We start from the raw sequence: 57,671 nt of genomic DNA, 5'->3' as shown, positions 1-57,671 counted from the left end.
TGCAATTTTTTCTTGTCGGTGTCCCCCTTGTTCCGTCAAGAGATGAATAACCATTTTTTTGCCGAATGATTCAATATATAATATATCTTGCAATCGGTATTCGAAAATAAACCCTTTTTGTTCAATCCTGACTGTTTGTTCATCTGTTTTTGCTTGGTGCAAGTATTCGAGTACCTCTGCAACAATATTCTGCACTTCCTCTTTTGTGTATGGTTTCATTAGGTAGTGATAACATTTTAATTCTCGATACGCCCGTAGTTCTTCTGTCACAACAGCTGTTTCAAAAATGATTGGCGTATATTTATATGTTTGTATAGAGCGTAGCTGTTTAACCAAATCTGTACCTTTATAATCGACTAATTGAATATCGACGATAAATACATCATACCGTTGCCTTTGTACCATAACTAAGGCATCTGCAGCACTGACTGAAAAAGAAAGGTGTAAATCTGCATCTAATTCAAATAATGCACGCTTCAAAAACTGTTGAATGTTTTCATCATCTTCTACTATTAAAATATGCGTCATTTTAAAAAGCTCCTTATTTCTATCAATCTCTTGTTAACCACACCTTTATTATAAGCACAACTCGTTTAAACGTATTGCAATCAATCGATTAGTTGACAGCTAATTGAAGTTTACTGCCTCTTTAATTAAATAACTTAGAGTTTAGAATCACTTTCTAATCATTCCTTTTCTTCAACAATCTGGCCCAATTGTTGAAGAAAGATCAAACAGCGACTCTTCAACTATCCTGCCCCGTTAGTGCCTTAAGAAAAGGAGCTGCCAAAGCAACTCCCTTTTCGAAGTAAAGCACCCTTAAGTCTTTAGTCTATAAGACTTTTTGTAGAGTACGGAAACTGTGCAATAGCAGGAGAAAGCCTCTGGCGGGATTCGGTAAGCATAGGCTAGAGGAGAACACGCTTCCCTACGGATATTCACCGGCAGGATTTACACCTACCTCAGATTATTTGCTTTTCGAAGTCGAAGCTTCTGAAACCCTTACCTTGTGACCCGGTGGCTTCAATATTCTCCTGTGCCCTTCCCTTCTAGAGCTACAGGTGAGTTTTAATTTCACTTAATCACTGCCTTAATTTATTTTAAATTCTATGTATATAACTCTTAACAATATCAAAACCTATGACTAGCAACACATTACATTCATAGGAGCTGACAACATGGCTAGAAATAACAACAGTAATCAATTAGTAGTTAATGGTGCAGAGCAAGCTCTAGAACAAATGAAATACGAAATCGCTAGTGAATTCGGTGTTACACTTGGGGCTGATACAACATCCCGTGCAAACGGATCTGTTGGTGGAGAAATTACAAAACGTTTAGTGCAAATGGCTGAACAACAATTAGGCGGAAGAACTCGGTAATCGAAATCATATGTAATGTTAGGGATAGTGATTGGACTATCCCTACTTATAATTTTACAAATTTCAAAAAAAGAAACAGAAACATCAGTAGCTGTTATTTTGCTATGTCACAGCGCGACTAAACCCAGAGACTTGTATTACACATATCCATAAAGTCACATTGTGAAAGCAAACGTCAATCACTGTGCGAGTACACTACGTTTCTAAACCTGCGAAAGGAAAATTTTTCTCTGATTTGAATGTATGATAATGGGAAAGAATTATACGTTTAAAAGGGCGCCAATGGCGACCTTCTTATGGCACTAATGCTCCTGATAGTTCTATAAGTTTTTAATGATATTTTCAATTTGGGTATGAACCTTATTATTACATACTCCCCCGTGGTAGCAAATTACAGATTCAATATCGTACCTTAAAAATTTATCTAAAGAAGAAATCGCAGTGTCCATATCGAGTGTTGTTTGCTCAACGGGTCCTCTTAGATTCCCATCTATACAAATCATTGCATCAGCAGCAACAAGAACTCTACTTTTTTTCAAATAAAGGCTAATATGTCCAGGGGTATGTCCAGGAGTAAATAGAACTTTTATCCCTCCGAAATAGGGGAGTTCTTGACCGTCCGATAAAGTAGTATCAATTTTAGCTTTAGGAGGATTTTTACAAAGCTCAAGCATTATTCTTGATTGGTCCTCCGGAAGAGAGTCTAAAATCTTAGCCATACTTTTAGGGTTCGTTTTAATAAGGGAAATTTCCCCTTCTATGTATGGCTTATCAAGTTCATGAGCGAATATTTCAATACTTCCTTTAGTTTCCTTTATGATTTCTGGCACACTTCCAATATGGTCAATATCTTGATGTGTTAATATAACTGCTTTTAATTTATCTAATGATAAACCTATTCTGTCCATTGCTGAGATTATTTGCTCATATTGTCCTGGCATTCCTGTATCTATCAAAAAGCTTCATTATCATCCCAGAGAAGCGTCGGGTGTATGACTGCTTTCCCTCCAAACGCTTCAGCTTCTAACTCAAGCATTTCAACTCCATTAGCTATTCTCATTAAGTTCCCCTCCAAAATTATTGATTAATTGCATATTTAAATAACTGTTTAGTTTAATTTACCAATTAATCAAAGAGGTTTCAATAACAAATATTTAATCGTAACATATAAAATATTTTCTGTCAATGTTTTTTTATTTCTTGCACTATGGAAATATCCTGCCCCGATAGTTTATTAAGAACAAAATAAAAAGGACCCTTGGTCCCTTAAAAATACTTTCTATACAAGTCTCTCCGCATTGCACCACTTAGATATGCATAAATTTTTGTGGTTTCACTTTTTTCATGACCCATTAAATTTTGAATCACTTCTAAAGGCGCTCCATTATTCAATAAATTTGTGGCGTAACTATGTCTAAGCTGGTGGGGATGAATGCTCTTTTTAATGTCCGTTCTTTTTGCTACCAGTTTTATAATGTTTCTCGCTTGAGATATACTCATTCGATGGGGTGCACGTGTTGTCACAAATAGTGCTTCCTCATGATCATTTCGCTCATTTAAATATCGCTTCAACCATATTTCACAACGAGTATTGAAATATACTTCTCGTTCTTTATGTCCTTTACCTAGTACGATTGCTGATTGATTAGAGAAATTGATTGAGGCCCTATCTAGAGTTATTGCTTCACCAATTCTGCATCCTGTTGAATACATAAACTCAAATAAAGCATTCTCGAATGTTGTATGACAAGCTTCCCGCAAGTGTTCAATTTCCTCTTCAGACAAGTATTTTGGAACCCTTAATTCTAATTTTGGTTCCTTGATTTTGGAAGCAGGATTTCCATTAATTAAATTTTCATCCTGAGCCCATCTAAATAAAGATTTAATAAATCGAATTCTGTGACCCAGACTGGATGGTTTAAGCTTTTCAGCTGCTTTTCCCAGATAAACTTTAAGAGAATTAGTTGAAAGTTCTTGAATGGATATATTTCCAAAACTATTCACCAACAAGTTAAATTGGACGTAATAGGCCTTTAATGTTTGTGGAGAATAACCTTGGATTTGCTTATCTGCCTTATATAAACCCCATACATCAGTTAAGATCATACCTGTTTCTCTCCAATCTATACCATATTAATAGATAGTATAGACAAAAGAGGAACTATTATACTAGATTAGTAGATTTTCCATTAAACAATAACACCTGTTCGTTAAAGAAGAAAAAGCTGCCTTAAGAAAGCTCCAATCTTCAGCTAGTCGAGTAGAAGGGAACCTCTCTACCTTACGGTAGATTGTGTTCCTGCCCCCCTCACAGAACCGTGCTTGCGCTATTCACGCACACGGCTCCTCCTAGTTACCATTCACAAAATGTAGCTAATCTCTCAGATTCAGATTTTGCTAATTCTGCTATCCTTAGTAGTTTTGTTTCCATTTATCCCTACCTCTGAGTGTAGTAAATGTTTCCCTAGTAAGGGCGATAACTGGTAGCTAGCCTTTCCTCCATCGGCATTACCCAACTTCATTGGTACTACGCTGCTATCCGACTCCCTACACAGCATTTGGTTTCCTTGCTTTTTATCGCTTGTACACCATACTCTTCTAATAAGAAAAGACCGATAGGGTCTCCCGAGTTGCCGTATCATATCGATGTGTAACGTGCCAAGGTCTCTGACTCCAGAGAGGTTTTATCCATCTTGCCCTTAACAAAGGATAAAATGTAGCTTTCTGCTGTGCGTAAAGCATCAGCCCTCTCGATTTACTAACATTATGGAGCTCAATCCCTTCAACCATTTGGCTTTCGGCCCGCCACCTAACTGTCTACGCTTAAAGACTAAAGTTACCTTTAGCCCTCCAAGACTCGCTACGAGCGAATCGCTAGTTCTTACTCGACAGGAATCCCACCCGCTATATGATACGACCTAGGCTCGGCCGCACACGCACCTTTTAGCAGCATAAAGGAATTTAACAACACCATTGAAATGTTCCTAGCCGAACATAAGAAGGATTTTACCTAAGGGGATTTAGTCGCGTTCAAACGCCTGGTCAGGTTCTCCCCAAAATATGTTGGTGTGGCCAACGCAAAGATCGGAATTCTAGTAAAAGCCATCAATAAAAATTGATAACACCGATTTCTTCCATTAAAAATTAAGAGAAACGTTTTTCTGTAGCCAAAAGGTGGCATTCACCATCTAGAGAGATCATCACCTTAAAGCCGCCTAGTCTTTTTAATCTGTCCTTTACACGGCCTACACTTTATAAGAGAAAGGCTTTTTTATTATTCAGTAGTAGAAATCCTCCTTGCTATTTGGAACTTTATAATGAAGACTCAGTAGCTTTACCAAGGATTAGGAATACTTCCCGATATATAAGAAGTTTTCCTCTTTTATAAATTTTCAAAAGTATTTTCTATGGCTAATTTCAATTCTTCTTTTCCTTCTCCTATATAACGTTTGGTCATGTTCAAATCTTTATGCCCCATTAATTTTGAAACGGTTTGAAGGTCTATCCCCTTATCGATTAATTTTTGGCAAAACGTATTCCGTAGCTTATGGGGAGTCGCATTATATTTAGTCAGCATATATTGCACGGACCTTGGCGTGATGCGCTGATTCACACTGGATATGAAGATGGCTTCCGTTTCCATATTTAAAAATTCCTTGTATGCCTTGATCTTTTCACTAGCAGTCATGGAGAGTGGAATCTTCCTGTCTATATCACCTTTTGAATCCCGGATGAGGATATATTGCCTTTCTCCCTCTTTTTGAATGTCGCTATGGTTCAAATCACAAAGTTCGGACACCCGGATACCCGTATGAATCATTGTGTAGACAATAGCAATATTCCTGAAATGCCCAGAAGCATCGATTTCTTTTAGGAGAGCAGCTTGCTCAAACATGTTCAGAGCTTTTGGCGGATCTTCTTTCTTTTCCTTTGCTTTACGATCGATGTTGAGGACGATCTCGGGTTTATCAAGGAACCTGGAAAACATGGTAATGGCTGAATAATGTTTTTCAATCGTTCCTCCACTCTTGTTTGACTGTTCCATATAGTCTAAATAGGTTTGCACGTGGGATTTTTCAATCTCTTCCGCTTCTTCTTTAAACCATTGAAGAAACTGGGAGATGACTCCAACATAGGTTTTAATCGTACCAACGGATTTATTTTGACCCATTAACCATTCGGCAAAAGAATGAAGAATTTGTTTATTGTCCAGGTTTTCTTCTTTACTGGTCATCGAGAAGCCCCCTACCAAAATCATGCTACTAATAAGCCTATCCAATACACGAATGGTGGAATTTATACAAAAAAACCTTAGGAGAATCCTAAGGTTTAGAATGCGTAGATAGGATTTGAACCTGTGTATACGGGTTTATGAATCCTAATTGATGTGATAAAAATTGCTTGGCGGCGTCCTACTCTCACAGGGGGAAACCCCCAACTACCATCGGCGCTGAAGAGCTTAACTGCCGTGTTCGGAATGGGAACGGGTGTGACCTCTTCGCTATCGCCACCAAACATAAAAGGAACGTTGTTCCTTCAAAACTAGATAATAAGAAGGTATTTCATTTTTTAAAAGCGTTGGTTAAGTCCTCGATCTATTAGTATCAGTCAGCTCCACATGTCGCCACGCTTCCACCTCTGACCTATCAACCTGATCATCTTTCAGGGATCTTACTAGCTTGCGCCATGGGAAATCTCATCTTGAGGGGGGCTTCATGCTTAGATGCTTTCAGCACTTATCCCGTCCGCACGTAGCTACCCAGCTATGCCTTTGGCAAGACAACTGGTACACCAGCGGTGCGTCCATCCCGGTCCTCTCGTACTAAGGACAGCTCCTCTCAAATTTCCTGCGCCCGCGACGGATAGGGACCGAACTGTCTCACGACGTTCTGAACCCAGCTCGCGTACCGCTTTAATGGGCGAACAGCCCAACCCTTGGGACCGACTACAGCCCCAGGATGCGATGAGCCGACATCGAGGTGCCAAACCTCCCCGTCGATGTGGACTCTTGGGGGAGATAAGCCTGTTATCCCCGGGGTAGCTTTTATCCGTTGAGCGATGGCCCTTCCATGCGGAACCACCGGATCACTAAGCCCGACTTTCGTCCCTGCTCGACTTGTAGGTCTCGCAGTCAAGCTCCCTTGTGCCTTTACACTCTACGAATGATTTCCAACCATTCTGAGGGAACCTTTGGGCGCCTCCGTTACTCTTTAGGAGGCGACCGCCCCAGTCAAACTGCCCACCTGACACTGTCTCCCACCCCGATAAGGGGCGCGGGTTAGAATTTCAATACAGCCAGGGTAGTATCCCACCAACGCCTCCACCGAAGCTAGCGCTCCGGCTTCTCAGGCTCCTACCTATCCTGTACAAGCTGTACCAAAATTCAATATCAGGCTGCAGTAAAGCTCCACGGGGTCTTTCCGTCCTGTCGCGGGTAACCTGCATCTTCACAGGTACTATAATTTCACCGAGTCTCTCGTTGAGACAGTGCCCAGATCGTTACACCTTTCGTGCGGGTCGGAACTTACCCGACAAGGAATTTCGCTACCTTAGGACCGTTATAGTTACGGCCGCCGTTTACTGGGGCTTCGGTTCAAAGCTTCGCTTGCGCTAACCTCTCCCCTTAACCTTCCAGCACCGGGCAGGTGTCAGCCCCTATACTTCGCCTTGCGGCTTCGCAGAGACCTGTGTTTTTGCTAAACAGTCGCCTGGGCCTATTCACTGCGGCTTTTCCGGGCTATTCACCCTAAAAAGCACCCCTTCTCCCGAAGTTACGGGGTCATTTTGCCGAGTTCCTTAACGAGAGTTCTCTCGCACACCTTAGGATTCTCTCCTCGCCTACCTGTGTCGGTTTGCGGTACGGGCACCTTACATCTCACTAGAGGCTTTTCTTGGCAGCGTGGAATCAGGAACTTCGGTACTATATTTCCCTCGCCATCACAGCTCCGCCTTAATGGAAACGGGATTTGCCTCGTTTCCGGCCTAACTGCTTGGACGCGCATATCCAACAGCGCGCTTACCCTATCCTTCTGCGTCCCCCCATCGTTCAAACGATGTATAGGTGGTACAGGAATATCAACCTGTTGTCCATCGCCTACGCCTTTCGGCCTCGGCTTAGGTCCCGACTAACCCTGAGCGGACGAGCCTTCCTCAGGAAACCTTAGGCATTCGGTGGAAGGGATTCTCACCCTTCTTTCGCTACTCATACCGGCATTCTCACTTCTAAGCGCTCCACCAGTCCTTCCGGTCTGACTTCAACGCCCTTAGAACGCTCTCCTACCATCGACACCAAAATGGTGTCAATCCACAGCTTCGGTGATACGTTTAGCCCCGGTACATTTTCGGCGCGGAGTCACTCGACCAGTGAGCTATTACGCACTCTTTAAATGGTGGCTGCTTCTGAGCCAACATCCTGGTTGTCTAAGCAACTCCACATCCTTTTCCACTTAACGTATACTTTGGGACCTTAGCTGGTGGTCTGGGCTGTTTCCCTTTCGACTACGGATCTTATCACTCGCAGTCTGACTCCCAAGAATAAGTATTTGGCATTCGGAGTTTGACTGAATTCGGTAACCCGTTGGGGGCCCCTAGTCCAATCAGTGCTCTACCTCCAATACTCTCATCTTGAGGCTAGCCCTAAAGCTATTTCGGAGAGAACCAGCTATCTCCAGGTTCGATTGGAATTTCTCCGCTACCCACACCTCATCCCCGCACTTTTCAACGTGCGTGGGTTCGGGCCTCCATTCAGTGTTACCTGAACTTCACCCTGGACATGGGTAGATCACCTGGTTTCGGGTCTACGACCTCATACTCATTCGCCCTATTCAGACTCGCTTTCGCTGCGGCTCCGTCTTATCAACTTAACCTCGCATGAAATCGTAACTCGCCGGTTCATTCTACAAAAGGCACGCCATTACCCATTAACGGGCTTTGACTACTTGTAGGCACACGGTTTCAGGATCTATTTCACTCCCCTTCCGGGGTGCTTTTCACCTTTCCCTCACGGTACTGGTTCACTATCGGTCACTAGGGAGTATTTAGCCTTGGGAGATGGTCCTCCCTGCTTCCGACGGGATTTCTCGTGTCCCGCCGTACTCAGGATCCACTCAGGAGGGAACGAAGTTTCAACTACAGGGTTTTTACCTTCTTTGACGGACCTTTCCAGATCGCTTCATTTACCCCGTTCCTTTGTAACTCCATGTTGAGTGTCCTACAACCCCAAGAGGCAAGCCTCTTGGTTTGGGCTAATTCCGTTTCGCTCGCCGCTACTCAGGAAATCGCATTTGCTTTCTCTTCCTCCGGGTACTTAGATGTTTCAGTTCCCCGGGTCTGCCTTCAGTACCCTATGTATTCAGGTAAAGATACTGTTCCATTACGAACAGTGGGTTTCCCCATTCGGAAATCTCCGGATCAAAGCTTACTTACAGCTCCCCGAAGCATATCGGTGTTAGTCCCGTCCTTCATCGGCTCCTAGTGCCAAGGCATCCACCGTGCGCCCTTTCTAACTTAACCGTTAAAAAAGATCTTACTGATGCTTTGAAAAAAATTAATTGCCTTCTATCTATTATCTAGTTTTCAAGGAACAAAGTAGAAAGAATCCATCACATCGTGATGTTTATCTATCGTATCTGAATGAATTACTCATTCAAAACTGAACAAAACAAAAGCGCTCTCGTAATTATCCTTAGAAAGGAGGTGATCCAGCCGCACCTTCCGATACGGCTACCTTGTTACGACTTCACCCCAATCATCTGTCCCACCTTAGGCGGCTGGCTCCATAAAGGTTACCTCACCGACTTCGGGTGTTACAAACTCTCGTGGTGTGACGGGCGGTGTGTACAAGGCCCGGGAACGTATTCACCGCGGCATGCTGATCCGCGATTACTAGCGATTCCGGCTTCATGTAGGCGAGTTGCAGCCTACAATCCGAACTGAGAATGGCTTTATGGGATTCGCTTACCTTCGCAGGTTTGCAGCCCTTTGTACCATCCATTGTAGCACGTGTGTAGCCCAGGTCATAAGGGGCATGATGATTTGACGTCATCCCCACCTTCCTCCGGTTTGTCACCGGCAGTCACCTTAGAGTGCCCAACTGAATGCTGGCAACTAAGATCAAGGGTTGCGCTCGTTGCGGGACTTAACCCAACATCTCACGACACGAGCTGACGACAACCATGCACCACCTGTCACTCTGTCCCCCGAAGGGGAAAGCCCTATCTCTAGGGTTGTCAGAGGATGTCAAGACCTGGTAAGGTTCTTCGCGTTGCTTCGAATTAAACCACATGCTCCACCGCTTGTGCGGGCCCCCGTCAATTCCTTTGAGTTTCAGCCTTGCGGCCGTACTCCCCAGGCGGAGTGCTTAATGCGTTAGCTGCAGCACTAAAGGGCGGAAACCCTCTAACACTTAGCACTCATCGTTTACGGCGTGGACTACCAGGGTATCTAATCCTGTTTGCTCCCCACGCTTTCGCGCCTCAGTGTCAGTTACAGACCAGAAAGTCGCCTTCGCCACTGGTGTTCCTCCAAATCTCTACGCATTTCACCGCTACACTTGGAATTCCACTTTCCTCTTCTGCACTCAAGTTCCCCAGTTTCCAATGACCCTCCACGGTTGAGCCGTGGGCTTTCACATCAGACTTAAGGAACCACCTGCGCGCGCTTTACGCCCAATAATTCCGGACAACGCTTGCCACCTACGTATTACCGCGGCTGCTGGCACGTAGTTAGCCGTGGCTTTCTGGTTAGGTACCGTCAAGGTACCAGCAGTTACTCTGGTACTTGTTCTTCCCTAACAACAGAACTTTACGACCCGAAGGCCTTCTTCGTTCACGCGGCGTTGCTCCGTCAGACTTTCGTCCATTGCGGAAGATTCCCTACTGCTGCCTCCCGTAGGAGTCTGGGCCGTGTCTCAGTCCCAGTGTGGCCGATCACCCTCTCAGGTCGGCTACGCATCGTCGCCTTGGTGAGCCATTACCTCACCAACTAGCTAATGCGCCGCGGGCCCATCTATAAGTGACAGCGTAAACCGTCTTTCCATCTTCTCTCATGCGAGAAAAGAACGTATCCGGTATTAGCTCCGGTTTCCCGAAGTTATCCCAGTCTTATAGGCAGGTTGCCCACGTGTTACTCACCCGTCCGCCGCTAATCTCAGGGAGCAAGCTCCCGTCAATTCGCTCGACTTGCATGTATTAGGCACGCCGCCAGCGTTCGTCCTGAGCCAGGATCAAACTCTCCGAAGAAATGTTTGACTTGCTCATTTGCTTTTTTGATAGTGTTTGCTCACTTTAAATTTAACGTTGGCGCTTTGTTTTGTTCAGTTTTCAAAGAGCAATAGTTGTTGGTTTGTTTCAACTCATTCACCTTAACATAACATTGAATAGTTGTCAACTTCTGCGAAGAATTTCTTTTGTTAAAATCGCTCGTTAATTAGGCGACTTCATTATCATACTTCTATTTTTCTTTAGTGTCAACATTTAATTTGTAAAATAAGAATCTCTAATAACACTTTCCTCTTGAAACCATATTGTTAATGAATATAAAAAAACACCGTACGTGTTTGTCTATAATTAATCAACTGGGATGCACTGCGGCTGCTTTGTTCACACCAGGTATACCATCCAATAATTCTACTTCCTTATGATATGGGGACAGGAGTTGATCAATTTGTGTCCTTAAATATAAAGGTGGAAAAAAGACTCTCGGTGGAATGCGACAGCTGCAGGATTAAAAAGCGCTGATTGAGTCCCTCTTGGCTCATTAGTACACCCGTCGAAGCCTCTAATCGACTACAAATGCGTAAGTGATGTAAGAGCGACTTCTTGGCTGAGCCAAACACAAAGAGCGATGAGTTCATCTGCTTGCTACTTACTAGATCGCTGTACAAAACCAACTCGATTGGCGATTTCTTGTAGGACTATTGGAGATAAAAAGCGTTGTAATTCTTATGCGAAAAGTGTTAGTTCACTAAAAGGATCTTCGATTGAAGATCCTTTTTCAGTACCTAAAACATCACATTATGTAAAATAGGTAGACAAAGAAATATGTTATACTTATTCCGTAATCGGGCGCTTTAGTGAAAGAAGAGATTGCATAAAACCCCACTTTTTTATACAGCAGCTAGGCTTCTTCAGAAGCCCAAAATGTTGATAAATCAACGATGTTTAATATCGTGCTTAATCGATAAAAATCAAATAAAAGCCAATCCCTTGATAGATATGGGATTGGCTTTTTGGCGTACTTCTTAAAATTACGATTATGTTAAGTTCATTTCAAAATCATCTCGATATATAATACAACATTTTAAGAAATGTTTTTTAATTCCTCAGTTAATCGTAGGAATTCTTCTTTGTTTTGATCCTGTAATGACTGGTCAATCTCTTTTCGGATTTGTTCTTTTCTGAAATTACGAAGGGCTTTGTTTAACACCATTTCAGCAAATTCAGAATCCATGACGTTTACTTCAGGTTGTGGTGGTGTATTAACCAAATTCCTTTCCATAGGAAACCAACTCCTTGACCTTTTTTCTATTATACTAAAAGTTTTCAGATTATTCAAACATTTTACTTTGTTGTTCCATGGTATTTTTAACCAATGAGTTAACATCTGAAAGTGTAAACTCATTGAAACCTTCAGTTATGGTCTTTAAACAAGAATTTTTTAATTCATCTCAAAAACTATTATTCTTTCAGTTTATTTAATCGTTAATCTATACCATTCTATCTTTAGACTGATTCAGATCATTATCATAAAATTGATGGATCAAATGGGTAAGATAAGAGTTTAGTTCAAATCGATCTTTATTAACAAAATCAGACAACGTTAATTTGCTTTCTCTTAACACTATTTTACCCCCTATCTTTAACTTCTTTATCTTTATGATTCCCCAGCTATTATTTTTTTATACATATAATTAATAAAATATTTATTTTTTGAGTATAAATTTTCTCACATATATTAAAAAGGGTTCTGGTGCAAAAATTCCAGATGACTTGAAACTATTCTTTAAATCTTGGACTACTGATACTAGTACTCTAAAAAGGACGTGATCAGTATGGAAAAGCAAAATCTATTCAAGTGGAAACATTATCAACCTGATATTATTTTATTAACCGTGAGATGGTACCTACGGTACAACCTCAGTTTTCGTGATTTGGTCGAAATGATGGAAGAACGCGGACTATCTATTGCTCATACAACCATCATGCGCTGGGTTCATCAGTATGGCCCTGAATTAGATGAGAGAGTACGGCGTCATCTCAAGCAAACAAACGACTCATGGAGAGTCGATGAAACCTATATAAAAGTAAAAGGACAATGGATGTACTTATATCGTGCTATTGATTCAGAAGGAAATACGATTGATTTTTATTTAAGTAAAACAAGAGATCATAAGGCTGCAAAGCGCTTTTTCAAAAAAGCTTTGCGGTCTTTTCATGTTTCAAAGCCCCGTGTGATCACAGTAGACAAGAACCCAGCCTATCCTATAGCGATTGAAGAGTTGAAGAAAGAGAAAAAGATGCCCCTAGGCATCCAAATAAGGCAGGAAAATATCTTAATAACATTGTGGAACAAGATCATCGTTTTATTAAAAAGAGAGTTCGTTCTATGTTAGGATTGAAATCTTTTCGTTCTTTCGGGAATAGAAGCGATGCATATCATTAAAAAAGGACAACTCTGTCCAAAATCAAGTGAAGTTCATTCATCAACTATTTGGGATGGCTGCATAAGAGCTGATTCCATAGGAATCTATATACCTCTTTCCAATGGATGTAATCTTTGCACCAGAACCCGTTTCCCATAAGTCCATCTAATATCCCCATACAAAATCCCTCCCAAAATTTTTCTTTGTGTATTGTATGATAGTAGTAGCATATAAAGTAAAATATTCCTACCATATTAATGAATTAATCAAAACGACAAAAAGCCCACTCTGAAGAGCAAGGGCCTGCTTCTAGCTTTTATCAAAGAAAAAAGGTCAGTCCCACTGAGTTAATACTTTAACACAGCGGGGACTGACCCCATTGTATATTAGACATTTTGATTTTAGCTTTATCTGCCTCAGGTGTTATACCTTTCTACTTATCTATTTAATTGTTTCACTTTTACAGGCTTTTTTTCCTTGCTTACTTTGATGATTTGTCCGATAATACTGATGGCAATTTCTTCTGATGTTTCCGAGCCAATTTCCAATCCGATTGGAGAATGGACCTGCTCCAATTGTTCTTGCGTGACCCCTTCACTTTTTAACTTTTCAAATATGCTTATGACCTTGCGTTTACTGGCGACCATCCCAACATATGCAATCGGAAATTGCAGTGCTGTTTTTAATACAATATCATCACAATCTTTTGTAACAATTACCACATATGACTTTTCATTTAGATTGGCTGCAAGCAAAGCCTTTCCAATATCCTCGTTCACAAAAAGGTTTGTCGCATTAGGAAAGCGTTCCTTCGTACAATAACCAACGCGATCATCGACAATGCAATAAGGATATTCGAGGAAATCAGCGAGCTTTGCCAACGCATGGCCTAAATGACCAGCCCCAGCCAGAATGAGTTCAGGCCTCCTTGTATAGACTTCAATAAAGACCCGTAACGTGCCGCCACAATTCATCTGAATTCCGTCTTTTGCATGTTTATTCAATTTATATTCAACGATTTTCGATTGGCCATTTTGGATCGCCTTTACACTATCTTCGATCACATAGTGTTCAGCCAAGCCCCCTCCGACAGTCCCTTCAATGGTACCATCCCGGTAGACAATCATTTTTCCAACATGCCTGGGAGTCGAGCCCTTTGATTCAATAATCATGGCTAAAGCAAAGGTTTCGTTTTGACGCGTCAGCATGGACACTTTTTCCATCAGCAGCATGAAAAGCTCCCCCCTATTTTTAAACATTAATCCGGTTGATATTGCTTCATGCTAAGAAAATAACGTAAAAGATGTAACGCAACGGTTTTTCTGTAAGCCGCAGTGGAGCGTTGATCGTCGATTGGTCTAATGACCTTATCGAAGGCTGCCACAATCGCAGCGATGTCTGCATCGGCTAATGGTATCGTTTTTCCAACCAGCTTCTTCTCAATATCAATGGAACGAACCATCGTAGGTCCGACCGCCCCGAAGGCAAATCGAATGTCATCGATTCGATCTTTGCTTATCCGGATGAAACCCGCAAAGGATACTTTGGCAATGGCATCTGCGTTGCGGTTGCCGACTTTCTCGAAAACGACATGTGAATCTTCTAATACGAACGGCAGAATAATCTCCGTCACTATTTCATTGTGAAAGCGTTGAACCCGTCGTGGACCTTGAATAAAATCGCTAATCGCAACCATGCGATCACCATTTACGGAGCGCAACAGAATCTTTGCATTGTATACATATAATAAAGGAAGCATGTCACCGGCTGGAGAGGCGTTGCAAATATTACCGCCTAATGTTCCCCGGTTTCTAATTGCCGGGGCAGCAATTGTTTTAATTGCATTCTTTAAAGCAAAAGGAATCAACGGATTTTCAAGTAATTCACTATAGGTACAGCAGGCCCCGATGTGGAGATCCTTGTGATGTTGATACACCTGCTTTAATTCGGAAAGATGATTAATAAAAACAATCGGTTTAGGGATTTTCGGAGGTACTCCCCTTCTACTTTTGTGAAGAACCATAACATCGGTGCCTCCGGCTATGATTGCACAATCTTCTCTATTCAATTGGCTCAACGTTTCGTCTAAACGCTCGAAGCGATACGCTGTTATTTTCTCTAACATAAGCCATCACCTTTTTTAGCTGCTAAGTTAATCGCCTCAACAATCATATTGTAGCCCGTACATCGGCACAGATTTCCGGAGATGCCTTCACGAATTTCAGCCTCTGAAGGATGAGGATTTTTAGATAACAAAGCAGCACTTGCCATAATCATCCCCGGAATGCAATAGCCGCATTGCACTCCCCCGGCGATGGAATAGCTCTCATCTAAAATTTTAAATTGTTCCGTTTCAATGATGCCTTCGATCGTTTGAATATCGGCACCAGAAATCGAGCCAATTGGAATAAGGCAGCTGTTTTGCAGGAGGTTATTCACAAAAACACTGCAGGCTCCGCACTCCCCTTCACCACAGCCTTCCTTTGTTCCGATTAACTCAAACTCATCTCTTAATAAATCTAGTAATCTTGCTGTAGCAGGGGCGTCAGTTTCTACCTTTCTTCCATTTAGTGTGAATTTAATCAACCCTCTTCACCTTCTTTCATCCAAAGACTTTCAATAATGACTTCCGGTGTAATCGGAATTTGCTGAAAAGAAGTTTGCAGGGCATCCTCGATCGCAGCTTGGACTGCTGGAGCGCCTCCGATTAAAGTCAATTCACCTGCGCCCTTCGCCCCGTATGGACCATCAGCATAGGGGTTATCAAAGACCTTGCTTTCAATTGAAACAACATCCAATGAAGTCGGCGGTCCATAATCCGATATGCTTTTTTGTTGGATTCTACCTTGCTTTGACGTCATCTTTTCTAGATAACCGTATGCTAGCCCTTGAGCCAAACCACCATCAATTTGGCCTTTCATAATCCGTTCATCGATGACCTTCCCAACTTCATAATTGCCGTATACTTTTTCTAACTTTATATTTCCTGTTAACGTATCAACTTCTACTTCAACCATATTAACGCCCCATGAATAAGCCGGGTAGGCATCTCCAGTGAAGGTTTTCTCGTCCCAAGGAACCATTTCACGGTGAACATAGTGCTCAACTACTTCCTGTTCCACCCCTGTTTGCCACTGATCCTTAAGTTTTATTGCGGCCCGTTCAAGCAATTTTCCGACAATCATCGTCGTCCTGGAAGCTACGGTCGGACCCGAGTCGGGAACCTCTTTTGTGTCGGGATAAGGGTACAAAATATCTTCGAACGGGAGGTTAAGTTCTTTGGCGACAATTTTACACAACGTCGTCAAAATACCTTGTCCCATATCAGAGTTTGAGATTTTTAGTGATACCTGGTCGTCCTTTGATTTAACCAGCTTCACCGTTGCTTTAATATGATCTCTTTCGCCACTGCCTGTAAATCCACAGCCGTGGAGGAACAGCGAAGTTCCTATGCCTTTTTTATAGCGCTGATTTTGTTGATTTAAGCGCTGAAAGTCTTCTTTTTTCTTTTTGTATTCTGACACGTTGAGTATGTCCTCAATCATTTCTTCCACTAATATCGGGTCGCGGAATGCACCTTTGGTGATGGTCGGGTCTCCTTGTTTGACGAGGTATTTTCGTTTATATTCAAGCGGGTCGATTTTTGCCAGTTTACTAAGATGTCCAATATGACTTTCGATTCCGGCAAAGCTTTGTGGAGCACCAAAGCCTCTGAAGGCACCGTTCGGAACGGTATTGGTTTTTAAGACATAGCCTTTTGCATGAAAATGCGGAATTTTATAAACACCGGCACTGTTTATTAATGCGCGCTGCAGCACGACAGAGCTCAATCCCACATTTGCCCCTCCATCGAGAAAAATGTCAACACACATGCTCAAAATATTTCCTTCCTTATCAAGGGCCGTTCGATATTTGAGTTTGGCCGGATGTCTTTTCGTCGTAACCAGCATATCCTCAGAACGGTCGAACACAAGCATTACCGATTTTTTGACTGCTCTTGCGGCAACGGCTACGTGACAAGCCATCATAGAAGGATAATCTTCTTTGCCGCCAAAACCTCCGCCGGTAGGACTTTGAACAACTCTGACTTCATAGTCACCACAGGCTAATGCGCTTAGCAATGCATTTTTTATATAATAAAGACATTGCATCGATCCCTGGACGACAATTTCATCATCCTTATAAACGGCGAGCATTCCTTGCGGCTCAAGGTAGACATGCTCCTGATAACCTGTATCATATTCTTCTTCGATGATTTGATGGGCTCCCTGCTCGATAGCTGAAATGTTCTCTAAGCTTTCCCCAAATTCATAGCTTGCCAAAACTAAGGATACTGATTTTTGCTTGATCGCTTCGTCCAATGTATAGATAGCCTGATGTTCTTCAAATTCAACCTTCACTTCATTTAACAAACTGTACAGGATATCCAGGTCTTTGCCCGTGAGCATGAGAATCGGCTCACCAATATAATTGACCCACTCATTGGCAAAAATGGGCTGATCTTCTTTGATAATTTTGACATAATTCGGTCCGGGGATATGCTCTGCTCCAACAGCTTCATACCCTTCCGGAAGGTTAGGTAATTGAATGGATATGATTTTTCCATAAGCAATTGGCGATCGATACAAAACACCATAAACCATATTTTCCACTTTCACGTCACTAATATAGGGCAACTGGCCCGATACTTTACCTTTATGGTCCTTTTTGGGCACTGAGGTGCTTATGTCTTTGAGATTCATTGCAACAACACCCTTCAACTCATTTTTTTAAAGGGATATATTCTGAATAGAAACCTCTTCCTACGATTTTATCAATGAGAATAATCTTTTATGATTCATTTCTATTCAAGATTTTCGTAGTTTTTAATTATATTTTTACTTCGAGAAATTTAAAGCTTTATCATAATCAATGACTTTTTGGTAATCCTCCGGTGTATCAACATCAATTAATACTCCCGCATCATCTACATTCATGTATTGCTTTTCGTAACCACCCAGGACCACACGCAAATTACTCTCTGGATTGGTTTCGAGAATTTTCTGTTTCACTTCACTTGATAATTTAATGGGATGGCCGCCTTTATAGTCAAAGCTGGGAATAACTACGTTTCCTTTGTGTTTTGCTAGTAGCTGAACAGTCTCTTTTTTAACAAGCGGACAATCTCCGGGTGTTATAAAGAAGGTTGGGGCATTTACTTCGTTGCAGCCCTTTTGAATGGAATGAAACATTCCCTGGTTAAAGTTTTCATTATAAACAAACTTGATCTGAAATGAGTAGGCATTTTTACTGATGATTTTGGCAATTTCCTCTTGGATGATTTCCGCTTGAAACCCAGCTACGACAATGACCCTGCTGCATAATCCTTCAAATTTAGAAATCGTTTGCTCCAACACGCTCATTTGCCCCATTTGCCCCATCGGCAAAGTCATTTTAAATGCATTCGCTCGGCTGGAATATCCAGCAGCTAGGACGATTGCTTCCATGTTTGTCACCTTCTACCTATCATTTTTCTTAATTCTCACAATAAAAGCACAAGCGGAGTAAGGATTAGCTGTATAGCCTATTAAGAGATCATTGATTGTTTATGCTTTGAATTTTAATTAAAGAATCTGGATAGTGTTTTTTCTTTATATGCGTAAAAGCCTCATTATATTACTTATGGTACGCTTCATCGTAACTCATCTAAATGAGGTTTTTTAAACTCTCATTTAATTCCATACTTAGTCCTTCATTCGATGTCACGGAAAAAGGATTAAAGCTAGTAGAGGTAGCAAAAGGGTATTCTGTTGAAGAAATCCAAGCAGTAACAGAACCAACACTTCTCATTGATGAAAACTTGAAATTGGATGCTTATTAATAAATAGTCTAGATTTTATTTAAAAATCGAAAGCATAACTAAACAAATGCCATAACCCAATGATATGAAAGTAGAAAATATGGGGATGGTTCTCCCGTTTCTTAAAAAGTAGGTGGAAGAACCCTCCTTTGTTTTAAAAAAATGTCATTATTTTAAAAAATTTTTCATGGAGGTTAACAATGAATATTTTGGTAATTATGAAACGCACCTTTGGTACGGAAGAAAAATTGTTTTTAATGACGGTCAAATCGATGACAGTGGTGCGGAGCACATCATTAATCCATATGATGAAAATAATAGATTTAGATGACCTTGAATTAGAGAAGAAGAGGTACATGCAAAAACCAATACGCAACAAGTTATATTAATCTTTACTTTTTATTCAACATTTTTGTGAGAATCTCAAACAACTCTTGCTAAATAAGAATAATGAGTATTTAGCTATTTATGGATGAAGATTATTTTATATATTCTAACGAGGTTTATTTTAAAATAAACAAAATCTATAATATTTTTACCGACAATAGCTCGGGTACCTTCAACATTTTGATATAACCCCAATCTAAGAAAAAAATGGGAAATCAACTCTTTAAAATCAATTTTTTTCAGTCATCTAATATGTCAATATCCTTTCATCCTAATGGTCAATAATGATCTCCCCCTTTAATTTCCATTTATTGTTGGGCATCTTTTCCAGATGCAAGAAGATTTTCGATCTGGTAGAAGATAATAGGCCTTATTCTAACCCTACTTTCTTAACCGCGAGCACAAAGGATGAACAATTAAAGCCTCCTATGGCTATAGGACTCAGATTTTTATCTTCCAAAAACATATAGTTTCGTACATAATCATTGGACCCATGTGTTGTAGCTTCCAAATCGGTAGAGGACCCCCAAAAATGAATCAAGTTAGTGGATTCACCTACTTTTCAATTTTTTCAATTAGTGCATCTGCTTCATTGTTCACCTACGAAAAAGGTTGAGCTAGCAAGTCTTCGACAAGAACGCTAGAATGTGTTCAACATCCAAATACCCGCAATACTAGCGTTCCATACCCTTTTGTCTTTTCCTCTTGTTTTTTTTCTGTTCAAGTTCATCTTCTCTCCATTTTCGATCAGCTTCATGGATTGCACTTTCAAGAATAGAAAAGAAATCAGAAGCATCATAAGACAAAAAACTGGAATTATGATTCGATTTTGGACCGAAAGTGGCGGAACGCTCAAGTTGGGAGTCCTCTTCTTTACCAACGTGCTGGACATTAAATGCACTTTGAAGTTGATTCATTCGTTCTTGGCCAATTTCATCAGAATATCGCATGCACTCATAATAGAACATATGTTTATAAGATTGATTATCTGTTTGGAATTCTGGATACTTCTTATTTAAGAGCTCAATAGATTGATTTCGTTTATATGAATCATTATGACCCTTACTAATTTGATAAAAAGAGAAAATAATTTCAATTTGTTCATCTTTAGAGTATTTTCTTGGTAAGTTTGAAAAATCCCCAGGCGTAATGTTTTTCCCAAAATACTCTTCTGCCATGACAAAGAGTTCCTTTTGTTCAATCGATAAATAATTACGTCCATTCCAATTAGGATACATAGCGTGAAGTTGTTGGTCATAAAGCTGCCCCAACATGCCTAATGATTTGTTCAAATTCTCTTTTTGTTTTAATAAAAACTGCATTTGACTTAACTCTTTTTCAGAAGCATTTTTAATTGTTGACCCATCAGCAAAATTAACCCCATTTTTCAAACGCAAATTCTCGAACTGCTTTTCTGCACGTTGAATTTCTCTTTGTATGGAAAGAACAAACTGTGGTCTATTGTTCAGTAAGACATATAAGTCCTTTTCGATTTGCTTTTTCTCTAAATAGGTAATAACTTTTTCAATTTCATGGGTACTTAACCTTTTATTCTGGGTGACCGTCGTTTCAACAACCTCAATTTTTTGTTCTTTAGAATGATTCTCAATATTAAAATTCGGATAATACTTTTCTAAAAACCTATTGGCCTCATTTTCCAAAATATTTTCAGCTTGATCTAACATGTCTGTTTCTCTTTCAATCCGGTTCATTTTTTTAAATGTATCAACGGAATCCTGACTAAACTCTAGGCGCGCATGCCATTTGTCTAACTGGCTCCTTCTAGTGTTGATGTTTTCGTAATTGACAAAAAGTCGTAAGGATTTGGCTGACTCACGTAGTTGTTTTTTCTCTAAAGGAGTGAAGCGGCGAACAAACTTCTCTGTTCTTTCTTTTATCTGTTTTTCTTTCTTCACTTCTGACAGTTCGATGATTATTTTGTTGTACTCTTTACGCTCCATATTTATTCGAATTCTTTCAGATTCTTTCCCTTCATTTTGCAGCTGCCTTGCGACAACTCCTTCATGAATGGTCGGGAGCGTTTCAAGCCCTTGATCTTTATTCGATAAATGTGTGATCCTTTCAGGAAAACCATTTTTCTCTAAGAATTGATTTGCATAAGTCGCCCACTGCTCTCTCCAGTAAACAAGCTTCTCTTTGGTATTCCAATCAGTTGTATGTATGGCTTTTATTTGTTGTTTTCCATTAATAATTTCTTTAACCTTCACTTGTTTATTTCCCCATGTTCCCTCTTCATTAAAAGGTCGAATGGTTAACATGATATGAAAGTGTGGATTTTCTTCATCATCTCTATGGATCGCTAAATCGGCAACCATGCCATCCTTCACAAAAACCTCATTACAAAATTTAATGGCTAATTGTTCTTGCTCTTCATGAGATAGTTCCTTTGGTAAGGCTACATTCATTTCACGGGCAAGTTGTGCATTCCATTGTCTTTCTACTTTCTCCACTTCATTCCATAATTGCTGGCGATCATATACCCATTTAGGTGCATGACTAGGCGCGAGAATATGAATAATCGGTTTCACTTGTCTTTTATAAAACTTGGACTCATTGGTTCTTTCATCTACCAATCTCTCACCAGAACGATATGCAGCTGCAGCAATGGTATTTTGTTGCTTTTTTCTTGAAATAATCTGATTGGAGAAATGGTAGATGGCCACGGTTCATGCACCTCACTTTCTTTTACTAACATGAGCGAAGCGAATTTTTCAGACGCTTCACGAAATTGGTTTCTACGAAGGAGAAGCCAATGCACAATACCACGATAGTGGTATATAAGTGCGCCCTTGATCTTATCTTCGGGATCATTCTATCACTTTCCATATTCTAGGACAAGTGTTACAATTAGGAAAAATATCCATAAGGGGTGCTCGTGTTGGTAAAACAGAATACGAAAGAACAAATATTAGGTATTGAAGAGCAAATCAAAAGATTGAAGGAAAAACAGAAAAGGATATTAAACAACACTCAAAGGGAAATTGGGAAATATCTTATGGATTCATGGGAAGTGGAAGATGTGAATGAAGCAAAGGAATTAATTGATTCCTTTAATCATCAAGTGAAATCATTAAGTGAAGCCTCTTCTTCAAAAGAGGATGATGAGGAAGAGAAGAATTTTCCACAAAATCCACCTAAAGGGTAATTCATATGCCTAATGAAGAACTACAAAAAATGAAGGACAGAATAAAGGTTCTGGAGCAAAAGAAGAGGGTTTTAGAACATAAAGTTTCAAACGAAGCCAGAAAAGAACGAACGCGCAGACTGATTCAAAAAGGAGCACTTTTGGAAAAGTACTTAGAAGAAGAAAGTATGTCCCTCAAGGACACTGAAAACTTACTAAAGGTATTAGCTAATTTTAAAAATAAAAATAAAGAATATGTAATTCGACAGATAAAAAGTTTAGATGAGGAAGTCCATTAAAAATAATAAGATAAAGCCATTCTTGAACGCCCCATAAATTAACCACACATACACAGTTTCGCTATTTTCTTCCTTTCAATTTTCATGATAGAGGTATCATTTTTTATCCTTTTAGTTTTTTTACACTTAGTATGAATTATTTAGTTCTTATCAGTAATGGTATTATTACGTCTTTAAAATAATTAATTATCATGAATGAACAAACCAAAATTTGATCAAGTACACTGAACATGATGATAGATTGTTTGCCTTTTTACATCGATTTTAGGTGGTAATTCTTGATAAGAATATGCAGCTCTACTTAACCTTTTATTCTCTTTGTCTCCTAATATCTTCTGGTTTTCAGAACGTTCTATGGTGCCGATAGCCCAAAATGTGACTAAATGAAGCAGTTTTAGGGTTAACCTTACAGGTAGTGGTTATCAATAGTTATTAATGCCGAGGCAAACGTACTTTTGTTTGAAAAAGGTGATCCCTTCTGGCTATTCAAAATCTAGACTTGGCCTTATCTTACTTACTCGATCCAACGGTGAAGTAGTAAAACAAACAGACGAATTTTCTTTCTTTTTTAACTATCCCTCTTTATTGAAAGTTCCATGGCTTCAAATAACAAAATAAACTAAACCACACCAAACTAGACTAACCTAGATTAGACTAGTTTGGTTTTTTTTAAAAACCAGACCAGACTAATCCAAATTAATTATTCCTTGATCAACCTCAGAATTTTTGCACTAAACCATATTTGACCAAATGGCATTTTAACCAGCAGACGTCCATATACTATTTAAAAAGGAGGAAGGAAAATGGTGTATAGACCTACCGTAAGATACCCGGACGTTTATAAAAATTATATAGATAATGTGTATAAAGCGACCGATCTAGACCGTAATCAAATTATCCGTTTGGCCTTATTTGTTGCCGCACATTCAAACGAGTATAAAAGTATCCTTCAAAAACATAAAATTGCTGACGTCCCTCTCCCCTGCCCGGATTGGGGGCGGGATGAAGATGGTTGCTGGACAGATCAAAACTATACTACAAAACAGAATCAAGCCCCATACAAACTCACTGAACAGGGTGGAATTAAGATTATTTTAGGCTAATTATTTCTTTTTAGATTCATTTGTGCTCTTTACGTAATGTAGCGTGGATGCCTTATTAGCAAGCTTTTCAGCCAGTTCTTTTGAAATATCTTTACTCATTTCGTATCACCTCACTTAAAAAAAGCCTTGCCACAATCCCTAGCAAATATACCTCCCTCCACTCTTGGCATAGCGTAACGATGTAACCAACTGACCAACCAACCCAAAGAAAAAGACGATTCTGAAAGGGGAAAACCAAATGGGAAAGGTTAAACATTTGAATCCGGTTCTCTCTTCTTCTAATAAAAAAACGATTGAACCACAAAAAAGAAAAGTTCGTTCGGATAAGCTTCACGACATAAAAATCCCCGTGGACGAACCCATGGACATGATATTAAGACGGGAATCCCGACGATACTGGAATGGCTCCAAAACAGCCTTTGGCACGGAAATACTGTTTTTTGGTCTTGAACAGGTGCTCGTATACCCTGACGTCACCTATACAGACCAGCCTTACACGGTTCATTGCAAAGTAGATCATGAAACGTATCAAAAGATAGGCGATTATGCGGCCGTTTGGAAATGTAGCGTTCGAAAAGCAGCTCATCGGATTTTTATAGAAGCATACAAAAAAAGACAACTAGGGGGCGTAACCGATGGGGAAATATAGCCAAGCCAATCTTATAGATGAAGAACTATCTTTAATCGGATCAACAAACTTTATCGGAAAGTTACTCCATAAAGTAAATAAATCTTCAACCATCTTACTGAGTATAGACGTCCCCTTGAATCTATTTCTAAGAGCAGAAGTTTTCTGTGAAGATATTCAAGACCTATCAGACCTGCATTTCGAACAAAACGACTTGATGAATCTTTTATATAATGACTTTTTACTGTTTGCGAAAAAGAATCCAGACTCAAATGCCATATTCCGATTGCTCACCTCATTGGATAAGTATGCTGGTAAAGATTCAAGACTTGAAAAGTATGGGGAATCTGCTTTTAAATTAATCCATAAAGAAAAGAACCAAGAAATAAAAACGTTGAATTTACGCATGAGAAGGAAATACGCCTTACGTGGAGAGATTTTGCTTGCCGATATGGAGGAAGTTCAGCCAGAACATGGCTACACACTAGAAAAGGTATTTGAGCTTCTTTATATAGACTTTATTGATAAATTTCGAAAAGGTGATCATGCGGGTGTCATAGAAAATATCCTGCGCCTGCTTGATGATGAAACCGAATAGAATATACGAAAGGCTAGGGAAAACATTTGAAGGGGAAAGTCCATTAATCTCAAGTAAATTTCAAAATATGAACCTATGCATTCACAATGCAATTTGCATAGGTAATGAACTTGTATAAGTTTCTCCAAGTTCATTACCTATGCTTTTCGGTTATCAACTATCGCTCCCCTTCGTTAACAAACAACTTCTCTTCTATTGCATACCATCAACGGACTATTCACCCTACAATATTTTCACCAATAATTACTCCAAAATAATCGAATTGGCTTACTAAACAGGGGGACAGATCCTATCCATTTTTAGTATTTGTAGCAACATTTGACCTGGCCGGTGGCTAGTTACTTTTTTCGGACTGTAACAATCACAGTTTGTGTCTGATATGTAACATTCGCCCTTTGAGGGAATATTATATTTCGAGCAAGGCAACTTAGTCACCAATAGCACTTCAACCAGCGATCCTTGCTCTCTCTTCATTTCAATCACAAAAATTTTAATGCCCTCAATCTTTTTTCCTTGTTCAAAACAATAAACGGTCTTTTGTTCATTCATCCACCCTTCAATATTTATGTCAGTGCAAATTAAGATGCATTTATCTTTAATTATTGAGATGATGCTCCGCATGATATGTTAGGAGAAATCTTCAAAAAAATAAGCACCGTTTAGATGCTTATTTTGCATTTAACCACTCTTTCATTTTTTCTAAGCTAACTGTATACGGACGTTTAATTAGATTCCTTTCATACCTGGACAAGGTACTATGGGAGATGCCCATTTCCTTAGCTGCCTCTAAAATGCTTAATCCCCGATCCGTTCTTTCCTTATTTATCGTTTCAGGAGAAACCTGCTTTTCTTCAACCATCTCCCTGGTTGCACCAGTCTCCCTGTCCGTCATACCTTTCAACATAGTTAGGAAATTCTCTGTGTCATAGTCCTGATCCTCAATCAATAATAAGTCCTGGTCATCTCCCATTCCCGTGATTTCAGTAGGTGGGATGATTTGTACACGTGCCTTCAACCAGGTGTTTGCGAACCAATTTCTCTCCTGCTCAATTTGCTTCTCAAGGTTTTTTTCCTTATAGCTCCACCCTTTAATGATTCCATCCTGCTGCAGGGTGTCCAATATTTCTTCAAATTGTTCTCTAATCCTTGAACCATATCGCGGATTCACGTCCAAATCCATGACTTTTAAAAGCCCTTTGTCTCCCCCAATATGATAAGCCCTGAGATAGTCTGCACTCTTCTGGCGAATCCTCCACTGCCAGGACAGGTACCTGGATAACCGTTTATGGTACTTTTGCTTAATTGGATGGTATTCTAGAGTCTTTAATGCAAGCCGCCCACTGCTCCTTTGGGAACCGTATAAGAAGTTTGCAAGCAATTCCCCTGGACGAATGCTGCATTCATAAATACCAATCGGGTTATCCCCCCGATAGGCTACCGTCACGCTATCCACCAAAAACAAGGGATTAAACTGGACTTGTCCAATTTCTTCAAAATCTCCCTGATCCTCATTGATGAACCTCAAATTCTCTTTTTCAATTCTTATCCATATCGTTGTGAGAGCGGCCAACCTTTTCATGATATCGTCACGTTCTTTTTTTCGATAAGACATTTGATAGCCGTCTAAATCTTCTTTCCGACCTTGCAATCTCCTTAGATTCAAAGCATCATCCGTATGGAAATGAATCATTTGGTCCTTATGAGTAGCCTGTTGCATCCAAAGAATCGAGACAATATCAAAAATATCTGCGGTTAAGTCATCCATCGACGTGATGGCTTGAGAGGTGAGATTTTTCCATTGTTCGATGGCTACATTAGATTTCATCATCAGATAATCATTTTCTGCCCTCACTTGAGCCGTCGCTTCTAAAGCCCTCTCCGCAATCCTTGCAGTAGGAATATCAGTCGCAATGTCGAATTCATTTTTACTGATGGTCTCCCTTAATTTATGAAATAATAAGGCCGAACCGGACTCGGCAAAATTTTGATTCAACAAGGCATTTATCACTTCCCTGTTGTTAGACTTTGGGGAATGTGCTGAATTCTCTTCTCCTATAATCTGTATGTATGGAAGGACAAAATTTCTAATTTCTTCTATGTAATCGTCAACCCATTGTTCCATATCCTCGAATTTCAATCCATAATCTTTCACCAAGCTATCCAAAATCACAAAAAATGCTTTTAATGTTTGGCTAGGCTGGTAATCATCTTGACCTGACATAAGATGGTTGATATCCATATTCCATTCGACAAAGAGTTGAGGAAAATCTGGAAAAATCGTTTTCATGACATTCAAAAATTTCGTTTGCAGGGGTTGTAACATTATTCTTTAACCCGCCCTTCTTTTGTCGACTCTATGTCCTCAAATGAGTACTGTTGGATGTAATCTTGAAAAACAACAGTTTCCAAAATACCCAAATCGTGAAGGAAGCTAACGGACTCAAAAGAAAGGAACTGAACGATCGGATTTTTTTCTAGGATGGCATTTTTCAACTGTTGGATGTCCTTTTCCTGATAAAGGATATAATTTCCCATCTGTTCTTTGATATCGTTAGGGGAATAGATAGTATCTTTGAAGGGTTGATTATGCATACATTCATAGACCATCTCATCTTTTATATAATAAGTCCTGACACCAAAATCTTTCCCAACCTTATAAAATTCGATTTGTTTTCGAAACCATATGGGGCCACTGTATAATTGGACCACTGGCTTAGGAAGCACGCCACGCAGCTGATAGGTGGAAACCTTTCTCCGATCCCATCCGAGAATTTCCCCCACCTCTTTAACTCCTACTAAAAAATCCATATATGTTCCTCTTCTAATCTAGTAATATGGTAATTATGAGTGAGCATTGTTGCTTTTGTCAACACACGGTTTAAACGTGCAACTTTTTTTATTTTGACGTTTGCTTTCACAATGTGCACATCACACTTCTTCTCAGTTCACATGCGATATTTTCCCTTTTAACTTGCAAAGCGCATCTGTTCACCAAAGGGGGATGAATGTTCCCCCTTGTTGCAAGTAGAACGAAAAACACGCAAAGACAATCGATCCAGGGCGTTCTGAGAACTGAGTTTTTTATGTTGCACTAGCATCCGTAATAAAAAAGTTTGGTACCCCTTGACCTATTGGCTGCCTCCTTGGCTTCCTGCCGGCTGGAAGCCAAGGAGGCTTGCGCTGTTTTACGATTCGGGAGGCAAATGGGAAAAATAAAACAAAAAAGCAGCCGGATGGCTACTCTCCATGAAATTGCAACTTATCTTTTATTTGACGTTTCCTCTCACAATGTGCACAAGACTTTTAATATAAATCTTCTTTTAAATATAGGTTCTTTACCAAAAGCCTTGCATAAAGTAATCTCCTTCTGGTCAAATAAACAGGGAAATGACGTTTCCTTTCACACGTTTTTGTGCAAGTTTTACGCTTTTAGTTCGATTATAAATGGCTTTTTTCATTAGATTGTTGATATACCAGTGGTTATCTCAACCCACTTAATGATTAAAGAATGACGGTTCCTTTCACAATGTGCACACCATTGTATAGGATTGCAACTTTTCCTTCATTGGACGTTTGCTCTCACAATGTGCACAAAGATAAGGGTATGCAAGTTTATCTTCCAATAACAACATCCCATAAGCTCGATGCCTTCTTGCACATATCACTCATCCATAATAAGCTGTGCAACTTTTTTCTAGTTTGACGTTTCCTTTCACAATGTGCACAACTCCCTGTTTTTGATCTGGGATTTTTTAAAACATTATGACCAACCAACCTTTTACACCCCTAAATCACCAACAAAGTTTCAGCAAAAATTAGGGGCCCACACAAAATAGTGCCTAAATTTATCTCTTTTTGTTCTAAAATGAAGAAAAATGACGTTTGCTCTCACACAAACTTGCACACATTTCTGTGCAAGTTTTTTAATTCTTGCCCATTTATGGGTGGACTATTTTATGAAAACATTGATATATCAACGTTTATCCTAATTTGCTTATCCATCAATTCATGACGGTTCCTTTCACAATATGCACAAAACGTGTGAAAAAATGACGGTTCCTTTCACACAAAAAATTTTAGAGTTTTTTTCAATCCCTTGCCCCCCAAGGGATGAGCACACATTGTGCAACTTTGAAAATCCCTTAATAAAGGACACCATTTCCTGTTTTTCCATTCTGCTATAATTCAAACTAGAAAAATAGACGAGAGGAGGGCCTAAAATGAAAGAATCCAGAATAAGAATCGATGGTTTTAGAATGCATCACGCCATCTTAAAAGAATTCCATTTTCTTCGTGATCAGTCATTTGAGCGCCCTCCTGCCTCTGCCTATGTCGTATATATGACCATGTTAAACCAATTACAAGTAGAACAAAACCAACGTGGCATGCTTAAGGAATATAATCTTTCTTACTGGGCAAAGAAACTTGGAATCTCTTATTCTACCCTTTGGGGAGGAAAAAAGTTTTTAGAAGATCATCATTTTGTAAAAGAGGAAATCCACGAAGGGTTACCTGTTATCATGTTAAAAGATGTTGATAAGTATAATACACCTGAACTTAATGGTGTATCTCTCAACTACCTAATCATACCGCACGCCCTTTTTGAAACGAATATTTTAGCAGAATTCGTACGTACCTCGAACCCGGAAGGTATCGAACTTCTATTATCCTTACTTAACCAGTTCCGGACTGGTCTGTCTTTCAGCAAGACAGGTGAAATGGAGAAAATAAATCAAGAACGGACAATGAAGACACTTAAACTTCAACTAAACAAAAATGCAAAAGGGGTTCGTAAAACTTTAAGCGTTTTAGAAGCTCTTTTTTCCATCGAATTCACAGGGATAGAGATTCGTGGCAAGCAAATATGGATAAAAAAAGCCTCCTTTTCCTTGAAGCCGGAATGTGTCGAAGAAAACACGGATGAATTCAATGTCAACTCACTCATGGCGAAACTATCAAAAGAGCTCACCTACTTCTTTGATGGACATCAAATTAAATTTAAACCAAGAGACCAAATCGATGTCATGATTTCCTTTAAGCAGGAAGTAATGAATAAACTGAACTATCTTATGGATGAGGACGATGAAAGCTTTACCATACGTGATCGATTCATGAAGACCTTCTTTTTACAAACAATAGATCAGATAGGAATTCATATACATACAGAAAAACAACGAAAAGGTTCTTTCCATTTCTACTCGATTGGCGCCTTTTTCAGAATGGCCTTTAGAAAGTATCTCCCTGGGGCCTTAAAAAAGATTCCTTATGAATTAATCCATGAAGCCAAAATCAGAGAGTACACCAAAACCGGCCAAGCACCAGAGCTACACGGTGTAATTTAATAGCTTAACCCAGCCTTGTGAAAAAATAAGACATTCACAGGGCTATTCGAATATACTTAAAAAAAATATTGAAGTATTCCCTTAAAACAAAGGTCTTTCCTTCCCTCTTCTGTCACGAATTCTGGCAGAATTTTCGAGAAGGATTATTTTTTTAGGCTTAATAGATTCCGAATGTAGTCTTGTGAAATAGTGGATATTAAAAATACCCTCCTGTGAATATGTAAATAGTTAAAAAAAAGCCCTGTGTATATGTGACTTCATTTACATTCTATATGTGGGAAAGTGGAAACTCTGTTAAAACAACTCTTAGAAATGGCTAGAACCCTTGTCCCTCAAGGGATATACCTAACAATAGAAAAATGCCTATTACTTCTGTTTCTTTTATTAAATCTGTTTTCTCTTATTAAATATGCCTTTTTATTAAATTTGTTTATTTACGAAATTAATCACTTCAAACAGAATTTAAAATATTAGATTATTAAGAATAATGTACTCGCTCTAAAACAATGAGCCTTTCAACAATTACATATTGAAAACTAATGAAAAGATTAATCAACCAACCATATTAGTTAGATTAAGGTTCATTTATTATAAATTTTGAACAATCACGAGAAGAAACCTTCAATTAGTTGGGTAAGCTTAAAACGGCAACTATGAAAATTTAGCACAAGTGAAATGAGCAGCATTCTATATCACCTTTCAGGAAATCGCTTTTCACCAAAAATTCTGCAAGTAATACCTTAAAAAAGAAAATACTTTGTAAAAAAAAATTAGACCACCCAAGACGGTGGCCTAAACTTATATCCTTTTCCTGCATTCAACATTTTTAATTAAGGGGCAAGGCCCCTTTTACTTGCTATAAAGCTCTAGAGAGCTCATTGAGAAGCTTATTGATCTTCATAAAGCAAAAGGACACTCTTATTCCTAATTTGAATCTACAAAATGAAATGTTAAATATCCATCTTCCAGAAAGCGTACTACATATAAAAGTTTGGGGGGTGCCAATTTTCCACCTTATCCCATAGACCCAAAATAAATAAAAAAGAACCATTAATCTTCCATAGTTTGTTCTAATACTTCCCTTTCATTTGTTAGAAGTGCTGTTTCAGATTTTAACCTTTTTTCTAAAGCAAGTGATTCTTCTTCCATTTGATTAATCTTCTGCCTTATTGTATTAATTTCTTCAATAAGTTCCACTTCTATATGGTCAGCTTTGATATCCCTTTCATCGACTAGTATGTCAGATTCTATATTCAGAGTATCTTCAGTACTTTTTTTTGCAAAGAAAGAGAAAAAGCCTGTATTTTTCTTTTGCTCCAAACTTTTTCGTAACACATTCGCTGCTTGTCGATCCATTTTGCGATTTAACCGATGATTTTTAATCTTTTCTTCTATAACTTCAATTTGTCTTTGTCTATCAGCTATTCCAGTTCTCCTTCTCAGCAACTCCACTTCAATTAGATTGATTGTGTTTTGTAGCGTGAAGGTTCTCATCATTACATTCTGCCTTCTATCAAATTCCGAGAATAATTGATCTAAGGTATCCTCATTATATTTACTTCCTTTTGCTTTTCCGCCATTTTGTTGAGGAATCGACTTTAGCGATAACTTAACTTGTATATCGGAAATCGTTTCTCCCCTCTCAATTGACAGTAAAGTCATATGGATTTTAAAAACAGTGAGAAATGGCAATCGCTTCTTTCTACCTTCTACATAAATCTCTAAGTATCCCTCTAGCATCCTAACGTAATACCTTAACGTCGAATTAGCGATATTAAAGATCTTATCGGAACAATCGGTGGTTGAATACATGGCATTCGAATCCAACTCTAGTATATCTTCTTTAAATAGTTTGGCACTGTATTCCTTATCAAGTACCAACGAAGTGAATAAAGCATCGTCACGAAGTGCTTCTATAATGAAATCCTTATTTGCCTGAACTCTGTTTGTCACGATAACCCTCCTCTTAACGCTAGTTTAACTATAGCTTATTTTTATCTACCTATCGCTAAGCGTCAATTTATCTTTATCTATAGTTTAACTACTAGATAAAGACTAATCAACTAGGATTGTTTGCTTTACTAGAAATAATGAACGAATCCGACCGAATTTAATCTAGTCTAGATTAATCTTTTAATACAATAATAACCAATGACCAATCTAGTCTAATCTAGTTTGGATTTTTAATGAGTTTCTTCTACATTTCGTGCGTTAAATGATCGATGACATAAATTTAGCGGTAGAATGCAACAATATGAAATGATTAGCGTTAATTTGTACTCCTTACCGGACTAATCTAATCTAGTTTAGTATGGTTTATATGAAGTAATTCTCCTGAAACCGCCAACGTTAAATGACCGATAACGTTAATATGACGATAAGTAGCGATAAATTGCGATTAACTTTCTCGTGATTAAAGGCGATAAAAGAACGATAACGTCAAATTACCGTCAAATATATAGTTGAAACGAACCGACTGGTCACAAAGGTGTGTGTTAAGTGACGGGGTAGCGCTAATTTAACGATATTAAATCAGCGCTGAATTATCGTTAACGTCAATTTATCGCTAGTTTTTCATTGACTTTAACAGTTAGTCTCTATATATTGGATAGTAAGTAGACTAAACTAGATTAGTCCGAAGGAGGAAGACCATGACAAAACTTGATTTTTTATTTAAAGAGGATTATTTAATTGCTGGAGTGGATAGCGGAAACATTTCTAATAAAATTACGTATATCGATCAAAATGGAAATGTTGTTTCATTAAATATCGCGAGTATTATCGGGGAAAACGCGGAAACGACTGCCGAAGATATGCCAGATGAAAGCGCAGATAAATCTTTTCCTGATGATATGATTCTTCATTTACATATTAAAAGTAAAGCCTTACCAAAGAATCGAACAAATGCTTATTATACAGTAGGGGAATATGCTCAAATTTCAACGAATGACAAAAATAATTTAAGAGAAACCAGCAGTGATGCAAGAGATAAATTAGGGAATGAAATCCATGTTGTAACAACTTTAGCGGGATTAGCCTTAGCTGCTTGGAAATCGGGTAAGACCAATAAGGTAGATGTTCCATTGAGTTTTGGGCTTCCAATAGAAGAGGCCAAACAGGCGTCTTCGGAAAAAATCAACTTATATATGGGTGAGCATGAAATTACAGCAATAAAAGGGCCTTATAAAGGCAAAACCATAACTATTAACATTACGGATGTTCAGCTTAATGTGGAAGGCGTAACGAGCTACTTAGCATTGGCCTTTGATTTAGTGGATGGGGAAGTGGTGGAAACTGAATTTTCAACACAAATCCATGATGAGTTTGCCATAGCTGATTTGGGAGCTGGAACATTGGATTTAGCTCTTTATGATGAAAATGGTTTAAATTCAACTAAATCTACAAACCATCTGATAGGTACAAATAAATATATTGATTTAATCATGAAAGAAGCAGCTGAACTAAAGGAATTCGACAGCATAAGGGCTCGCTTTGAAAGGGTGAATAAAACTCCTAAGATCTCGTTTACACGTGAAGAATTCATGAGGAAGTTCATCAAGCCGGAAATCGATAAAATGGTTAAAAAACCTAAATATTCTCCTGTCTTTAAAGCGACATGGCAGTCCAAAACAGCAGATATCACCAAGATTGTAGAAAAATATACAAAACAATATGCCGAAGAAGTGAAAGATAAAGTCATCCGGTATTTTGTTGATACAAACGTTGGGCAAATGATTATCGTCGGGGGAGGGCTTCTCTTCGCTTATCAATACCTAGCGGAACTTAAAGATGAAGATTGTTTATTTCCTCCGAATATCGATCAAGCCAGTTTCTTTACAAGTAAGGCATATCTCTTGAAAAATATTATTGCTGAAATTGAAAAGCAATCTATTGAAGCATAAAAATTCAAGAGTAGGAGCAGCATCTTCTTTTAGTTGTGATACAAGGTGGTGGTAACGTTGTCCAATAGAAAAATCACTCCAGGTAGGGGAATTCAATATACCCCAAAAACCTCGATAAAATGGGCTAATGAATTTAATGAGTTGGTAGACAGCTTTAAAAGCAGAAATGAACTTATTAGCGCGCTTATTGAAGATGGATTAAAGGTTAGGAATGGATCTTATAAAGAACAAGGTATTTACCTTCCACTAGACACCTTTGCGAATGATCAATTAGCACTTTTGAAAACGGAGGAAGGGCAAAGGATTCTTTATAATATCGTTTCTTTAATTGTAGGGAATCCCGAAGGGACGGCGCTTGCCCAGCAAATGGTGCAGCCGGTATCCCAGAAAAGTAAGCCAGCTTCCTCACCAATCGTTCCATCTGAAGCGCCTGTGAATCATGAAGAAGATGCTAAGGAAGGTAAGGGTCAATCAAACGAAGCCCTTTCTAAACTATTGAAGTTGGGAAAGATGACTAATTTAAAGGGATAAAACACTTTTAAAAATAGAGCTCAGATATATGTAAGAGGCTGATTCAAAAGGTCGTTGAATAACGACTAATTTGAATCAGTCTCTTTCCATTTGATTTTACACCCAAATCAAATGGAAAGAGCCCTTTTTAACTGAAAATTTTTTATATAGGGGGTTCCATCGAGTGGCTGGGTCTTTATACAAAGTTCTCAAAGCAGGACGTACATTTTATATTCAAAGGTTTTGTCAAAATTTGTATTACAGTAGCATTGGAAAATGCAAGCGTTTTCTTTTATAATAAAAACAAGCGATGTTATCTTGGCGTAGGCAGGGCCAATACTACATTTATAAGAATGATGATTCATTAAAAAATTACTATTTCTAAACAGAAAATGCAATGAACTTCAAATTGGTGTGTGCTTAAGGTTCTGGATGATATTAAAGATAAAGTAAAGGGGAGGAATAGATGGAAGAAGAAATTAAAACCCCATTTGTCAATTTTATTCAGGAAGATCGATTTGAACTAAACTCCTACCTTAATTATTTATTTAACCAATTTAATGAATATATTTCAAAGCATATGGACGACGTTGAGATGAGCGAACAATAACGATATAACAACAAAAATACGCGGCTGTATTATTCCTTGAGAATAATACAGCCGCGTATTTTGTTTTCTTTCTTCTTAAATAAAGGTTTTTACCGTTATGATTTTAAAGATATTAATTGAAATTTCAGAATCTAGCAGTTGATCTAGCCAGAAAAGAATAGATCAAGGATTAGTAAAAAGGATAATAACAAGACTAAAGTCTCTTGAATGCCAGCCAGAAAAGAATAGATCAAGGATTAGTAAAAAGGATAATAACAAGACTAAAGTCTCTTGAATGCCAACCAGAAAAGTTAGGGTTATATGACTATGAATCCCATCAAATGGTTCATTTTTTGTAGTTTTTTGGTTGATTTTATCAATAAAAGGAATATCGCTGGTAAAATACAAGCAAGAGAAGCGTCAAAGGAATTGCAATAGCATCCTTTTTCCTTCTACGCTAAGTTGTTTCAAATCATTTCGACCCAGGAAGGAGATGATCTTGTTATGAGAAATGATTCGATTGAAAGATCGGTCAACGATTCCATGCTTACGACTGCTGATTCTATTCTACAAATGATTGAACAGTCTAAACAAAAAAATTTAGATAAGACAAGTCTCATGAATCAGGAAAAGAAGAGTTTGAAACAAGACTCCACTTCTTGGTCAATCGAAGAGAAGACAGAGGCTGAGTATGAGCTATATTACGCCATGATAAAGGAACATCACCCTCAGTTATTTGAAATAAAAGGGAATTATATTGAAGCATTCCCAGTCGATAAGGAAAAAAGTGTTTTTTTCATCCTGAAGGATAAAGATGCGTACTTCGGGGTCTATAAACAAGAATCTAAGGAAGCGCACATCGTCACACCAGTATTTCCAACCAAAGAGGATTTGCTTCAAAAAACACTCGGAACCTCCCAATTTGAAAAGTTTAGAATGCACTCATTCTTCATTGTGGATGATGGAAAAGCATTCTCCCTCCATGACAATAAACAACTTCGGCTAAATTTAGCAAAATCTTATAAAACCCTAACAACTTATGAAAATATCGAACAAGCACGCACCTTTGTTGTAAAAGAGAAACTTAAAAATGATCCTAAACTTAAAAAACAATCTCTTCGTAGGGCTTTAGAAGAGCACTTTATTCCTTCAGATCTTTTAGGAAAGACCGTTACGATCCAAAATATTTCAAATGATGGTCAAGGGACCAGGCTATCACTAGTAGAGAATCAAAAAGAACGAGACGTCTGGTTGCCTGACATTGCAGAAAAATGGATGGAAAGAGTAAGAGATAACCCCGGAATGAAAGTAATGTTTGATGAAGTTATCATGGATAGTCGTTCTATTGCAGAAGGTTTCCTTGCCTTTTATGGCATGGAAATAAATAAAGAAAGCCAAGCGAAACAACATGATTTTGAGGTGATTTCAAATCAAGTTGGCTCGTATATTGGGAAATTGAGTGGCAATGGCAAAGTGAAAAAAGTTTCCCCTTACTTCTCTGAGAAAGAGGCCGAGAAACAGTTGGGAAATTTAAATAATCACATTCAACTAGAAAAGCGGAAAGAAAGACAGGTAAAAGAGGTGGAAACCGATATTCAATTCAAAGAAATTAGGGAAAACGACTAAGGAGGAAACATATGACTTCGTTAAAAAAATTACAAATCTTACTGATGTTTGCTGCAATTCTTTTACTTTTACATATCGCCCCAGAGCAAGCATCTGCAGCAGCCAATGTATCAGCAAAAATCAAAGAGGGACTGAAACAAGTTCAAACATTGTTAACGGGGCTTGTTGTTACCGTCGGCATCTGCGTCTCCATCTGGATCATCATTAAAAAATTACCAGGCGTGGATGATCCGCATACCAAAAATGAAATGTTTCGTGGCGTAGGAATGGCTTTGGCAGGGGTAGGCTTAGCAGCCGCAATCGTATGGCTTGTTCCGTGGATGTACGCGTTATTCGCTTAATTGAGGTGAACTAGATGACGGAAAAAGAAGAGCTTAGAGAGGCTCTCAAAGAGTTACTTGGAGAAAAAGACAGTCGCAAGGGGAAAACGTTTTTTTTCCCTGATAATGTCGATCGATCATATAACATTGTTAAAGGCTTATCATTAATGAATTTCTTTAGATTTATATTACCGGCGGTCGTTATTTCCGCCATTATCTTGTTCATTCCCCCTTATTCATTGGGATTTATGATGGTTAAATTGTTCTTTATGGCCCTTTTGCTGTTAGCCTCCTTAACCTTTGCTGTTTTACGGCCCATATCTTCTCGACCGAATATTACATATAGTAGCTATTTAAAACGAATTTATCATTACAACAATAGACAGAAGATGTTCTTTATGAAATCGAATAAAAGGGATGATTTCCGTGGTTAATCATAATAAGAAAATGGATAGGGAAGAATTTGACTATGAAGTAGAAACTCTTATAAAAAAAGGAAAATCGACAATTCAAGACATAAGTATTATAGAAGGGATATACAAAGACTATGTCCTTTTGAAAAATGGATATCTGTCGTCCATTCTCCAAGTGAGTGGTATCAACCTAGATTTATTGGCGGAGTATGAACAGAATCGTTTATTTGAAGATTACGGTTCATTCTTAATGAGTCAAGTCCATGATCAATTACAAACCATCTCGATGACGGTTCCAGTGGATTTCCGTTCCTATAACTTAGGTTGGAAAAAACGCTATTTGCATGAACTCGAGAATATGGATAACTCAGGTAATAAATACAAGCGAACCCTTATCACATCCTACATCGATCACTTCCAAGGGATAAGGATGAAAGATGAAATGTCGACAAAACAACATTTTGTTGTCATTAGGGAGAAAATGTATAAACGTACGTTCCAAGATTTAGAACGTGCTGAAACCATTTTAACAAAAAAGGTGGAGGAATTGACAAACTCCCTGCGATCCACTTTTGAATCGTACGATATAACGATTAGAAAATTGTCCGAGAAAAATACGTTAACGTTGCTATACAGATCCTTTGATTTTGAAATGTCAAAACTATACGGATAACCGGTTCGGAAAGGAGCAAGTCAAATGCCTTTTTCTTTAGCTACTTTATTTTCTTTATTAAAACGTGAAAATAAGCAGGACGAACAGGTGAAACAAAGTCCCGAAGACATACATGGGATGTTAGAGACCGAAGAACTTAATTCCATTTATCCTTTTGTCTGGAAGGAAAATAAGAATTATATCGAAAGTGGTGGCAACTTTATTAAGGTGCTGGCTGTCGTTGCTTATCCTAAAGAACAAAAAGGGAACTGGCTATCGGATCTGAAGCGGTTAAAAGGAAACATATCCTTTGTCCAGTACCTAGAACCGTCCAATTCAGAAGGCATGATTAGCTATTACAATGACTCTATTAAAAATAAAGATGCGGAACTATTAAAAACAAGAGATCCAGCCACTCGCATCAGGTTGCAATCCGAACTGGAAAGCGCAAAATATCAATTAAATCAGGTATTATCAAACCGTTCTACCTTTATGTATCTGTATACATACATCTTCATACAAGCTGCATCCTTAGAAGATTTGAAGACCTTAGAAGACAATGTCCAGAGGATTTTAACAAAACTAAGGATGAAAGCTCTAAACCCTCATTACGCAACACCGATGGCATTCTGGTCGGCTCTGCCTTTAGGGGATAATCAATTAAAGGATTATACCTATCAGATGTGCAACAGTGAAGCGGCCTCTTCTTTCTTTCCGTTCGATGATTCAGAGATTTGCTATTTATCCCCGACGGCTCAGGTGGAAGGGATCAATAAGACAACCAATTCATTGGTTGCGATAGACTATTTGGATACACAACGTACATTAAATCAAAACATGGTGGTCATTGGGACATCAGGTGTCGGGAAGTCTACCTTTATGGTTCAAAAGATTCTTCGCTGCTACGCTATGGGAATCAAGATATATATCATTGATCCAGAAAATGAGTACTCCCATATTGTTAAAATCCTTGGAGGTGAAGTCGTTCATCTCAGTAGTAATAGTTCGACGAAAATCAACCCCTTGGAGATATTCTCCACAGAAATTACGGACACCGAAGATTTTAATGATGATTCGGAATTCATAAGGGACCTTGTTAAACAAAAGGTTCAACGTCTTAAGGCCTTTTTCAAAGTTTTAAAAGCAGACTTATCCCAAGTTGAATCTAGTATTTTAGATAAGGCATTGATCAACCTTTACAAGCGTTTTTCCATTAATGAAAACAGCAATTTTACAAGTTTAATGGCAACGGACTTCCCAATTCTAGAGGACTTTTATGAGGATTTAGGTACATTGAAGGAAAATGATTTAGAACGCTATGAAAAAATCCAGGATTTTTATTTTATCCTGGAAAGTTATGTTCATGGATCTAACTCGTTATTTAATGGGCATACGAACGTGAATATCAATAATTCGCTATTCTCTTTTAATCTAAAATCCCTACAAAATGAGGTGGATGTGCAGGCTGCTTGTTACTTTAATATCTTTGGTTTCCTATGGGATGAAGTGACGAAAACAAAAGAGGAATTGGTGTACCTATTTATTGATGAATTCCACTTCTTATCAAAGAACCCGGATTCGATGAGATTCTTTTATCAAGCTTATAAACGGTTTAGAAAGTATAATGCCGGCGCTATCGCAGGCACGCAACAAATTATCGATGTACTGGATACCGAGGATAACCTAGGGGCAGCTATGATTGAAAATAGTCACACAAAAATATTTTTTGGACTGGACAATAAGGGTGTGGAAGATGTGGTTAAAAAAATTAATCTATCATTCTCTGATGAAGAGATTTCCTTATTACGAGCGAAACGTCAGGGAGAAGCATTAATTGTTTACGGGTCTCAACGTGCATTTATTCGGGTTGAGCTCACGCAAGAAGAGCTACGTCTTTGGAATAAAAAACGGTACTTTGAAAAATATGGTTTAGATCCTGATGAAATCCCTGATTATGAGGGAAGGAATGAAATGACTCCCATTGAAAAAGAAGAAGTTCGAAATTTTGTTCTGTAAAGGGGGAGACAACAGTGAAAATCCAATTATTTGAACTCGGAACGTTATTCATCCATAAAAATAGGCACTATCGTTTAGAAATTGCGACAAATAAGGTGTTGGCTGAACGGGTAGAGGACCTTACAGAACTTCAGGAAGAACATAATTATTTCTTTACACTGAAAGATATAAAAAAAGAAAATGATCGCTTGATTCTTGGTTATGAAATGGAGGAAGGTTACCAACCTTTACAAATAGCAAAATCATATTCAACCGTATTACGGCTTGCTTTATTAAATCAGTTGCTAGAATTGGATCCTTTACACAATTTTAATGGCAAAGTGCTGATCCATCCAAGAAACATTTTCTTTAAAGATACGAAAAAACTAAAGTTTCTATACAGAAGCAATCAATGGTTGCCCTTTGAAGCCCATATTGAAAAACTAGAACAATACAAAATTCTAACCCTATCTATGTTTTCCCGTTTTTCCTATGAAAAGTATAAACGGGAAAAAGAAAATCTGCTTAAAAAGGAAAAAGATGAATTTTTCTTCCGGATTGAAAATGCTGGCTCCGTTGAGGATTTGAAAGAGCTGATTGCGAGTAAACTTCAGGAGGAGGAAACGCTGCATTTTTTCGGATTAGAAGCGGAAAAACAAAAAATCAAAAAGGAAAAGAGGATCCTGACAGGAATTTCTATCGGAATCTCTGCAGCAGTCTTTACTTTGGCTCTTTTTCTTCAACAAATGGCAGTCAAGGAAGCTGAAACGGTTTATGCAACAGAACTTGAAAAAGCTGAACAAAAATCAACATTTTATAAACTATTAAGTGAAGACAAATATGATGATGCCCTTTCCTTATTGAAGAAAACGGGTGGTTCAAAAAAAGAGTTTGCGAATCTTTACTTTGATAAAGGTGAATATCAAAAGGCAATAGATGCAGACGATAATCTGATAAAGCCTAGTGTGGAAGCCTTATATAAAGCGAATAAAAAGGAAGAAATACTAGGATTAGAAGCCGAAAGTGACTATCTGGACATCGAAAAGAAAATAGTAAGCTATGATTACAGTGTTTTGTTATCGATGCAGGCTTTTACAAAGGATGAGGACCAACAACTTCGTATCGGACAAGCCTTTGCGGAGCACGGAGATCTTACAGATGCCAACGATCTCAATAAGAGGTTAAAAAACAAAGAATTAGCGGTTACGATCAGAAAAAGGGAATTGCAAAACCAAGTGGCTCAATTAGAACAACAAATAAAGAATCTCAAGAAAAAGAAAGACGGGAAATCAAAAGATATTAAGGAACAGCTTGATCCAAAGAATAGGGAGCTCACAACATATAAAACGGAACTTGATAAACTTGATAAGAAATTGGGTTTTAATTAAGTGTCTGCAACAGTTGCTGTAAAGGGAACCGTTTTTGTCGTCCGGTACTGGAAGGAAATTACGATAGGCGTCGTATTCTCCTTAATATTAATGGCGGGCTTATTACTCGGAACTCAATCTCAAGAGGAGCCAAAGGGATATATTAACTCGCCATATGGAACGGCTAATGTTCCACCTCATATTGAACAATGGAAGGGCCTGCTTCAAGAATATACGACGAAGTACGGAATACCGGAATACACAGATTTTCTACTGGCCCTCATGTATCAGGAATTAGGATACTCACAAACCTTGGATATTATGCAAAGTTCTGAATCTGTCGGGTTACCGCCAAACGCCATTCAAAACCCGGTAATGTCCGTAAATTTAGGGGTTCAACATTTTAAATCGGTATTAGAAGATGGACAAAAGAACGGAGTGGATTTTCCAGCTATTGTTCAGTCATACAATTTCGGTTCTGGTTACCTGAGTTTTATTTCTTCAAACGGAAAAAAACATTCAGTTGAATTAGCCCAACAATTCTCCTTGGCACAAACTAAAAAACAAGGATGGAGTTGTTCGGATTGGAGGGCACCTTACTGCTATGGAGACTATACGTATGTGGAGAAAGTGATGGGAAACCTAACGCCGACGGGAATTGCTGTCGGGAGTGAAGATGTTTCCCCATTGGGGGAACAAGCATTTAATGCGATTATCACAGAAGCGAATAAATATGTAGGCTGGCCATATATATGGGGAGGTTCAGATCCCCATAGAGGATTTGATTGTTCGGGATTTACACAATGGATATTTGCTAAGGTGGGGATAAAGCTACCACGAACTGCTCAAGAACAATATGATGTGTCGTCGAAAATCCCGCCTTCTGAAGCAAGACCAGGTGATTTTATCTATTTTACTGGAACTTATGAGACCAACAAATATATCACACATGTCGGGATTTACATGGGAGATGGCAAAATGTTTGATTCTAACGGTTCGGGTATTGGAATCCATGACATACATTCGCCTTACTGGAAATCTCATATAGTTGGTTTTGGTAGAGTGTCCCATTAGGAGGAAAACACCATGAATAAATTTTTCGCTACGTTGTTAGGACTATCCCTCCTAGCGAATATGATTTTAGGATTTATGTATGTTGGTCAAAAGGCCATGATGACTCAAGCAGAAGATCAAAATATCGAAACCAAAAAACAGATGGTTCAGTTGAAAAGTAAAGTGAATGCAAAAGACAAGGAACTGAATACCTTTCAACGGAATGCAGCCTATTATGAAATTGAACATAGTGAAGAGGTTAAAAGCTTTGTAGAAAACACTTTTAGAGGACTATTTAATTACGATAACAAAAATTATGCTTCACGTTTGGATCAGGTCAAAGATCGGTTAGCAGAGTCCGTTATTTCAAAATTGAAAGCTTCAGGAGAAATGGGCAGTATGGAAATTGAATTCAAAAATGAAGTGAAGTCTTTACATGTTTATCTAAGCGCTGTTGAAAAAGAACAAGCAAAAGCGCTTGTAAAGATGGAAACACAATACTCGGTAGGTGGCAGTGCATTCCCCAGGAAAAATCAACTGTATGAGGTCACGATCGCTATAGATGGAGAGAAAAGACTCGTTGATAAATTAGAGTTAATGGGGTCCTTCGAACCTTTTGAAGAGAACTGAGTGTATCGAATGTTTGCCTGATTTACAGAGATTGAAAGTAATCAAAAAGGAGTGGATCCTTTTGAAAGTGATGGGAATACGCCTGTTGTTAATGGCCTTTTTATTAGCCATATTTGAACTGATTGTGATCAACATAGCGGGTATCCTTCCGTTTCTTGCGGCACATCAAGCCAACATATCCGGTGCCCCGTTAATGGCCTTTGTCATTGAAAATCTCATGAACCCTATTGGAACATCCACCAGCATGATTGAAAAGAAGAATCCACTTTTCTTCATGGGTAGTGCAGCGGTGATCGTATTAGCCGTCTTTATGGTCTTTTTTACGAATGGCGGCAAGGGTAAATATGAATTAGCGGATAAATACGGTGTTCATGGTTCAAGTAGATTTGCTCAAAAGCACGAAATATTTACGCAGGGTGAGACGGTTGAGGTTTCAGCCAAACAGCTTATGCAGGATCTTGAAACAAGTATGCTAGATTCGAAAGGGGAGAAATGACGTGGCTTCCGATTATATGAAAAATAATGGGATCATAGCAGGCGTTTTAAACCATTCAGTGATTGTGCAACCAACGGATTCAAATCTTCCAAACCGAAACCACTTTGTAGTCGGGGGCCCTGGTTCATCCAAAACTCAAGGGTATGTTGTGCCGAATGTGTTACATGAAAAAGAATGTTCCTTAGTGGTAACGGATCCCAAAGGCGAGGTCTATGAACTAACTTCCGAAGTCAAACGGAGACAAGGCTATGAAGTCCATGTGGTGAATTTTTCAGAAATGGGATACTCAGATCGATATAATCCCTTCGATTACGTTAGAGAGGAAATACAGGCTTCCACGGTAGCGAATGCCATTATAGCTTCTAAAAATGACCCGAAACGAAAAGATTTTTGGTACAATGCCCAATTTAGTTTGTTAAAAGCACTTATCTTATACGCCATTCATGAATTACCACCCGAACTACGTAATATGACAGGTTTGTTAGATTTCTTACAGGAATTTGACCCAGAAGCAAGTAAAGACGGAGCAAGTGAGCTAGATGGACAGTTTTTAAGAATGGACAAATCACATCCAGCTAGAAGGGCGTATGAGTTAGGATTTAAAAAATCCCAAGAAAAAACGCGAGCGAATATTATTATTTCTTTACTTACGACGATAGGGGACTTTACTTCAAGTTCGGTCTCTCGATTTACAAGCTTTTCCGACTTCTTTTTAGGCGATGTGGGAAAAAGGAAAATGGCTTTATATGTGATTATTCCCGTCATGGATTCAACATGGGAAGGGGTGATTAATTTATTTTTCAACCAAATGTTTCAGGAGTTATATAAAGTAGGGGCTCAAAACAGAGCAAAACTGCCTCAACCAGTGATTTTTATTTTAGATGAATTTCCGAACTTAGGGAAGTTTCCCGACTATGAAAAATTCTTGGCAACCTGCAGGGGCTACGGCATTGGAGTACTGACCATCGTTCAAAGCATCACCCAATTGCAAGAGAAGTATGGCCGGGAACAAGCAGAATCCATTTTAGGAAACTGTGGAACAAAAATCTGTTTAGGGAATATCAATGAAACGACCGCTAAATACTTTTCAGAGTTAATGGGGAAAACCACCGCAAAAATGGAAACTGGTTCAATTTCAAAATCAAAAGGACAATCATCCAGTTCGTCTTCTTCCTCAAGCTATTCTTATTCAGCACGCAACTTGATGAATGTTGATGAAATTTTAACGATGCATAAAGATGAAGCTATCGTAATCATCACTGGAAAACACCCAATAAGGGTTAAAAAAGCCTACCAATATGTCCTGTTTCCAAATGTAACGAGCTCATTACGTATAAGCCAATTAAATTATCAGAATAAACCATCACAAGAAGTGTTGGATTGGCTAAAAGGGAAAAGAGAGGAATATAACGAGTATTTTAGATCAACGGAACGGCAAGAAACATTAAAAAAAGCAGAGGTTGAAATGTATGAGAACCAGGTGTTAAAAGCTGAAAATGAGGCTGAAAGACAAGAAGAACTGGCCATGAGCTTCTTTTCTCAAACTAATATCACTTCAAGTACCAATCCATCAAAAGAAGGGGGATCTTAAGATGAAAAAAGTAACGTTGTTTATACCAACATTCATTTTACTTCTATTACTCGCTGCTTGTAATGGAGGCGGTGAAAGCTTTGATCCGAATGTTGAGCAAGAAAAGGCGACAGAAGTGATAAACAGTATGTTAACTTCATTTGAGGATCAAGAGAAGGTGGCTGAAGCAAAAACAAGTGATGAAGCAAATGTAACCGCTTGGAAGAAGATAAAAGAAAAAAATATTGCTGCTCTCTCAAAAGATTTAGAAGCAGAGGATCAAAAGAGGTTACTTTATCTTTTGACGCTTAATAAAGCAGAAGATCTTAGTAATGGAGAAACAAAATCTAATATATTATTTACACATAATACAGAAATTAAAGATGTTTCACTTGACCAAGAAAAGAGGATATTCACTTTTGATATAGAGCGCAGTGGATTTGATCACAAATTGATTACCTTAGATAAAGAGGAAGAGGTTTGGAAAATCGTAACCGTTCAGGATCCTGAATAAGAGGTGAATCAATTTGTTTGATTTTAAAGAAAAGATTGTAGAAGCCATTCAGGGAATGCTAGAGGATTTTATTGAATGGGCACTTTTAATGTGTAATGATCTTTTACTAAAGCAAAACGCTGAAGTAGAGTTCCTTTCATCCGTCAATAATCTTTTGCTTGCCCTAACCTCAACGATAGCTATAACGATCATTTTATATAAGATTATTGAGGTTATGTCAAGAAATGCTGCAGGAGATGCCATTGCATACGGACCTGTGATTGTAAATACGTTAAAAAGCGCCCTACTGATTCCAGCGATGCCTTTTGTTCAGAAAATCTTATTAGAAGAAGTTGCTTATAATATGGGAAATTGGATGATTGGCGAAGGAAGTAAGGTTAGTAAGGAAAAAATAGCTGCTATGTTAGAACCCAGAAACTTTGAAACACTTCATTTCCAAGGGGCAGCTCTTCTTATATTGTTAGCTGTCTTTGCAATAGCGTTTATTGCATTCCTATTTTCAGTAGCGATATTTCATGCGGACGTGATGTTCCTATATTTATTAAGTCCGCTTGCTTGTGTGTCGGTTATTGCGGATGATAATGAATATTTAGGAGTTTGGTGGCGTGAATTACTAAGTCAGATCGTTACGATTCTTTCAAAAATCTTTTTATTCGTAATAGCTTTAAGTATATTAATCAATGAAAATCTTACATTTCTTAATTTTCTATTACTCATGGGATGCTGTATTCTCTTGATTAAGAGTCCTTCGGTCCTTAGAAACATGTGGTATTCATCTGGGTCGGGCAGAGGCATGATGGGAGCTATGGGTGGGACAACAAAACTTGCTGCCAGGAGATTTTTATTAAAAAGATAGAGAAAGGCGACTTAATTGTCGTTTTTATTTTGCACTCAGAATAAAGGTGTTGAATTACATATTCTCATTCAACGTGGCATCGTTCTAGTTCTGGCATACATAAGTAATTTGAACAAAAAAACTACTCGGTATGAGTGTTAAAAAGAACAATCATCATAGATTCCAGGAACAAATTTATCTTGTTGCTCTAGTGAGGTTTGTTTATAAATTATTTTAGAAATAACCTCGATAGAATATATATTTCGATCTAATTTGCAAGTATACAAGGTGATTCAAAATAAGTGTTTCAAAGTGATTTAATTATGATTCGAATTGTATACAGAATGATTTGAAGGAGGTATGGTTATGTGTACCGAATAAATCAATAAGAGGATTTAGGAGGGAATGGGATGACATACTTGGAGCAATTCGCACGTAATCGGAGAAGAAGAGAAAAGACCGAGGTATTAACTGCACGCATTCCTGAAAGTTTGTACGGTGATTTCAAAGGTTACTGTGAAGAACTGAATTTATCTATCAGTGAAGCGATTTGTCTGCTGGTAGAACGTGAAATGGCAGGGAATGAAAGGGTATCTGGAGAACTAGCAATCACGGACGAATACAAAATGAATGATGATGTAGTCGATGTGAATACAGAGGTAGTCAAAAAGGTTGCAAAAAGAAGTAATTCAAATACAAATAGATTCGTAACGACACAATGGCAAGTAGACGCACAGCTTCCATGTCCATATTGTGGTCAGTGGTTGGCAGCGACTAACTTCTCCAGACATGCCAAGCGACACTTAACAACCACACAGGATATTTTTACGAATGAGAAATTTAGAGAGAAAATCAAAGAAATGATCCAGGCGAAAAAGGCTGAAAAATGAACTAAATGAAGAGGTGATTTTGGTTTAACAATAGTATATAAGGGTGAAGGGAGTTTATTCCTTGAACGAGCAATCAAATAATAAAAACACAGCTTCAATTAGTGAAAACAGCATAGGCAGGTGGAAAGCAATTATAGAGTCAATCAATGACGGTGTTCTAATGATTGATCATAATGGGTATGAACGAATGATCAATCCTGAATATACACGTATTACTGGTGTTACAACAGCTATCATAGGGAAGTCACTGGGAAAATATCGGTCCTGGGCGCAACCTGAACTTACCGCAGATTCATTGAGACCATTAAAAATATTAAAACTTACTAAACGTTGTAACTCCACATTTACTGATGCTACCCCATACCCATCAAGCTAACAACATAAATTACAAGATACGAGTTGATCATTGTTTTAAAACAAACGAGTAATGAAAAAGTTGACATGACAAAAAAGCCTATTAAAATGCTATTTTTTTGCTAGGCAGCTTGTCTAACCTTCACCGTTTTTTCATATACAACTCCAAGAATATCCAAGACAGTCATCTTCTTATAACGATGACATTTACGACCATTCTTTTTGAGCAGCTGATAAAGGCGATGCAGAATGTTCAAAAGTTCTTCTGTGCCAACTGCCATCGCTTGAAACAGTGACGGGAAGTAATCTTTAATCATATAAATTGCTTTGTATTCACTCAATTCCTTCTTTTTCTTTTCAAGAAGTAACTGTCGCATTTGAAACATGGTAGAAGAACAGAGGAGAATGCCAATGAGTTGGCCATATAAATGGCACTCAAGGCGTTCTTTTTTGATTGGTTTGCATTCATCGATTTCAAAGAATGACTTCCATGTTTTAAACAAAATTTCGATTTGCCAACGCAGGGAATAGAGGGAATGAACATAGTCAGTGGGAACTTCTTCTGGTGATGTATTCGTTATGTAGACATTCATACCCATCAAGTGCTTACTTTTCTCCTTCATGACAATGCCTTTCTTCTTTTCTCGAATCGCTTGGTTTTTTAGGCGTGTTTGCGTTTGATCATCGGTTAAACGATGGATAATGACACGTGCTGGAAGCTTCTGATTTTGACCCATGTATGCTTCAGTGATTTCCAGTGTTTCACCAGAGGTTAGACTGGACATCATTTGTGTCATATCAAGCTGGATGTATTCGGTTTGTTTTTTTACCGTGCCATTGTTGAAAAATTCTGGATCAGGGTTCTTGATATAAATACGTGTATTTAACTTCAACCGAGAAATATAATAAGCCTCTTTATCATGAATGGCTTGTAAGTCTCCTAAATCAAAGTAACCAAGATCACGTAAACATAAATCGCCTTTCTCTACAGTTTCAAGGCAGATGGTACCGTATGTTTTATCATTGTTTTTTCCTGGTCCTACCTGTACGTTTAAAAATTGGCCACTTAATAAATCGTATTCCAATTGGATTTTCACCCCTGCAGTATGACTACTCCCTCCAGAGCCTTGATAATTTGTGGCGAAGGAATCAGGTAGCTGAAATACAGTCGCATCTAAAATCCGAATACGTTCGAAAGCAGAAATCATGTGTGAAGAAAGCGAATGATTTAAACAGAGATTTTGTGTTAGGAGTGAAGTAAAGACTTCTCGGAGGAATGCGACAGCTGCTGGATTAAAGCGCTGATTCAGCCCTTCTGGGCTTATTAGTACACCCATGGAAGCCTCCAAACGACTACATAATTGCGTAAGTGATGTACTAGCGACTTCTTGGCTGAGCCAAACGCACAGGGTGATAAGTCCATTTGCTTGATACTTACTAGATCGTTGTACAAAGCCCACCTGTTTGGCAGTTTCTTGTAGGACTATTGGGGATAGAAAACGTTGTAATTCTTTTGCAAAAAGTGTCAGTTCACTGGAGACGACAGGATTCATAAAAAAACACCATCCTTTCTCGTAAACTTCTTACGATAAGCATAGCGTTTTTTCATTTTTGAAGGTATTGTTTAAACTTAGCTTGATGGGCATGTGGCGAGACCCCATGCCCATCAAGCTAACACCAAAGAGTACTTAAAGTAGATCTATTTCTACAAGTTAATCGTTCATGCAATTAAAGAAAGACATGCCAAATAAGCCTCTGATAGGTCATTTTTTTTCGCTATGCTGCACTCTTGTGACACATGGTATACTGATAGACAACACCCAATATATCAAAGACTGTCTTTTTCTCATAACGGTGGGATTTTCGCCCGTTTTTCTGTAGGAGGACAAACAGGCGAAGTAGAATCTTTGATAGCTCTTGGGTGCTTTTTTGTATCGCTTGAAACAGCAGTAAAAAATAGTCTTTGATGATATAAATAGCTTTATATTCACTAAGTTCTCGTTTTTTCTGGATGAGGAGTAGTTGTCGCATTTGAAACATGGTAGAGGAACAGAGAAGAATGCCAATCAGTTGACCATAGAGATGACATTCTAATCGCTCTTTTTTGATCTCTTTACAATCATCTATTTCAAAGAAGGATTTCCAAGTTTTAAAGAGTAATTCGATTTGCCAACGTAAGGAATAAAGATCGTGAACATGTTCCGTTTCAACATCTTCGGGTAGAGCATTGGTTATGTATACATTCATAGCACTCAATCGTTTACTGCGTTCTTTCATGACAATCCCTTTCTTTTTCGGGCTTGATTTTCCCACCGTTTTCGGGTTTGTTCTTCCGTAAGCCGGTGGATAATGACTCTAGTCGGCAACTTTTGATACTGGCCAATGTAAACGTCAGAGATCTCATAGGTTTGTCCTGGTTTTAATTGATGCATAATCTCTTCCATATCCAATTGAATATACTCGGTTTGTTTTTTGACCGTTCCATTTTTGAAGTATTCGGGATTAGAATTTCGCAGATAAATCCGAGTGTTTAATTTTAAGCGAGAGATATAATAGGCTCCTTTCTTACCCATTTGATAGAGATCTTTCAAGTTAAAATAACTTAAATCACGTATACATAAGTCACCCGTTTCTACCGTTTGTAAGCACGTAGAACCGTAGGTTTTATCATTTTGTTTACCAGGTCCTGAGTGAACGTGCAGGAATTGACCACTGAGGAGATCATATTCTAATTGAACCTTTACGCCAGCTGTATGACTACTGCCTCCAGATCCTTGATAGGCTGAGGCAAACATGTCTGGGAGTTGAAAGGTCGTAGAATCCAAGATTCGTATACGCTGAAACTGAGAAGCGTAACGATGAGGAAGAGCCTGAGAGGCATATAGCTTTTGAGTAAGCAAGGAAGTAAATACCTGTTCTAAGAACTTGACAGCCGAAGGATTAAATCGTTGATTGAGTCCTTCAAGACTTATCAAGACTCCCGTTGAAGATTCTAAACAACTACATAACTGTGTTAGGGAAGTACTCGCTACTTTTTGGCTTAACCACACGCACAACGCTATTAAATCTTTAGCTTGGTACTTACTCGTCCTTTGAACAAAACCTACCTTTTTAGCTAGCTCTTGGAGAGCTTGTGGAGCCAAGGATCGTTGTAGTTCCTGTGAAAAGAGGGTAAGTTCGTCTGAAATTTCGCGACTCATAAAAAAACACCAGCCTTTCCATGATATTACAGAAAGGATAGCGTTTTTTTCGCTTTTGGGGAAATGATTTGCCCTTAGCTTGATGGGCATGTGGTGGAACCCCTAAAAGGGGAACGTTAGACGGTCAAAAAATTGAAGTGAAAAATACTTCTGCTACACCAGGGGATTTTCAAGAAGAAACGCAAATATGGAATATTGAAGTAACAAGCGAGCAAACCGATACTGAAGGGAAAAAGCAAAAGGTTATCACTCCCTATTCTGTCTTACTTAAAGCCAATGGCGACACTTGGAATGTGGACGGGGTGAGGATCGATGAGTGAACAGGCTGCTGTTGAATCAATTGGCAAGGAAGAAGTTAACCAAGGATCTAAGTGGTGGAAATGGTTGATTGGGGGCAGTTTGTTAGCTTCTTCGCCTTTGCTGGTTATGCTTCTTCTGTTATTCGGGTTTATGTTCATGTTTCTCATGATCTTTGGAACGATGACGGAAGAAGGTGAAACAAAGATCATTGGAGGGGAGATTTCGCAAATTGGAGAAAATGAAATCCCTGCTGAATACCTTCCCGTTTATAAAGCTGCTGAAGAAAAATACGGGGTTCCGTGGAATCTGCTTGCGGCTCATCACCGGGTAGAAACCAGGTTTTCAACATTAGAAACTATGGTTTCCCCGGTCGGGGCAATCGGACATTTGCAATTCATGGTTTTAACTTGGATTGGTTGGTCATATCCAGGTGGGGATCGGCTAGGAAATGCAGATAGAATTGATTTTGCGTGTAGTATTGGCCAATCGGTCCCAGCTTCAAAAGACGGTAAGGTGGTTTATGCCGGCTGGCAAAACCCGAATAATCATAAAGAAGGATACGGACTTTATGTGTGGGTGGATCATGGAAATGGTTCTAAAACGACATACGCCCATTTATCCGGTTTAAGTGTAAGTCTGGGTTGTGGAAATGGGTGATGTAGTCGGGAAGTGTGGCAACTCGGGTTCGTCAACGGGTCCACATTTACATTTTGAGATTTTTCAAAATGGATCTCGGATTGATCCGTCACCATTTATCGGTTTATAACCCAGATAACTAAAAAACGGATTCACAGAATCGATTTTGCGGGACTTTTTGGTCAAAGGTAAGGGTATGAGTCTTAAATGTTCTAAAAACAAAAATAAAGCCGTTTAAAAACGTTTTAAATCGATGTGGATAATTTCGCATCTTTAAAAATTTAAAGGAGGGTTTAATATGCCAGCTTTTTTCACACCAGTAACACCTATTCGATATGTATCTTTTAATTTTGAAGGATATATTGATTCATTAAAAGAGAAGTATTTGGTTGACTTATCTTTTTATAATGATTTAACGAAATATGCATCAAACGAAGCACGTTTAGAACAAAAGAAAGATAAATTTGAAATTAAGTTAGATCACTCACACGTTGTGGAACGAGCAAAAGAACGTAAAAATAAACAAACAAATGATACGCCTGTTAATAATAAGAAGTATATTCAAACGAACTTCAGTAGGTCTGTACATGAAGGAGGTGAAAGATGATGAAAAAACGAAACGTAATAATCGCATCCATTCTCATCTTTTCACTCGTAGTCGGTGTATATGCTTATCAATTCATGTTTCCGAAACAAGAATATGCGGTTAGTACATCAGATCCGCTTGCAACGAAAGTTGGAATGGATGTATTAAAAAACGGGGGAACAGCTGTTGATGCTGCTATTGCGATTTCGTATACGCTTGGAGTTGTTGAACCTTATGCCTCAGGAATTGGCGGAGGCGGAGGAATGTTAATCGATCGTGCCGATGCCTCTCCGACATTTATTGATTACCGAGAGGTAGCACCTAATGATGATAAAGGTGAAGAAGTAGGTGTACCAGGATTCGTCGCTGGTATGGATTATATTCATCACAAATATGGGACGTTGCCGATGAATGAGTTAATTGATCCTGCTATTGGATATGCAGAAAAAGGTTTTACGGTGGATCAAGATTTGCATGATCATCTCATATCGTATAGCGGCAACATTGATGAGCAAGAACTAAAAAGCTTTTATTCAAATGGAAAAGCGATTGATACTGGTGATACTTTAAAGCAGTCGGAGTTAGCAGACACGTTGCAAACCATCAAAGAAGAAGGACCAAATGCTTTTTATAAAGGTGAAATTGCAGATGAAATACAGGGTGAAACAGAAATTTCAGTACGTGATCTACGTGAGTATAAGCCTGTGGAACGAAAGCCTTTAATGACGACTTATAAAGGGCATGAAATCATCAGCGCACCTCCTCCGTTTTCAGGTGCAACATTAATTCAAATGTTGAAAATGGCCGACAAAGAAGATGTTTGGAGTTTAAAAGAGAAACACCCAAGCCTTTTCTATCATTATCTCAGTGAAATTTCGAAAGTGGCGTATCAAGATCGTTTGAAAAAGATGGCTGACCCATCATTTATTAAACAAGCATCTGATGACTGGGTGGATGATCACTACGTAAATTTATTAATTAAACAAATTAATGAAACCCAAGCTAACAAAACGAAAGTTAGTGACGTGGAAGAGCACGAAAGTACAACCCACTTCGTTGTCATAGATGGTGATGGAACGGTTGTCTCTACAACGAACACACTCAGTAACTTTTTCGGAAGCGGTAAATATGTAGATGGTTTCTTTTTAAATAATACGCTTAGTACGTTCGGTGAAGGAATTAATAAAATCGAAGAAGGAAAGCGCCCGAGAACGTTCACAGCGCCAACTATTATTCGAGAAGGTGACGAATGGATAATGGCCATCGGTACACCGGGTGGAAATCGAATTCCACAAGTGCTAATGCAAGTAATGGGGAACTATTTTGAAAATAACCAATCAATTAAGAAATCCATTGAAAGCAAACGAGTGATTTTCGAGTCGCATAAGTTTTATTCAGAAGCTGAATTGAATGAACAAACAAAAGATCAGCTAAAAACATATGGGTACGATTTGGAAACTAATGATAACCCAATGTTCTATGGAGGCGTTCAAGCGCTCGTAAAAGATTTAAAGAAAAATAGGATTAAAGGTGACGCAGACTTACGGCGTCACGGTTCATGGGAAAAAGATACTAAATAAAATAATGGAGGATTGAATAATGATCGTAAAACAAATCGTAGGAGTAATTGGCCCAATTGCAATTATAGCAGGAGTAGTTGCTGGACTTGGATTGCTAAAACATCCAGCAACATTATCTCCGATTGGGGTACAGCCACATCGCCATCAAGCTAACAATAACGAGTTACCCCAAAACGATAAAAACGAGTAAGATGTACAAAATTTTCGTTCTGGGGGTATTATGATTTCTTACCTTGATGGGCATGTGGTGATACCCCCTTTATAGAACTAACAGGTGCTTATGGAACTATCGGGGCAGTTTAGTTCATTAAGGAAAAATGAAAAATTTGGATAAATACGAATTAAATAATGATAAAATAAGTTAGTGAATATAGGTGATCTGCTACTACGGCGAGAAAGGATTGAATGTAGTGAAATTTTTTAATACTGAAGTGAGTCTTATATTGGCAGCATCGCTTATCTACTTATTTTACTTATTTAGTTCTGGGGAAGTTATTCTAAATATAGTATTGAATTGGTTGTTCATTTTAATCGTTTCTTTGTGGATTGTAAGAAAAACTCAAAGAGGTGGCATATTCTTAAAAAGCTTATTATTTTTCTTCATATTGTATTTGCATTTATTACATAACGTAGTTACGTACATAAATTTTGATCATTTTTTCACTCAAAAATATGTTGGGGATTTTTTTATAGATATTACTAAGATTAACTTTATACCGTTTGATACTATTTCTAACAATTTATTCGGGGCAACAGTTGCACCAGTTACAATTGTACAGACAGTTGGTAATCTTATTTTATTAACCCCTCTTACTTTTTGTTTATTAACCTTTAAACTTAGTAAGAATGGATTTGTGGCAATGTATATTACGTTTTTTACTTCTCTATTTATAGAGAGTTTTCAATTTTTACAAAATTATGTAGCTACCAGCTTTGAATATGGTGAGGCATATAGATCAGTAGATATAGATGATATTATCTTAAATTCTTTAAGTGGGATTATTGGAGTAATATTATTCAAAATTATGAATAAAAAATTCATATCGAAATTAAATAAGGTACCGGAAACGGACATTCCTTACTAAACTAACAGTTACTTTACTTCAATAATGAAGGTTGCTGAGGCAGCCTTTTTCTTATGGCACTAACGGGGCAGGATAGTTCAATAAAAGTGACATTATTACCTTAAAATTCATTTTAAGTGCTTTTATAAGTAACAAAAAGTTTAAAACTGATGAATGGAACTTCTTAATATTCATTTCTCAGTACAAATTATTTCAAAGAGTAAAAATAATTTTTTATGTAAAATATCAAAAACCTATCTTTATTTGAAAAAGTGAAACCGAATAATCGTTCATAGCGTTATACATATGTACAGCAAAAAAGGGAGGTCCCACATTTGAAGAATGATCAAGAATTAGTCAATAAAATTAGGAGGGGCGATAAAGAGGCGTTTAGTCTATTAGTAAAGGACTTGATGCCGTCTGCTTATAAAACAGCTTATCTTATACTTCGATCTAAAGAACATGCGGAAGATGCACTTCAAAACGCTCTAGAAGGGGCTTATCTTAGCATAATGAAAAATAAGGAAATGACCAATTTTAAGGCATGGTTTTTCCGTATTGTGTACTCACGTTCAATAGACATATATAGAAAAAACAAACGTCATTTACATATTGATATAGATAATCATAATGAAGAACAAATGATAGAGAAAACCGAGTCAGCTCAACAAATCGCTATTCAAAAAGAAAATAAAAATGAAATGATTAGTCATATCATGAAATTAAAAAGAGAACAGAGTATTCCACTTTTACTTCATTATTATGAAGATTTGTCCGTGAAGGAAATATCTCTCATTCTCAATGAAAATATGAATACTGTAAAAACCAGAATGAAAAGAGGAAAACAAAAGTTGGCCGAAATAATGGGGAAACGAAATAATTTCTCTCAGGAGGTTAAGACTAATGGGATCTAAAGAAGAAAAAAGTATCCATTCATTGGACCAGTTACAGGTTCCAACAACTCTTGATAAATTTATCGAAGAACTACCAGAGCGTTATGTGGAAGGGCAAATAAATAAGGAAATAGAAGAACAAATTGATATAGAGTGGAATGCCTTTCAGAATGATTTAAAGAAGAAGGAACCAACTTTTAGGAAAAAGGTAGTTATTTTTTCCTTATCCCTTGCAGCAGCTTTTGGTCTTTTCATTGGTTCGGCTTTTGTATCTCCTGCTATGGCAGAAATAGCTTCTAAAATTCCATATCTAAATTTGTTATTCGAATCTGAGCAAAAGCCAGTAATTGATGAAATTAAAGAGGCTCTTGATGGAAAGGGATATAAATGGGACGGATTAGGTGTTTCGGTTCAACCAAGAGAAGTTAGTGTAATGATAGTTGGGACAGATAAATATTATAATCAAGTTAAATCAGAAGTTGAAGATCTTATAAAAGATATATTGAAGTCAAGAAATTATAATGCCTATGATGTAAAAGTTTCAAAAGCCCCAGTTATGGAGGAGCCGACTGCAGAAGAAAAGAAGGAATCAGAGCAATATCATAAAATTTATAAAATAGTTGAGGAAGTATTACAAAAATATGGTTACAACTCTCTAGGACAAAGAAATGGAATTAGCGATGAGTTAATTGAATTCGAATTACCTAAAACAGAATCGAGAATTGAAGAAATCAAAAAACAAGTTAGAGATAGATTAAAACAGAAAGGGTTCGATGAATTTTCAATAAAGGTTTATACGTTTAATCCTCAGAAAAGAGAGCGTGAAGGAAGATGGATGCCTATCGTAAGCACAATTTCTGATGGATTAACCGCAAAAGCTGAATATAAAGTGAAGCTGGTAGGGTATACAAATAAATTCGATTATTTACCTATTTCCATAGAGACAACTTTGTCTGCTTCAGATACGGACTCAGAAAAGATTGTTGAAGCCATTGAAGAAACTGTTCAGGATTATCTTCATTCAGAGAAAGTCAGGAATATAATTAAAAACGATCAATATGAGATCAATATTTATAGTAACAAGGGAAAAAAATTAAATTAAAGGTTCTAAACAACTAACGGGTGCTTGTGCGGCCGAGCCTAGGTCGTATCATATAGCGGGTGGGATTCCCGTCGAGTAAGAATTAGCCATTCGCTCGTAGCGAGTCTTGGAGGGCTAATGGTAACGTTAGTCTTTAAGCGTAGACAGTTAGGTGACGGGCCGAAAGCCAAATGGTTGAAGGGATTGAGCTCCATAATGTTAGTAAATCGAGAGGGCTGATGCCTTAAGCG

General features: G+C 38.2%; 48 protein-coding genes, 3 rRNA genes and 4 pseudogenes (1 of these 55 cut by a window edge). 35 read left to right on the top strand and 20 right to left on the bottom strand.

Going from position 1 to position 57,671, the window contains the following annotated elements:
* On the bottom strand, nt 1-528 hold the 5' portion of the coding sequence (locus UP17_RS25855) for a LytR/AlgR family response regulator transcription factor (protein WP_061466478.1). Its footprint begins 183 nt before the window's first position; the window shows 528 of its 711 coding nt (coding positions 1-528); its start codon is at nt 526-528; the stop codon falls past the left edge of the window.
* Nucleotides 529-1,178: 650 nt separating this feature from the next.
* Here UP17_RS25855 and UP17_RS25850 point away from each other — a divergent pair.
* Entirely contained in the window at nt 1,179-1,382 is a 204-nt protein-coding gene (locus tag UP17_RS25850) for an alpha/beta-type small acid-soluble spore protein (RefSeq protein WP_034304517.1), read from the top strand.
* Nucleotides 1,383-1,702: 320 nt separating this feature from the next.
* Here UP17_RS25850 and UP17_RS25845 read toward each other — a convergent pair.
* From UP17_RS25845 to UP17_RS25815, 8 genes and pseudogenes are all read right to left on the bottom strand, one after another.
* Nucleotides 1,703-2,442 (bottom strand): annotated as a pseudogene (locus tag UP17_RS25845) (MBL fold metallo-hydrolase).
* A gap of 206 nt (nt 2,443-2,648) precedes the next feature.
* Nucleotides 2,649-3,488: a tyrosine-type recombinase/integrase gene (locus tag UP17_RS25840; protein WP_061466475.1), complete on the bottom strand. Its 840-nt coding sequence runs from the start codon at nt 3,486-3,488 to the stop codon at nt 2,649-2,651.
* A gap of 1,276 nt (nt 3,489-4,764) precedes the next feature.
* Nucleotides 4,765-5,616, bottom strand: a complete 852-nt coding sequence (locus UP17_RS25835; protein WP_061466473.1) for a tyrosine-type recombinase/integrase — start codon at nt 5,614-5,616, stop codon at nt 4,765-4,767.
* A gap of 165 nt (nt 5,617-5,781) precedes the next feature.
* Nucleotides 5,782-5,897, bottom strand: a 5S ribosomal RNA gene (gene rrf, locus UP17_RS25830).
* Nucleotides 5,898-5,960: 63 nt separating this feature from the next.
* A 23S ribosomal RNA gene (locus UP17_RS25825) occupies nt 5,961-8,894 on the bottom strand.
* A gap of 176 nt (nt 8,895-9,070) precedes the next feature.
* Nucleotides 9,071-10,621 (bottom strand): 16S ribosomal RNA (locus UP17_RS25820).
* Together the 16S, 23S and 5S rRNA genes form the textbook arrangement of a ribosomal RNA operon.
* Before the next feature lie 488 nt (nt 10,622-11,109).
* Nucleotides 11,110-11,299, bottom strand: a pseudogene (locus UP17_RS28150) (IS4 family transposase); the annotation flags it as partial.
* 382 nt (nt 11,300-11,681) lie between these two features.
* Nucleotides 11,682-11,879 (bottom strand): IDEAL domain-containing protein, encoded by a 198-nt coding sequence (locus UP17_RS25815; RefSeq protein WP_061466470.1) that lies wholly within the window; start codon nt 11,877-11,879, stop codon nt 11,682-11,684.
* A 553-nt stretch (nt 11,880-12,432) separates the two neighbouring features.
* Here UP17_RS25815 and UP17_RS25810 point away from each other — a divergent pair.
* Nucleotides 12,433-13,108: pseudogene (locus UP17_RS25810) on the top strand (IS6 family transposase).
* Nucleotides 13,109-13,460: 352 nt separating this feature from the next.
* Here UP17_RS25810 and UP17_RS25805 read toward each other — a convergent pair.
* The 5 genes from UP17_RS25805 to UP17_RS25785 all read right to left on the bottom strand — a co-directional run bounded on the left by UP17_RS25805 (nt 13,461) and on the right by UP17_RS25785 (nt 18,509).
* Nucleotides 13,461-14,255 (bottom strand): XdhC family protein, encoded by a 795-nt coding sequence (locus tag UP17_RS25805; RefSeq protein WP_061466469.1) that lies wholly within the window; start codon nt 14,253-14,255, stop codon nt 13,461-13,463.
* A 26-nt stretch (nt 14,256-14,281) separates the two neighbouring features.
* The gene (locus tag UP17_RS25800; RefSeq protein WP_061466467.1) at nt 14,282-15,148 is read right to left on the bottom strand and encodes an FAD binding domain-containing protein; all 867 of its coding nucleotides are present in this window, start codon (nt 15,146-15,148) and stop codon (nt 14,282-14,284) included.
* Nucleotides 15,142-15,609, bottom strand: a complete 468-nt coding sequence (locus tag UP17_RS25795; RefSeq protein ID WP_061466465.1) for a (2Fe-2S)-binding protein — start codon at nt 15,607-15,609, stop codon at nt 15,142-15,144. Before UP17_RS25795 ends, UP17_RS25800 begins: the two co-directional genes overlap by 7 nt.
* A complete protein-coding gene (locus UP17_RS25790) occupies nt 15,606-17,765 on the bottom strand; it encodes a xanthine dehydrogenase family protein molybdopterin-binding subunit (RefSeq protein WP_061466464.1) in 2,160 nt (719 codons plus the stop codon). Before UP17_RS25790 ends, UP17_RS25795 begins: the two co-directional genes overlap by 4 nt.
* A gap of 135 nt (nt 17,766-17,900) precedes the next feature.
* Complete coding sequence (locus UP17_RS25785; protein WP_061466462.1) at nt 17,901-18,509, bottom strand: nucleotidyltransferase family protein; 609 nt, start codon at nt 18,507-18,509, stop codon at nt 17,901-17,903.
* A gap of 553 nt (nt 18,510-19,062) precedes the next feature.
* Here UP17_RS25785 and UP17_RS29830 point away from each other — a divergent pair.
* Nucleotides 19,063-19,251, top strand: a complete 189-nt coding sequence (locus UP17_RS29830; protein WP_061466461.1) for a hypothetical protein — start codon at nt 19,063-19,065, stop codon at nt 19,249-19,251.
* A gap of 672 nt (nt 19,252-19,923) precedes the next feature.
* Here the strand turns inward: UP17_RS29830 and mobQ are convergent.
* A complete protein-coding gene (mobQ, locus tag UP17_RS25775) occupies nt 19,924-21,933 on the bottom strand; it encodes a MobQ family relaxase (protein ID WP_061466460.1) in 2,010 nt (669 codons plus the stop codon).
* Between the two features lie 215 nt (nt 21,934-22,148).
* On the opposite strand from mobQ, the gene UP17_RS25770 reads away from it, so the two are divergent.
* The 5 genes from UP17_RS25770 (at nt 22,149) to UP17_RS25750 (ending at nt 25,022) form a co-directional block, all read left to right on the top strand.
* Nucleotides 22,149-22,415, top strand: coding sequence for a hypothetical protein (locus UP17_RS25770; RefSeq protein WP_061466459.1), 267 nt, complete (start codon nt 22,149-22,151; stop codon nt 22,413-22,415).
* A gap of 5 nt (nt 22,416-22,420) precedes the next feature.
* On the top strand, nt 22,421-22,693 hold the full coding sequence (locus UP17_RS25765) for a DUF3847 domain-containing protein (RefSeq protein ID WP_061466458.1): 273 nt from the start codon (nt 22,421-22,423) through the stop codon (nt 22,691-22,693).
* A gap of 803 nt (nt 22,694-23,496) precedes the next feature.
* A complete protein-coding gene (locus UP17_RS25760) occupies nt 23,497-23,796 on the top strand; it encodes a hypothetical protein (protein WP_061466457.1) in 300 nt (99 codons plus the stop codon).
* Between the two features lie 238 nt (nt 23,797-24,034).
* Nucleotides 24,035-24,445, top strand: a complete 411-nt coding sequence (locus UP17_RS25755) for a hypothetical protein (protein WP_061466456.1) — start codon at nt 24,035-24,037, stop codon at nt 24,443-24,445.
* Nucleotides 24,432-25,022 carry a hypothetical protein gene (locus UP17_RS25750; RefSeq protein WP_061466455.1) on the top strand — a complete coding sequence of 197 codons (591 nt, stop codon included), beginning with the start codon at nt 24,432-24,434 and terminating at the stop codon, nt 25,020-25,022. The genes UP17_RS25755 and UP17_RS25750 overlap by 14 nt, the downstream gene beginning before the upstream one ends.
* Before the next feature lie 667 nt (nt 25,023-25,689).
* Here UP17_RS25750 and UP17_RS25740 read toward each other — a convergent pair.
* Both UP17_RS25740 and UP17_RS25735 read right to left on the bottom strand, forming a co-directional pair.
* A complete protein-coding gene (locus tag UP17_RS25740) occupies nt 25,690-27,345 on the bottom strand; it encodes a helix-turn-helix domain-containing protein (RefSeq protein ID WP_061466453.1) in 1,656 nt (551 codons plus the stop codon).
* A complete protein-coding gene (locus tag UP17_RS25735) occupies nt 27,345-27,830 on the bottom strand; it encodes a hypothetical protein (protein WP_061466452.1) in 486 nt (161 codons plus the stop codon). The genes UP17_RS25740 and UP17_RS25735 overlap by 1 nt, the downstream gene beginning before the upstream one ends.
* A 1,412-nt stretch (nt 27,831-29,242) precedes the next feature.
* Here UP17_RS25735 and UP17_RS25725 point away from each other — a divergent pair.
* Nucleotides 29,243-30,364: a hypothetical protein gene (locus UP17_RS25725; RefSeq protein ID WP_061466450.1), complete on the top strand. Its 1,122-nt coding sequence runs from the start codon at nt 29,243-29,245 to the stop codon at nt 30,362-30,364.
* Nucleotides 30,365-31,414: 1,050 nt separating this feature from the next.
* On the opposite strand, the gene UP17_RS25720 is transcribed toward UP17_RS25725, so the two are convergent.
* Nucleotides 31,415-32,317, bottom strand: coding sequence for a hypothetical protein (locus tag UP17_RS25720; protein WP_061466449.1), 903 nt, complete (start codon nt 32,315-32,317; stop codon nt 31,415-31,417).
* Nucleotides 32,318-33,015: 698 nt separating this feature from the next.
* On the opposite strand from UP17_RS25720, the gene UP17_RS25715 reads away from it, so the two are divergent.
* From UP17_RS25715 to UP17_RS25640, 17 genes are all read left to right on the top strand, one after another.
* On the top strand, nt 33,016-34,266 hold the full coding sequence (locus tag UP17_RS25715) for a ParM/StbA family protein (protein WP_061466448.1): 1,251 nt from the start codon (nt 33,016-33,018) through the stop codon (nt 34,264-34,266).
* A gap of 57 nt (nt 34,267-34,323) precedes the next feature.
* Nucleotides 34,324-34,797 (top strand): hypothetical protein, encoded by a 474-nt coding sequence (locus tag UP17_RS25710; RefSeq protein ID WP_061466447.1) that lies wholly within the window; start codon nt 34,324-34,326, stop codon nt 34,795-34,797.
* A gap of 445 nt (nt 34,798-35,242) precedes the next feature.
* On the top strand, nt 35,243-35,386 hold the full coding sequence (locus tag UP17_RS28445) for a hypothetical protein (RefSeq protein ID WP_167556018.1): 144 nt from the start codon (nt 35,243-35,245) through the stop codon (nt 35,384-35,386).
* 483 nt (nt 35,387-35,869) lie between these two features.
* A complete protein-coding gene (locus UP17_RS25705; RefSeq protein WP_061466446.1) occupies nt 35,870-36,991 on the top strand; it encodes a hypothetical protein in 1,122 nt (373 codons plus the stop codon).
* Between the two features lie 11 nt (nt 36,992-37,002).
* The gene (locus tag UP17_RS25700; protein WP_250211869.1) at nt 37,003-37,332 is read left to right on the top strand and encodes a CagC family type IV secretion system protein; all 330 of its coding nucleotides are present in this window, start codon (nt 37,003-37,005) and stop codon (nt 37,330-37,332) included.
* Between the two features lie 14 nt (nt 37,333-37,346).
* On the top strand, nt 37,347-37,745 hold the full coding sequence (locus UP17_RS25695; RefSeq protein ID WP_061466445.1) for a hypothetical protein: 399 nt from the start codon (nt 37,347-37,349) through the stop codon (nt 37,743-37,745).
* Nucleotides 37,738-38,397 (top strand): TrsD/TraD family conjugative transfer protein, encoded by a 660-nt coding sequence (gene trsD / locus UP17_RS25690; protein WP_061466444.1) that lies wholly within the window; start codon nt 37,738-37,740, stop codon nt 38,395-38,397. Before UP17_RS25695 ends, trsD begins: the two co-directional genes overlap by 8 nt.
* Before the next feature lie 24 nt (nt 38,398-38,421).
* Entirely contained in the window at nt 38,422-40,392 is a 1,971-nt protein-coding gene (locus UP17_RS25685) for a VirB4 family type IV secretion system protein (protein WP_061466443.1), read from the top strand.
* A gap of 14 nt (nt 40,393-40,406) precedes the next feature.
* Nucleotides 40,407-41,759 carry a type VII secretion protein EssB/YukC gene (locus UP17_RS25680; protein WP_061466442.1) on the top strand — a complete coding sequence of 451 codons (1,353 nt, stop codon included), beginning with the start codon at nt 40,407-40,409 and terminating at the stop codon, nt 41,757-41,759.
* Nucleotides 41,760-42,812, top strand: coding sequence for a bifunctional lytic transglycosylase/C40 family peptidase (locus UP17_RS25675; protein ID WP_061466441.1), 1,053 nt, complete (start codon nt 41,760-41,762; stop codon nt 42,810-42,812).
* A gap of 12 nt (nt 42,813-42,824) precedes the next feature.
* On the top strand, nt 42,825-43,421 hold the full coding sequence (locus UP17_RS25670; RefSeq protein ID WP_061466440.1) for a hypothetical protein: 597 nt from the start codon (nt 42,825-42,827) through the stop codon (nt 43,419-43,421).
* 61 nt (nt 43,422-43,482) lie between these two features.
* Entirely contained in the window at nt 43,483-43,917 is a 435-nt protein-coding gene (locus tag UP17_RS25665) for a hypothetical protein (protein ID WP_061466439.1), read from the top strand.
* A 16-nt stretch (nt 43,918-43,933) separates the two neighbouring features.
* On the top strand, nt 43,934-45,508 hold the full coding sequence (locus UP17_RS25660; RefSeq protein WP_061466509.1) for a VirD4-like conjugal transfer protein, CD1115 family: 1,575 nt from the start codon (nt 43,934-43,936) through the stop codon (nt 45,506-45,508).
* Between the two features lies 1 nt (nt 45,509).
* A complete protein-coding gene (locus tag UP17_RS25655; protein ID WP_061466438.1) occupies nt 45,510-46,001 on the top strand; it encodes a hypothetical protein in 492 nt (163 codons plus the stop codon).
* A 13-nt stretch (nt 46,002-46,014) separates the two neighbouring features.
* Nucleotides 46,015-46,857 carry a conjugal transfer protein TrbL family protein gene (locus tag UP17_RS25650; protein ID WP_061466437.1) on the top strand — a complete coding sequence of 281 codons (843 nt, stop codon included), beginning with the start codon at nt 46,015-46,017 and terminating at the stop codon, nt 46,855-46,857.
* A 389-nt stretch (nt 46,858-47,246) separates the two neighbouring features.
* The gene (locus tag UP17_RS25645; protein ID WP_061466436.1) at nt 47,247-47,726 is read left to right on the top strand and encodes a hypothetical protein; all 480 of its coding nucleotides are present in this window, start codon (nt 47,247-47,249) and stop codon (nt 47,724-47,726) included.
* Nucleotides 47,727-47,787: 61 nt separating this feature from the next.
* Nucleotides 47,788-48,102: a PAS domain-containing protein gene (locus UP17_RS25640; RefSeq protein ID WP_061466435.1), complete on the top strand. Its 315-nt coding sequence runs from the start codon at nt 47,788-47,790 to the stop codon at nt 48,100-48,102.
* A gap of 100 nt (nt 48,103-48,202) precedes the next feature.
* Here the strand turns inward: UP17_RS25640 and UP17_RS25635 are convergent, their stop codons facing one another.
* Nucleotides 48,203-49,633, bottom strand: a complete 1,431-nt coding sequence (locus UP17_RS25635; RefSeq protein ID WP_061466434.1) for an IS4 family transposase — start codon at nt 49,631-49,633, stop codon at nt 48,203-48,205.
* 223 nt (nt 49,634-49,856) lie between these two features.
* Nucleotides 49,857-51,280: pseudogene (locus UP17_RS25630) on the bottom strand (IS4 family transposase).
* A 137-nt stretch (nt 51,281-51,417) separates the two neighbouring features.
* Here UP17_RS25630 and UP17_RS25625 point away from each other — a divergent pair.
* From UP17_RS25625 to UP17_RS25595, 9 genes are all read left to right on the top strand, one after another.
* Nucleotides 51,418-51,600, top strand: a complete 183-nt coding sequence (locus tag UP17_RS25625) for a hypothetical protein (RefSeq protein ID WP_061466433.1) — start codon at nt 51,418-51,420, stop codon at nt 51,598-51,600.
* Nucleotides 51,593-52,237 carry a M23 family metallopeptidase gene (locus tag UP17_RS29395; RefSeq protein WP_061466432.1) on the top strand — a complete coding sequence of 215 codons (645 nt, stop codon included), beginning with the start codon at nt 51,593-51,595 and terminating at the stop codon, nt 52,235-52,237. Before UP17_RS25625 ends, UP17_RS29395 begins: the two co-directional genes overlap by 8 nt.
* Nucleotides 52,230-52,346 carry a M23 family metallopeptidase gene (locus UP17_RS29390; RefSeq protein ID WP_081109057.1) on the top strand — a complete coding sequence of 39 codons (117 nt, stop codon included), beginning with the start codon at nt 52,230-52,232 and terminating at the stop codon, nt 52,344-52,346. The genes UP17_RS29395 and UP17_RS29390 overlap by 8 nt, the downstream gene beginning before the upstream one ends.
* Before the next feature lie 168 nt (nt 52,347-52,514).
* The gene (locus UP17_RS25615; protein ID WP_061466431.1) at nt 52,515-52,823 is read left to right on the top strand and encodes a hypothetical protein; all 309 of its coding nucleotides are present in this window, start codon (nt 52,515-52,517) and stop codon (nt 52,821-52,823) included.
* On the top strand, nt 52,820-54,382 hold the full coding sequence (locus UP17_RS25610; RefSeq protein WP_061466430.1) for a gamma-glutamyltransferase family protein: 1,563 nt from the start codon (nt 52,820-52,822) through the stop codon (nt 54,380-54,382). Before UP17_RS25615 ends, UP17_RS25610 begins: the two co-directional genes overlap by 4 nt.
* Nucleotides 54,383-54,401: 19 nt before the next feature.
* Entirely contained in the window at nt 54,402-54,572 is a 171-nt protein-coding gene (locus UP17_RS28140; RefSeq protein ID WP_155727559.1) for a CapE family protein, read from the top strand.
* Nucleotides 54,573-54,792: 220 nt separating this feature from the next.
* Nucleotides 54,793-55,467, top strand: a complete 675-nt coding sequence (locus UP17_RS25605; protein ID WP_061466429.1) for a VanZ family protein — start codon at nt 54,793-54,795, stop codon at nt 55,465-55,467.
* A gap of 314 nt (nt 55,468-55,781) precedes the next feature.
* Nucleotides 55,782-56,360 carry an RNA polymerase sigma factor gene (locus tag UP17_RS25600; RefSeq protein WP_061466428.1) on the top strand — a complete coding sequence of 193 codons (579 nt, stop codon included), beginning with the start codon at nt 55,782-55,784 and terminating at the stop codon, nt 56,358-56,360.
* The gene (locus tag UP17_RS25595; RefSeq protein ID WP_061466427.1) at nt 56,350-57,441 is read left to right on the top strand and encodes a DUF4030 domain-containing protein; all 1,092 of its coding nucleotides are present in this window, start codon (nt 56,350-56,352) and stop codon (nt 57,439-57,441) included. The genes UP17_RS25600 and UP17_RS25595 overlap by 11 nt, the downstream gene beginning before the upstream one ends.
* Nucleotides 57,442-57,671: the final 230 nt, after the last annotated feature.

Source organism: Peribacillus simplex (assembly GCF_001578185.1).
GTDB lineage: Bacteria > Bacillota > Bacilli > Bacillales > DSM-1321 > Peribacillus > Peribacillus simplex_A.
The sequence above is the reverse complement of the archived record's forward strand: the minus strand, read 5'-3'. Positions and strand labels throughout refer to the sequence as shown.

Excerpts from the sequence above, each read along its gene's own strand:
- UP17_RS28140 (WP_155727559.1), top strand. The coding sequence starts at position 54,402 with ATGATCGTAAAACAAATCGTAGGAGTAATTGGCCCAATTGCAATTATA.
- UP17_RS25655 (WP_061466438.1), top strand. The coding sequence starts at position 45,510 with ATGAAAAAAGTAACGTTGTTTATACCAACATTCATTTTACTTCTATTA.
- UP17_RS25660 (WP_061466509.1), top strand. The coding sequence starts at position 43,934 with ATGAAAAATAATGGGATCATAGCAGGCGTTTTAAACCATTCAGTGATT.
- UP17_RS25725 (WP_061466450.1), top strand. The coding sequence starts at position 29,243 with ATGAAAGAATCCAGAATAAGAATCGATGGTTTTAGAATGCATCACGCC.
- UP17_RS25760 (WP_061466457.1), top strand. The coding sequence starts at position 23,497 with ATGGTGTATAGACCTACCGTAAGATACCCGGACGTTTATAAAAATTAT.
- UP17_RS28445 (WP_167556018.1), top strand. The coding sequence starts at position 35,243 with ATGGAAGAAGAAATTAAAACCCCATTTGTCAATTTTATTCAGGAAGAT.
- UP17_RS25615 (WP_061466431.1), top strand. The coding sequence starts at position 52,515 with ATGCCAGCTTTTTTCACACCAGTAACACCTATTCGATATGTATCTTTT.
- UP17_RS25685 (WP_061466443.1), top strand. The coding sequence starts at position 38,422 with ATGCCTTTTTCTTTAGCTACTTTATTTTCTTTATTAAAACGTGAAAAT.
- UP17_RS25695 (WP_061466445.1), top strand. The coding sequence starts at position 37,347 with ATGACGGAAAAAGAAGAGCTTAGAGAGGCTCTCAAAGAGTTACTTGGA.
- UP17_RS25815 (WP_061466470.1), bottom strand. The coding sequence starts at position 11,879 with ATGGAAAGGAATTTGGTTAATACACCACCACAACCTGAAGTAAACGTC.
- UP17_RS25705 (WP_061466446.1), top strand. The coding sequence starts at position 35,870 with ATGAGAAATGATTCGATTGAAAGATCGGTCAACGATTCCATGCTTACG.
- UP17_RS25715 (WP_061466448.1), top strand. The coding sequence starts at position 33,016 with ATGACAAAACTTGATTTTTTATTTAAAGAGGATTATTTAATTGCTGGA.
- UP17_RS25610 (WP_061466430.1), top strand. The coding sequence starts at position 52,820 with ATGATGAAAAAACGAAACGTAATAATCGCATCCATTCTCATCTTTTCA.
- UP17_RS25595 (WP_061466427.1), top strand. The coding sequence starts at position 56,350 with ATGGGATCTAAAGAAGAAAAAAGTATCCATTCATTGGACCAGTTACAG.
- UP17_RS25805 (WP_061466469.1), bottom strand. The coding sequence starts at position 14,255 with ATGCTGCTGATGGAAAAAGTGTCCATGCTGACGCGTCAAAACGAAACC.
- UP17_RS25800 (WP_061466467.1), bottom strand. The coding sequence starts at position 15,148 with ATGTTAGAGAAAATAACAGCGTATCGCTTCGAGCGTTTAGACGAAACG.
- UP17_RS25645 (WP_061466436.1), top strand. The coding sequence starts at position 47,247 with ATGACATACTTGGAGCAATTCGCACGTAATCGGAGAAGAAGAGAAAAG.
- UP17_RS25740 (WP_061466453.1), bottom strand. The coding sequence starts at position 27,345 with ATGTTACAACCCCTGCAAACGAAATTTTTGAATGTCATGAAAACGATT.
- UP17_RS25840 (WP_061466475.1), bottom strand. The coding sequence starts at position 3,488 with ATGATCTTAACTGATGTATGGGGTTTATATAAGGCAGATAAGCAAATC.
- UP17_RS25835 (WP_061466473.1), bottom strand. The coding sequence starts at position 5,616 with ATGACCAGTAAAGAAGAAAACCTGGACAATAAACAAATTCTTCATTCT.
- UP17_RS25670 (WP_061466440.1), top strand. The coding sequence starts at position 42,825 with ATGAATAAATTTTTCGCTACGTTGTTAGGACTATCCCTCCTAGCGAAT.
- UP17_RS25735 (WP_061466452.1), bottom strand. The coding sequence starts at position 27,830 with ATGGATTTTTTAGTAGGAGTTAAAGAGGTGGGGGAAATTCTCGGATGG.
- UP17_RS25765 (WP_061466458.1), top strand. The coding sequence starts at position 22,421 with ATGCCTAATGAAGAACTACAAAAAATGAAGGACAGAATAAAGGTTCTG.
- UP17_RS25750 (WP_061466455.1), top strand. The coding sequence starts at position 24,432 with ATGGGGAAATATAGCCAAGCCAATCTTATAGATGAAGAACTATCTTTA.
- UP17_RS29395 (WP_061466432.1), top strand. The coding sequence starts at position 51,593 with ATGAGTGAACAGGCTGCTGTTGAATCAATTGGCAAGGAAGAAGTTAAC.
- UP17_RS25755 (WP_061466456.1), top strand. The coding sequence starts at position 24,035 with ATGGGAAAGGTTAAACATTTGAATCCGGTTCTCTCTTCTTCTAATAAA.
- UP17_RS25700 (WP_250211869.1), top strand. The coding sequence starts at position 37,003 with ATGACTTCGTTAAAAAAATTACAAATCTTACTGATGTTTGCTGCAATT.
- UP17_RS25635 (WP_061466434.1), bottom strand. The coding sequence starts at position 49,633 with ATGAATCCTGTCGTCTCCAGTGAACTGACACTTTTTGCAAAAGAATTA.
- UP17_RS25790 (WP_061466464.1), bottom strand. The coding sequence starts at position 17,765 with ATGAATCTCAAAGACATAAGCACCTCAGTGCCCAAAAAGGACCATAAA.
- UP17_RS29390 (WP_081109057.1), top strand. The coding sequence starts at position 52,230 with ATGGGTGATGTAGTCGGGAAGTGTGGCAACTCGGGTTCGTCAACGGGT.
- UP17_RS25785 (WP_061466462.1), bottom strand. The coding sequence starts at position 18,509 with ATGGAAGCAATCGTCCTAGCTGCTGGATATTCCAGCCGAGCGAATGCA.
- UP17_RS25850 (WP_034304517.1), top strand. The coding sequence starts at position 1,179 with ATGGCTAGAAATAACAACAGTAATCAATTAGTAGTTAATGGTGCAGAG.
- UP17_RS29830 (WP_061466461.1), top strand. The coding sequence starts at position 19,063 with ATGAATATTTTGGTAATTATGAAACGCACCTTTGGTACGGAAGAAAAA.